The 57,671-nt window shown below is 39.9% G+C and carries 50 protein-coding genes (1 of these 50 running past the window's edge); 18 read left to right on the top strand and 32 right to left on the bottom strand.

Annotation, left to right across the window (positions count from 1 at the left end; all coding sequences use genetic code 11):
- Nucleotides 1-1,026: 1,026 nt before the first annotated feature.
- The gene (gene fusA, locus QQK09_RS17845) at nt 1,027-3,120 is read right to left on the bottom strand and encodes an elongation factor G (RefSeq protein ID WP_284205538.1); all 2,094 of its coding nucleotides are present in this window, start codon (nt 3,118-3,120) and stop codon (nt 1,027-1,029) included.
- Nucleotides 3,121-3,327: 207 nt separating this feature from the next.
- Nucleotides 3,328-4,245: a 1,4-dihydroxy-2-naphthoate octaprenyltransferase gene (gene menA, locus QQK09_RS17850; protein ID WP_284205539.1), complete on the bottom strand. Its 918-nt coding sequence runs from the start codon at nt 4,243-4,245 to the stop codon at nt 3,328-3,330.
- A gap of 94 nt (nt 4,246-4,339) precedes the next feature.
- On the opposite strand from menA, the gene QQK09_RS17855 reads away from it, so the two are divergent.
- From QQK09_RS17855 to QQK09_RS17875, 5 genes are all read left to right on the top strand, one after another.
- Nucleotides 4,340-5,608, top strand: a complete 1,269-nt coding sequence (locus tag QQK09_RS17855; RefSeq protein WP_284205540.1) for an isochorismate synthase — start codon at nt 4,340-4,342, stop codon at nt 5,606-5,608.
- Nucleotides 5,608-7,335, top strand: a complete 1,728-nt coding sequence (gene menD, locus QQK09_RS17860) for a 2-succinyl-5-enolpyruvyl-6-hydroxy-3-cyclohexene-1-carboxylic-acid synthase (RefSeq protein WP_284205541.1) — start codon at nt 5,608-5,610, stop codon at nt 7,333-7,335. Before QQK09_RS17855 ends, menD begins: the two co-directional genes overlap by 1 nt.
- A complete protein-coding gene (gene menH, locus QQK09_RS17865; protein ID WP_284205542.1) occupies nt 7,322-8,101 on the top strand; it encodes a 2-succinyl-6-hydroxy-2,4-cyclohexadiene-1-carboxylate synthase in 780 nt (259 codons plus the stop codon). Before menD ends, menH begins: the two co-directional genes overlap by 14 nt.
- Nucleotides 8,102-8,167: 66 nt before the next feature.
- Nucleotides 8,168-9,007: a 1,4-dihydroxy-2-naphthoyl-CoA synthase gene (gene menB, locus QQK09_RS17870; protein WP_284205543.1), complete on the top strand. Its 840-nt coding sequence runs from the start codon at nt 8,168-8,170 to the stop codon at nt 9,005-9,007.
- A gap of 211 nt (nt 9,008-9,218) precedes the next feature.
- Nucleotides 9,219-9,821: a peroxiredoxin C gene (locus QQK09_RS17875; protein WP_284205544.1), complete on the top strand. Its 603-nt coding sequence runs from the start codon at nt 9,219-9,221 to the stop codon at nt 9,819-9,821.
- A 135-nt stretch (nt 9,822-9,956) separates the two neighbouring features.
- Here QQK09_RS17875 and QQK09_RS17880 read toward each other — a convergent pair whose 3' ends face one another.
- A complete protein-coding gene (locus tag QQK09_RS17880; protein WP_284205545.1) occupies nt 9,957-10,265 on the bottom strand; it encodes a c-type cytochrome in 309 nt (102 codons plus the stop codon).
- A 142-nt stretch (nt 10,266-10,407) separates the two neighbouring features.
- Nucleotides 10,408-11,037: a carbonate dehydratase gene (gene can, locus QQK09_RS17885; RefSeq protein WP_284205546.1), complete on the bottom strand. Its 630-nt coding sequence runs from the start codon at nt 11,035-11,037 to the stop codon at nt 10,408-10,410.
- Nucleotides 11,038-11,064: 27 nt separating this feature from the next.
- Here can and QQK09_RS17890 point away from each other — a divergent pair, with 27 nt between their 5' ends.
- The 3 genes from QQK09_RS17890 to QQK09_RS17900 all read left to right on the top strand — a co-directional run bounded on the left by QQK09_RS17890 (nt 11,065) and on the right by QQK09_RS17900 (nt 15,179).
- The gene (locus QQK09_RS17890) at nt 11,065-11,295 is read left to right on the top strand and encodes a YheU family protein (protein WP_284205547.1); all 231 of its coding nucleotides are present in this window, start codon (nt 11,065-11,067) and stop codon (nt 11,293-11,295) included.
- 268 nt (nt 11,296-11,563) lie between these two features.
- The gene (gene crp, locus QQK09_RS17895; protein WP_101108503.1) at nt 11,564-12,202 is read left to right on the top strand and encodes a cAMP-activated global transcriptional regulator CRP; all 639 of its coding nucleotides are present in this window, start codon (nt 11,564-11,566) and stop codon (nt 12,200-12,202) included.
- 121 nt (nt 12,203-12,323) lie between these two features.
- Nucleotides 12,324-15,179 (top strand): HD domain-containing phosphohydrolase, encoded by a 2,856-nt coding sequence (locus tag QQK09_RS17900; RefSeq protein WP_284205548.1) that lies wholly within the window; start codon nt 12,324-12,326, stop codon nt 15,177-15,179.
- Between the two features lie 98 nt (nt 15,180-15,277).
- Here QQK09_RS17900 and recA read toward each other — a convergent pair whose 3' ends face one another.
- Both recA and QQK09_RS17910 read right to left on the bottom strand, forming a co-directional pair.
- Nucleotides 15,278-16,330, bottom strand: a complete 1,053-nt coding sequence (recA, locus tag QQK09_RS17905; protein WP_284205549.1) for a recombinase RecA — start codon at nt 16,328-16,330, stop codon at nt 15,278-15,280.
- Between the two features lie 164 nt (nt 16,331-16,494).
- Complete coding sequence (locus tag QQK09_RS17910) at nt 16,495-16,983, bottom strand: CinA family protein (RefSeq protein ID WP_284205550.1); 489 nt, start codon at nt 16,981-16,983, stop codon at nt 16,495-16,497.
- A 55-nt stretch (nt 16,984-17,038) separates the two neighbouring features.
- On the opposite strand from QQK09_RS17910, the gene mutS reads away from it, so the two are divergent.
- Nucleotides 17,039-19,606, top strand: coding sequence for a DNA mismatch repair protein MutS (gene mutS, locus QQK09_RS17915; RefSeq protein ID WP_284205551.1), 2,568 nt, complete (start codon nt 17,039-17,041; stop codon nt 19,604-19,606).
- A 39-nt stretch (nt 19,607-19,645) separates the two neighbouring features.
- Here the strand turns inward: mutS and QQK09_RS17920 are convergent, their stop codons facing one another.
- Complete coding sequence (locus QQK09_RS17920) at nt 19,646-20,218, bottom strand: nucleoside triphosphate pyrophosphohydrolase family protein (RefSeq protein ID WP_284205552.1); 573 nt, start codon at nt 20,216-20,218, stop codon at nt 19,646-19,648.
- A 126-nt stretch (nt 20,219-20,344) separates the two neighbouring features.
- On the opposite strand from QQK09_RS17920, the gene QQK09_RS17925 reads away from it, so the two are divergent.
- Nucleotides 20,345-21,844: a hypothetical protein gene (locus tag QQK09_RS17925; protein ID WP_284205553.1), complete on the top strand. Its 1,500-nt coding sequence runs from the start codon at nt 20,345-20,347 to the stop codon at nt 21,842-21,844.
- Nucleotides 21,834-22,052: a hypothetical protein gene (locus QQK09_RS17930; RefSeq protein WP_284205554.1), complete on the top strand. Its 219-nt coding sequence runs from the start codon at nt 21,834-21,836 to the stop codon at nt 22,050-22,052. The genes QQK09_RS17925 and QQK09_RS17930 overlap by 11 nt, the downstream gene beginning before the upstream one ends.
- A gap of 28 nt (nt 22,053-22,080) precedes the next feature.
- Here the strand turns inward: QQK09_RS17930 and QQK09_RS17935 are convergent, their stop codons facing one another.
- A complete protein-coding gene (locus QQK09_RS17935) occupies nt 22,081-22,923 on the bottom strand; it encodes a 23S rRNA (adenine(2030)-N(6))-methyltransferase RlmJ (RefSeq protein WP_284205555.1) in 843 nt (280 codons plus the stop codon).
- A 175-nt stretch (nt 22,924-23,098) separates the two neighbouring features.
- On the opposite strand from QQK09_RS17935, the gene QQK09_RS17940 reads away from it, so the two are divergent.
- The 3 genes from QQK09_RS17940 (at nt 23,099) to QQK09_RS17950 (ending at nt 26,635) form a co-directional block, all read left to right on the top strand.
- Nucleotides 23,099-24,481, top strand: a complete 1,383-nt coding sequence (locus tag QQK09_RS17940) for an MFS transporter (protein WP_284205556.1) — start codon at nt 23,099-23,101, stop codon at nt 24,479-24,481.
- Nucleotides 24,474-25,100, top strand: a complete 627-nt coding sequence (gene ssb, locus QQK09_RS17945; RefSeq protein WP_284205557.1) for a single-stranded DNA-binding protein — start codon at nt 24,474-24,476, stop codon at nt 25,098-25,100. Before QQK09_RS17940 ends, ssb begins: the two co-directional genes overlap by 8 nt.
- Before the next feature lie 383 nt (nt 25,101-25,483).
- The gene (locus QQK09_RS17950) at nt 25,484-26,635 is read left to right on the top strand and encodes a linear amide C-N hydrolase (RefSeq protein WP_284205558.1); all 1,152 of its coding nucleotides are present in this window, start codon (nt 25,484-25,486) and stop codon (nt 26,633-26,635) included.
- A 219-nt stretch (nt 26,636-26,854) separates the two neighbouring features.
- On the opposite strand, the gene QQK09_RS17955 is transcribed toward QQK09_RS17950, so the two are convergent.
- The 3 genes from QQK09_RS17955 to QQK09_RS17965 form a co-directional block, all read right to left on the bottom strand.
- Nucleotides 26,855-28,003 carry a ParB/Srx family N-terminal domain-containing protein gene (locus QQK09_RS17955; RefSeq protein ID WP_284205559.1) on the bottom strand — a complete coding sequence of 383 codons (1,149 nt, stop codon included), beginning with the start codon at nt 28,001-28,003 and terminating at the stop codon, nt 26,855-26,857.
- A 144-nt stretch (nt 28,004-28,147) separates the two neighbouring features.
- The gene (locus tag QQK09_RS17960; RefSeq protein ID WP_284205560.1) at nt 28,148-29,335 is read right to left on the bottom strand and encodes a multidrug effflux MFS transporter; all 1,188 of its coding nucleotides are present in this window, start codon (nt 29,333-29,335) and stop codon (nt 28,148-28,150) included.
- Nucleotides 29,336-29,450: 115 nt separating this feature from the next.
- Entirely contained in the window at nt 29,451-29,990 is a 540-nt protein-coding gene (locus tag QQK09_RS17965) for a hypothetical protein (RefSeq protein WP_284205561.1), read from the bottom strand.
- Between the two features lie 397 nt (nt 29,991-30,387).
- Between QQK09_RS17965 and QQK09_RS17970 the strand changes: the two genes are divergently transcribed.
- Nucleotides 30,388-30,738: a hypothetical protein gene (locus QQK09_RS17970; protein ID WP_284205562.1), complete on the top strand. Its 351-nt coding sequence runs from the start codon at nt 30,388-30,390 to the stop codon at nt 30,736-30,738.
- Nucleotides 30,739-30,764: 26 nt separating this feature from the next.
- Here the strand turns inward: QQK09_RS17970 and QQK09_RS17975 are convergent, their stop codons facing one another.
- Nucleotides 30,765-31,193, bottom strand: a complete 429-nt coding sequence (locus QQK09_RS17975; RefSeq protein ID WP_284205563.1) for a MarR family winged helix-turn-helix transcriptional regulator — start codon at nt 31,191-31,193, stop codon at nt 30,765-30,767.
- A gap of 133 nt (nt 31,194-31,326) precedes the next feature.
- Between QQK09_RS17975 and QQK09_RS17980 the strand changes: the two genes are divergently transcribed.
- Nucleotides 31,327-32,067 carry a siderophore-interacting protein gene (locus tag QQK09_RS17980; RefSeq protein WP_284205564.1) on the top strand — a complete coding sequence of 247 codons (741 nt, stop codon included), beginning with the start codon at nt 31,327-31,329 and terminating at the stop codon, nt 32,065-32,067.
- Nucleotides 32,068-32,282: 215 nt separating this feature from the next.
- Nucleotides 32,283-33,104, top strand: coding sequence for a substrate-binding periplasmic protein (locus tag QQK09_RS17985; RefSeq protein ID WP_284205565.1), 822 nt, complete (start codon nt 32,283-32,285; stop codon nt 33,102-33,104).
- Nucleotides 33,105-33,161: 57 nt separating this feature from the next.
- Here QQK09_RS17985 and ansA read toward each other — a convergent pair whose 3' ends face one another.
- Both ansA and QQK09_RS17995 read right to left on the bottom strand, forming a co-directional pair.
- Entirely contained in the window at nt 33,162-34,166 is a 1,005-nt protein-coding gene (ansA, locus tag QQK09_RS17990; protein ID WP_284205566.1) for an asparaginase, read from the bottom strand.
- Between the two features lie 183 nt (nt 34,167-34,349).
- Nucleotides 34,350-36,269, bottom strand: coding sequence for a RecQ family ATP-dependent DNA helicase (locus QQK09_RS17995; RefSeq protein ID WP_284205567.1), 1,920 nt, complete (start codon nt 36,267-36,269; stop codon nt 34,350-34,352).
- A gap of 43 nt (nt 36,270-36,312) precedes the next feature.
- Between QQK09_RS17995 and QQK09_RS18000 the strand changes: the two genes are divergently transcribed.
- On the top strand, nt 36,313-37,029 hold the full coding sequence (locus QQK09_RS18000; RefSeq protein WP_284205568.1) for a tRNA-uridine aminocarboxypropyltransferase: 717 nt from the start codon (nt 36,313-36,315) through the stop codon (nt 37,027-37,029).
- Between the two features lie 511 nt (nt 37,030-37,540).
- On the opposite strand, the gene tuf is transcribed toward QQK09_RS18000, so the two are convergent.
- The 18 genes from tuf to QQK09_RS18090 form a co-directional block, all read right to left on the bottom strand.
- Complete coding sequence (tuf, locus tag QQK09_RS18005; protein ID WP_284205569.1) at nt 37,541-38,725, bottom strand: elongation factor Tu; 1,185 nt, start codon at nt 38,723-38,725, stop codon at nt 37,541-37,543.
- Between the two features lie 74 nt (nt 38,726-38,799).
- Nucleotides 38,800-40,893 carry an elongation factor G gene (gene fusA / locus QQK09_RS18010; protein WP_284205571.1) on the bottom strand — a complete coding sequence of 698 codons (2,094 nt, stop codon included), beginning with the start codon at nt 40,891-40,893 and terminating at the stop codon, nt 38,800-38,802.
- Between the two features lie 72 nt (nt 40,894-40,965).
- Nucleotides 40,966-41,436, bottom strand: coding sequence for a 30S ribosomal protein S7 (rpsG, locus tag QQK09_RS18015; protein WP_284205572.1), 471 nt, complete (start codon nt 41,434-41,436; stop codon nt 40,966-40,968).
- Between the two features lie 84 nt (nt 41,437-41,520).
- Nucleotides 41,521-41,895 carry a 30S ribosomal protein S12 gene (rpsL, locus tag QQK09_RS18020; RefSeq protein WP_101080873.1) on the bottom strand — a complete coding sequence of 125 codons (375 nt, stop codon included), beginning with the start codon at nt 41,893-41,895 and terminating at the stop codon, nt 41,521-41,523.
- Between the two features lie 416 nt (nt 41,896-42,311).
- The gene (gene tusB / locus QQK09_RS18025; protein WP_284205573.1) at nt 42,312-42,605 is read right to left on the bottom strand and encodes a sulfurtransferase complex subunit TusB; all 294 of its coding nucleotides are present in this window, start codon (nt 42,603-42,605) and stop codon (nt 42,312-42,314) included.
- Nucleotide 42,606: 1 nt separating this feature from the next.
- On the bottom strand, nt 42,607-42,969 hold the full coding sequence (gene tusC, locus QQK09_RS18030; RefSeq protein WP_284205574.1) for a sulfurtransferase complex subunit TusC: 363 nt from the start codon (nt 42,967-42,969) through the stop codon (nt 42,607-42,609).
- Nucleotides 42,966-43,370 carry a sulfurtransferase complex subunit TusD gene (gene tusD, locus QQK09_RS18035; RefSeq protein ID WP_284205575.1) on the bottom strand — a complete coding sequence of 135 codons (405 nt, stop codon included), beginning with the start codon at nt 43,368-43,370 and terminating at the stop codon, nt 42,966-42,968. The genes tusC and tusD overlap by 4 nt, the downstream gene beginning before the upstream one ends.
- 2 nt (nt 43,371-43,372) lie before the next feature.
- Nucleotides 43,373-43,774, bottom strand: coding sequence for a RidA family protein (locus QQK09_RS18040; RefSeq protein ID WP_284205576.1), 402 nt, complete (start codon nt 43,772-43,774; stop codon nt 43,373-43,375).
- 256 nt (nt 43,775-44,030) lie between these two features.
- Entirely contained in the window at nt 44,031-48,251 is a 4,221-nt protein-coding gene (gene rpoC / locus QQK09_RS18045; RefSeq protein WP_284205577.1) for a DNA-directed RNA polymerase subunit beta', read from the bottom strand.
- Nucleotides 48,252-48,327: 76 nt separating this feature from the next.
- Nucleotides 48,328-52,362 (bottom strand): DNA-directed RNA polymerase subunit beta, encoded by a 4,035-nt coding sequence (rpoB, locus tag QQK09_RS18050; protein ID WP_284205578.1) that lies wholly within the window; start codon nt 52,360-52,362, stop codon nt 48,328-48,330.
- Nucleotides 52,363-52,604: 242 nt separating this feature from the next.
- Nucleotides 52,605-52,970: a 50S ribosomal protein L7/L12 gene (rplL, locus tag QQK09_RS18055; RefSeq protein WP_284205579.1), complete on the bottom strand. Its 366-nt coding sequence runs from the start codon at nt 52,968-52,970 to the stop codon at nt 52,605-52,607.
- Between the two features lie 44 nt (nt 52,971-53,014).
- Nucleotides 53,015-53,518, bottom strand: coding sequence for a 50S ribosomal protein L10 (gene rplJ / locus QQK09_RS18060; RefSeq protein WP_284205580.1), 504 nt, complete (start codon nt 53,516-53,518; stop codon nt 53,015-53,017).
- 284 nt (nt 53,519-53,802) lie between these two features.
- Nucleotides 53,803-54,507 carry a 50S ribosomal protein L1 gene (gene rplA, locus QQK09_RS18065; RefSeq protein WP_284205581.1) on the bottom strand — a complete coding sequence of 235 codons (705 nt, stop codon included), beginning with the start codon at nt 54,505-54,507 and terminating at the stop codon, nt 53,803-53,805.
- 4 nt (nt 54,508-54,511) lie between these two features.
- Entirely contained in the window at nt 54,512-54,940 is a 429-nt protein-coding gene (rplK, locus tag QQK09_RS18070; RefSeq protein WP_284205582.1) for a 50S ribosomal protein L11, read from the bottom strand.
- 369 nt (nt 54,941-55,309) lie between these two features.
- On the bottom strand, nt 55,310-55,858 hold the full coding sequence (gene nusG / locus QQK09_RS18075) for a transcription termination/antitermination protein NusG (RefSeq protein ID WP_284205583.1): 549 nt from the start codon (nt 55,856-55,858) through the stop codon (nt 55,310-55,312).
- A 15-nt stretch (nt 55,859-55,873) separates the two neighbouring features.
- Nucleotides 55,874-56,254 carry a preprotein translocase subunit SecE gene (gene secE / locus QQK09_RS18080; protein WP_284205584.1) on the bottom strand — a complete coding sequence of 127 codons (381 nt, stop codon included), beginning with the start codon at nt 56,252-56,254 and terminating at the stop codon, nt 55,874-55,876.
- Nucleotides 56,255-56,547: 293 nt separating this feature from the next.
- Nucleotides 56,548-57,213, bottom strand: coding sequence for a DUF1007 family protein (locus QQK09_RS18085; RefSeq protein ID WP_284205586.1), 666 nt, complete (start codon nt 57,211-57,213; stop codon nt 56,548-56,550).
- A gap of 59 nt (nt 57,214-57,272) precedes the next feature.
- Nucleotides 57,273-57,671 carry the 3' portion of a hypothetical protein gene (locus tag QQK09_RS18090; RefSeq protein WP_284205587.1) on the bottom strand. The gene runs 351 nt beyond the window's last position, so only the last 399 of its 750 coding nucleotides appear in the window; its start codon lies off the right edge, out of view — the gene reads right to left on this strand; its stop codon occupies nt 57,273-57,275.

The following is a 57,671-nucleotide window of genomic DNA, read 5'->3' on the forward strand; positions in this document are numbered from 1 at the left end:
TGCGTATAATACGCTACCTGTGAACCTTGTCAACACCTTATTTTAACTAAGATTTTCGACTCAAACTCTAGGAGTTTGTTGGTTCCGACTAGGTTAGTGGCTTGCGCCTCAGTCCTTGTCTGTGCGGCGTATTATAGGGATTGAAACAACATTGGCAAGTCTTTATTGGTGATTATTTCAATAAAATGTTTAAGTGCTCAAATAGGCAACACAATGTATAAATTTCACTCTTTTTATAGCCTTTTCAGTTAAAAAACAGGTAAAAGTTCAAGCAATAGAAGCGCTATTCGTGAGCTGCACTTCTTTAATAACGTTATATCTATTAATAATTGTTACGCAATGGGCAATAAACTACTTAAATATACTCAATCTAACTAAGTTAATTAGTTAGATTGAGTATAAATTCTTTACATCGTAATATTTATTAAATCTCTGCCAATTTAAATAGTAATTTCTAACTATATTCACTTTATTATATGTATTTCAATTATTCCGTTCAGCCAAACGCTAGACTCCTTAACATTTTTTTAAACCGTAATGCTGAAACAAACTATTACCTTTCGCTGCCTAATATTAGAATACTGGATAAAAATCATTTAACTAAGGTAATTCATTCGCTGCTGATCTGCTCAATTGTAATTTTCTAGATCATAACTTCAGCTTCTAAAAGAGATAAGGCGTGTAGTGAACGGAGTTGTACAGCCCAGCATTTAAAAATTTGAAGCATAAAAAAAGCCCTAACAACTTTCGTTGTTAGGGCTTTAAAAGAATTAACTAGCTAATTAAGAAAAATTATTTCTTAGCAGCTGCTTTTTCTTCTTTAACTTTCTCGATCACTGCATCAGCAACTGATGAAGGACAAGGCATTTATTTTTTGAACTCCATAGAGAACTGACCACGGCCTGAAGTCATTGTACGTAGTGAACTGAATTTAATGCCCAAACATTTTTTGTTTCAGGCACAAAAAAGCCCTAACAACTTTCGTTGTTAGGGCTTTAAAAGAATTGACTAGCTAGTTAAGAAAAATTATTTCTTAGCAGCTGCTTTTTCTTCTTTAACTTTCTCGATCACTGCATCAGCAACTGATGAAGGACAAGGCATGTAGTTTTTGAACTCCATAGAGAACTGACCACGGCCTGAAGTCATTGTACGTAGTGAACCGATGTAACCAAACATTTCTGAAAGTGGAACGTCAGCTTTAATACGAACACCAGAAGCACCAGGCTCTTGACCAGCGATCATGCCACGACGACGACTAAGGTCACCGATTACATCACCAACGTGATCATCAGGCGTAAATACGTCTACAGCCATCATAGGCTCAAGAAGTTGTGCGCCTGCTTTAGGGATAGACTGACGGAATGCACCACGTGCTGCTAATTCAAATGCTACTGCAGATGAATCCACGGCGTGGAAGCCACCATCATAAAGTTCGATTTCAACGTCAAGTACAGGGAAACCAGCAAGTACACCAGTATCCATCATGCCTTTAAAGCCTTTCTCGATAGCTGGGAAGAACTCTTTTGGTACATTACCACCAACAACGATAGAGTTGAAAGTGAAGCCTGAACCAGGTTCGCCAGGCTTGATACGGTAATCGATTTTACCGAATTGACCAGAACCACCAGATTGTTTCTTATGCGTGTAAGAATCTTCAACTTCTGCCGTGATAGTTTCACGGTAAGCAACTTGAGGTTCACCAACTACTAGGTCAACGCCGTAAGTACGCTTAAGAATGTCTACTTTAATGTCTAAGTGAAGCTCACCCATACCAGACAGGATTGTTTCGCCTGAATCTTGGTCAGTTTCAACTTTAAACGTAGGATCTTCTGCAACCATTTTACCGATAGCAATACCCATTTTCTCAGTAGAACCTTTATCTTTTGGTGTAACAGAGATAGAGATTACTGGGTTAGGGAAAACCATTGCTTCTAGAATGATCGGGTCTTTTGGATCACATAGTGTGTGACCAGTTTGAACGTTAGTCTTCATACCAACGATAGCGATGATATCACCCGCTTGTGCAGATTGAAGTTCGTTACGATCATCAGCTTGCATTTCACACATACGACCAACACGCTCAGTTTTACCTGTAGCAGCGTTCATGATGGTATCGCCTTTCTTAAGCGTACCAGAGTAGATACGTACGAAAGTTAATGAACCAAAACGGTCATCTGTAATTTTAAATGCTAGTGCTTTAAATGTTTCTGAAGCGTCAACAAGTGCGAATTTACCGTTAGGCTCGCCTTCTTCATCTGTAAGAGGTTGTGGATCAACATCTGTAGGACAAGGTAGGTAATCAACAACAGCATCAAGAATGTTTTGAACACCCTTGTTTTTGAATGCAGAACCACAGTAAGTCGGGAAGAAGTCCATTGTACGAGTACCAGCACGGATACAACGCTTAATGTCAGCTAAAGATGGCTCTTCGCCTTCAAGGTAAGCTTCAAGTAGCTCATCATCTTGACCTAAAGCTTCTTCAAGTAACATTTCACGGTATTCTTCTACTTTGTCAACCATGTCCGCAGGAACATCTTCAACTGTGTAGTTTTCTGGAAGACCAGTGTCATCCCAAATAAATGCTTTACGAGTAAGTAGATCAACAACACCAACGAAATCGTCTTCGATACCGATTGGTAGAACCATTACTAGTGGGTTAGCACCTAGTACGTCTTGAGTTTGCTTAACAACGCGGTAGAAATCAGCACCCATACGGTCTAATTTGTTTACGAAGATAATACGTGCAACTTCTGAGTCATTCGCATAACGCCAGTTAGTTTCTGATTGTGGTTCAACACCACCAGAACCACAGAATACACCGATGCCGCCATCAAGTACTTTAAGAGAACGATATACTTCAACTGTGAAGTCAACGTGTCCAGGAGTATCGATAACGTTAAAACGGTGATTGTCCCAGAAACAAGTTACAGCAGCAGACTGGATAGTAATACCGCGCTCAGCTTCCTGTTCCATGAAGTCAGTTGTAGATTCGCCGTCATGTACTTCACCAGTTTTGTGGATCTGGCCAGTAAGTTTTAGGATACGTTCTGTAGTCGTGGTTTTACCCGCATCAACGTGCGCGAAAATACCAATATTTCTGTATTTTGATAAATCTGTCATTTTTTATACTCTGTTTAGTAAAAAATCGTTGTCAATATTCCGCGCGCATTATACCTAAGCTTGTTGTTAAACAGAACACAGAATTTGCAAAAAACCGAAAATATGTTGTTTTTTTCACCGCTAATTTGCTTAAATTTAGCAAAAACGACAAATTTTCAGGGCGAAGCAGTAAAGATTAGTCCTGTTATGAATGAAGGACAATTTTTATTACGCAATTAAAACCAATGTAAATAACATCGCAAATACGAAGGTGCTAATCGCAGTATTTTTCAACTGCTCATTAAATACATCACCCGATTGCAGGTTTTCATCAATCGCAGCTTTGAGCGCCAAAGTACTTTTTATTAATGGGCTCATCGCTAATAAGAAAACATATTGCCATGTCTCGGAGCCTTCTAAACTAGCCAAATAAAAACTCGCAAACAAGGCTGCACAAGTAATTAGTGCGACATGATATTTAAATGCCACATCGCGACCGAAGATGACGACTAATGTCGTCTTATTATATTTAGTATCATTTTCCACATCGCGTATATTATTAATATTTAATACAGAAGCAGATAACATGCCAATACTAGAAGCAGGTAACAGCAAAGACCAGTTCGCGCTTAGCCCATATAAATAGAAACTACCGATCACCCCTAGTAAGCCAAAAAAAACAAAGACAGCAAGATCTCCCATCGCACGGTAGCCATAGGGGACTTTACCCATGGTATAAGTAATGGCAGCAATAATCGCTATTGCACCTAACCCTAAGAAAAGTATCCAGCTAAAAAGATCCCCCTCGAGTGCAACCGTTAACAACCCAATACCGCTACACAACGTCAATAGTGTGATAAATATAATGGCAAACTTCATTTCTTTTTGTGTAATCGCACCGGTTTGCATTGCACGCAAAGGTCCGATCCTATTTTCATCATCGGCACCTGTCATGGCATCGCCATAATCATTCGCCAAGTTAGAAAGAATCTGTAATAACAACGCTGTTATTAACGATAATAAAAAAATTTTGACGTTAAAAATTTGCTCATGGGTAGCGATACCTGCAGCGACAATAATCGAAGCAGTTGCAAGCGGTAACGTACGTAAACGTAAGGCAGTTAACCAAACGGAAAGGTTCTTCATCGAATTATCCAACATCTATATTGTGGCAGGGTTAATTTCAGGCTACATTAACAAAATCGAAACTATATAAATAGCCAAGAGCGATTTTAATGCAATGATTGAAAAAATCTGCAAAGAATTACAACAATTTAAAAATGTACAGGGAGAAACCCCTGACAACAATCTAACTATCTCACTTGATAAATTTCCATTACTAACCCTAGTAAAAGCACAAACAGCGATTTTTCCCGCTATCTACTGGCAAGATAAAGAGCAACAGCAAACCATTGCTTGCTTGGGGGCTATTGAAGATATTAACACTATTCCAGAAGCTGTCGGTGAAGCCCGATATTATGGTGGACTAGCTTTCCAACAACAGGGAGAGCAGTGGCCTAACTTTCCTGAAATACGTTTTATCCGACCAGCATTAGAGTTTATTGAAGAGAACAATCAACTCACATTAACCTGCCACTTTAACGGCCAATTCAGCATCGATGAAACGATTGAAATAGTCACAAAACTGCACTATCCACTCGCACTAGAAAGATTATCCGTCAATACATTAACCCGCACAGATCTACCCGATAAAAAACAATGGGCGGAATTAGTCGACTTATCAATAGAGTATAAAGCGCTCTTGCCAAAGGTAGTGCTCTCACGCCAAACGGAATTATGCTGTGAAGAAAGCGTTAATCATTGTGACCTGCTAGGGCAATGGCAACTTGCTAACCCAAGTAGTTTTCATTTTAGCTTTCAATTTTGCAAAGAGACTGCTTTTATAGGCTGCTCGCCAGAACGATTATTTAGCCGTGAAGAGAATAGGCTTCAAACGGAAGCGCTAGCTGGCACCGTCAATCGCGGCAGAAATGAGCGTGAAGATAAACTATTATTACAAAGTTTATTAACTGATAAAAAAATTGATAGAGAAAACTATTTAGTTCAAGAGTTTATTATCGCCAATTTAAAACGTTTAAAAGCGCAAGTATCCTGCTCTGAACCGCATGTAATGCAACTTCACAATGTGCAGCACTTATGCGTACCTATTCAAGCACAACTAAATGCCCAAACCAGCGATGCCGAACTACTTTATAAGTTACACCCAACCCCCGCAGTGGGTGGCAGTCCTAAATTACCCGCATTACAATTTATCAATGACAATGAGCCCTACTTGCGAGGATGGTATGCCGGTGCAGTCGGTTATATTAGTGAACAAAAGAGTGATTTCAGTGTCGCTATTCGTAGCGCTTTAATTGAGAGTAATCGAATAAAGTTATTTGCTGGTGCGGGGATTGTGACCGGCTCTATTGCTGAACAAGAATGGCAAGAATTAGACAATAAAATACACACCATTTTGAATATTATTACGCCACAGGCTGCTCTGTAATGAAAAATCAAACAATATTCCCATCCACCCATAGCAATATTAATCAGCTATGGGCTTCAATTTTCATTGAAGAGTTAATACGCCATGGAATTACAGAGTTCTGCATTGCACCCGGTTCTCGCTCAACGCCATTAACACTAGCGATAGCCAATCACGCCGAAGCAAACACTCACATACATTTTGATGAGCGCGGGTTAGGTTTTTTAGCTATAGGGTTAAGCCAAGCGAGTCAAAAACCAGTGGTCATTGTTACTACCTCGGGCACTGCGGTTGCTAACCTATATCCAGCAGTGATTGAAGCAAGGCAGAGCAGTATTCCTTTAATTATCATCTCCGCCGATAGACCCGCCGAACTACTTAACTGTGGAGCAAATCAAGCGATTGAACAACATCGTATTTTTGCTAACTACCCGGTTTTTTTCACCCAGATAGTACAACCAACGACAGAGATTAAAGCGAACTACCTGTTAACGACGATTGATCATGGTTTAAACCAACAACATAACCAACCAGGCCCTATTCATTTTAATATCGCCTTCGCTGAACCACTCTACCCTAATGGTGAGACTCTAGATTATTTTGACTATTTAAGTGGCTTGCAAAATTGGCGAGAGAATAATATTACCTTTACCCAATATATTAACAGCCAAGGTTATACAGTTCCTGAGTGTAGCAATCTAAGTGGTAAAAAGATCCTTGTTGTTATCGCTAAAATGCAGAGTATTGATCAGGCTCGAGCGATTACCCTATTTTGTAAAAACAATAACATCGCCCTACTCACGGATATCCAATCCTCCCAAAGCGGTGTGAGTAATAATCTCAGCTATTATGACCTGCTGTTGATTAATGATGATTTTAAAAAACTATTACAACAAGCTGATATCATTATTCAATTTGGTGAGCAGATAATCAGTAAGCGTTTAGCAACATTTATCGCCAACTTTGAGGGTGAATCACACTTGGTCAACCAAGGTACAACACGTATCGACCCCGACCATCAGCTTGATAAACGTTTTATCTGCACAGCAACACAGTGGATAACCGCGCAACAGGTTATGCCAACAAAAGCCAATGAAAATTGGCATAGCTCATTACAACAAGCTCATGATCATTTATCCAAACAGATAATTAAGCCGTTTATTAACAACCAACCTTATAGTGAAATGAGTGTCATTAAGCAACTTGATACACTATTAATAAAAAATGCTCCGCTGTTTATTGGTAATAGTATGCCAATTCGTTTTGCCGATATGCTAATGAGCGAATGCCAATCTCCAATCTTTACTAATCGAGGGGCAAGTGGGATAGACGGTTTGCTGGCAAGTGCTATTGGCGTTGCCAAAAAAAGCAGTAAAGTAACCACACTATTAATTGGTGACAGCTCTTTTTTATATGATTTAAATTCACTCTCTTTACTAAAACAGCTTGCAACCCCATTTATCATTGTGCTGATTAATAATGATGGTGGTGCTATTTTTAATTTGCTACCCGTGCCAGAAGAACAGAAAAAAAACTTTTATCAGTTGCCACACGGTCTAAACTTTAAAGCAAGCTGCGAGCAGTTTGGCATTGATTATTACAACCCAAATCAAGAAGTTGATTTTAAAGATATTTATACTAAATGCTTACAAGGCAAGCACTCCCTAATCGAAATAACGCTGCCCAACCAACAAAGCGCCACTCAACTTGAGCAATTAAAGGAGCAGATTCAAGATGCCACTTTATAAACAACAACAAGGCTGTGCCAAGAAACCTACCCTGGTTTTTTTACATGGTTTTTTAGGCAGCAGTAACGATTGGAATGAAACCATCGCTTTACTCAAGGAAGATTTTCATTGCATCGCAATTGACTTGCCCGGACACGGAGGCTCTGTTGCCATTGAAGGGTCGCTAACCGATGGATTTAATCACTTCCATCGATTGCTGCAAAATATGCTTAATGAGCTTAATGTAACGCAATACGTAATCGTCGGTTACTCTCTCGGAGGTCGACTTGCTCTTGATTATGCTCGTTCACAAAGCGATCCTCGCTTAACTGCCTTAATATTAGAATCAAGCCATATTGGATTAGCAGATCAATACGCTAAAGAACGTCGTTTGATGGATGACCATAGCTGGGCAAAAACTTTTGCAACAGAGGGAGTTATAGAAGCCCTATCTGAATGGTATGAACAAGAGATATTTAGCGATCTCAGCGACAGAAAGAAAGAGATGTTCATTAACAAACGCGCACATAATTATGGTGTGCCATTAGCAAACATGTTGTTATCCACAAGCTTAGGTAAGCAGATATATGCAATGCCTTATTTACAACAAACGACATTACCCATCTCTTACTGCGTTGGTGCTAAAGATAAAAAATTCAGAGGCGTTGCAGATCAGCTCTGTGGCTTAAAAAATATTAATGTTACCGAATTTGAAAAAGCAGGACATAATATTCACCAAGAAAATGTGCAACAGTTTGCACAATTTATTCGCCAACAGTTAAAATAACACCAGTAATATCTTGTATCTATACGCGGTGCAATAACTTAAACAACACAATAGAGTCCTTTATTTATGACAGATTTTTACGCTCCTATCACATGGTTAAACAGCGAGTTAACATTCAGTGACATCAACTATGTAAAAGCGGATGGTATTGCCAAAATCACCATCAATCGCCCACAAGTTCGAAATGCATTTCGTCCACAAACAGTCAATGAGATGATGCAGGCGATGAGTGACGCACGCTATGACGACTCTATTGGCGTGATTATTTTAACCGGTGAAGGCGATCTTGCCTTTTGCTCTGGTGGTGACCAAAGTATTCGTGGTGACTCAGGCTATAAGGATGAAATTGGTGGCGGGCATCATCTCAATGTATTAGATTTTCAACGTCAAATACGTACTTGCCCAAAGCCAGTGATCGCGATGGTAGCAGGTTATGCGGTTGGCGGTGGTCATGTTTTACATATGATGTGTGATTTAACTATTGCGGCCGATAATGCAAAATTTGGTCAAACAGGGCCTAAAGTGGGTTCTTTTGACGGAGGTTGGGGTGCTAGCTATATGGCGCGCATTGTTGGTCAAAAGAAAGCACGTGAAATCTGGTTCCTATGTCGCATGTATGATGCGCAAGAAGCTATTGATATGGGATTAGTTAACACCGTCGTACCTCTTGCTGATTTAGAAAAAGAGACAGTAAAATGGTGTCGTGAAATTTTACAAAATAGTCCAATGGCACTGCGCTGCTTAAAAGCGGCATTAAATGCGGATTGTGATGGACAAGCAGGCCTACAAGAATTAGCGGGTAATGCAACAATGTTATTTTACATGAGTGAAGAGGGTCAAGAAGGCCGTAACGCTTATAATGAAAAGCGCAAGCCAGACTTCTCTAAATTTGGCCGTAACCCATAACCACAATTTAAGAAGAGCTAACACATAAAGGGGCATTATTAATTACCTCTTTATGAATACCAACAAAACCCATAGGCAACGACTATCAATGCAATTGAAATAAACAATTCGATTATTGCTATCATTTCCTGCATTGTTGTTACTTAATGGGGTTGTTTACCCTGCATAATATTGATTGTTAACATTTTATCTAATAAAAAAGGAAATTCTCATGGTATTAGTAACAAAACAAGCACCTGATTTTACTTCTGCAGCAGTACTGGGCAATGGCGAAATCGTAGATAACTTTAACTTTGCTGAATTTACTAAAGGTAAAGAAGCGGTTATCTTTTTCTACCCGCTTGATTTCACCTTTGTATGCCCTTCTGAATTAATCGCATTCGACAAACGTTTTGGTGAATTCCAAGCACGTGGCGTTGAAGTAATTGGCATCTCAATTGACTCTCAATTTTCTCATAACGCATGGCGTAATACAGCAATCAACGATGGCGGCATCGGTGCAGTTCAATACCCACTAATTGCTGATGTTAAACATGAAATTTGTAAAGCATACGGCGTTGAATTTGAAGAAGCTGGCGTTGCACTACGTGGTTCTTTCTTAATTGATAAAAATGGTGTTGTACGTCATCAAGTCGTTAATGATCTTCCATTAGGTCGTAACGTTGATGAAATGTTACGTATGGTTGATGCACTACAGTTCCATGAAGAACACGGTGAAGTTTGTCCTGCACAATGGGCAAAAGATAAAGCAGGCATGGATGCGTCACCAGCGGGTGTTGCAAAATACCTTGCAGCTAATGCAGACGACCTATAATAAATAATAGTAATTAGCAGTTAGAAGCTAGTTTACTAGGCATATAAAAAGAGGTGAATATAAGAATATTCACCTCTTTTTTTGTACTCACAGAAAGCGATTGAAAACCGAAAAATTTATAGCCAGTTTTTAATATTATTTCATTTCTGAGTAGTAAGCGGCCAAATCTGCCATATCTGCATCAGAAAGGGTCATAGCCTGTGGCACCATAATTGCTGACATGCCTCCTTTGCGCTGTCCTGATTTATAAGCCTTTAAAGAACTGACTAAATAAGGGGCTTTTTGTCCTTTTAAGTTAGGATAGATAGGTGCAATAGCAATCCCCTCAGCTCCATGACAGGTTGCACAAATGGTCGATTTAGCTTTACCAGCGGCGGCATCACCGGCAGCAAATGCAAAACTTGGCAGAGCAATAATTAATGATGCGATTAATAGCTTTTTCATAGAAATTCCCTTTTAAAAATTAAATATAAGTCAGTTTTAATTGTAACCCCTTCTATATTAATAAACACCAAGCAGTTCAAAATATGAACCTTTATATAAACAAAAAAAGGTAACTTAACAAACGACAAAGATAAGAGCACGACTAACGAATATGATACACCTCGTTAATACTGTCTAAATTATCAAAACTAATTTTTAGGTCTTTTAATAAACCATCTTTCACTGAATAGATCAAACCATGCACAGTCAATGCTTGGCCTCTCGCCCACGCTTCTTGAACACTAGTGGTATGACACACATTTTTTGCCTGTTCAATTACATTTAACTCGGTCAAATAATTCAACCGCTGCTGCTCGCTCATCTGCTTAGTAAAATGAGCACTGTACTGAACATAGATATCTTTAATATTACGTAACCAACCATCAATCTGACCAAAGGACTGTTTTAGCATTGCAGCTTTGATACCACCACAATCGTAATGCCCTGTGACAATGATATGTTTCACCTTTAACACATCAACGGCATATTTTATGGCCGACATGCAGTTGAGATCAGTATGAATAACAAGGTTAGCAATATTACGATGTACAAATACATCACCGGGAAGAAGACCTAATAATTGATTAGCAGGTACGCGACTATCAGAACAACCAATCCACAAATACTCGGGAGACTGCTGATTAGCTAAGCGCGTAAAAAAACCTGGGTCTTCTTTATTAATTTGAATTGCCCATTGCACATTGTTTTTTAATAAATCATCTAATAGACTCATATTTTTTCCTACTTAAGTTGTCAATAAATGCTTATTCCATACCAGTCTCTTGATAGTGAAACGCTATACAGTTTAATAGAATCTTTTATCCTACGTGAAGGGACAGATTACGGAGAGGCAGAAATATCACTTGAGAGTAAAAGCCAAAAAGTCCTAGAACAGGTCAAGGCGGGCAATGTACTTATCCTATATTCCGAGCATACAGAAAGTGTAACACTGATCAACAAACAACAATTTGATGCACAAACACAGGGGTAATTGCTTGTAATCCAAACCAATCGGTGAAATTTAATTTATAAAATATAATATATTTAGATTAAAACAATCATTTCACCTTTTAAATTTTCTTGCTTTTTGACAAAGGTCTAATTTCTCAGTGAACATCGCCGGATAAATGTTATCGACGGCACGTAAAAAGAGATACAATCAATGTACTTATTTAATGACAGTACTGTCATTTTGCTCCTGTTGAAAGAATAACAACGAGAGATAGCCATTTAGCTATTCAATATATTAAGGAAGTAACATGATCATCACTAAGCCACAAACCGATCCGACATTAGAATGGTTTTTATCACATTGTCATACTCATAAATACCCAGCAAAAAGCATGCTAATCCATGCTGGTGAAAAAGCTGATACTTTATACTTCATTGTGAAAGGTTCTGTCGCGGTTGTTATCAAGGATGAAGAAGGCAAGGAGATGATTTTATCTTACCTAAATCAAGGTGATTTCTTAGGTGAGCTAGGTCTATTTGACAAATCAGAAGACCCGATACGTAGTGCTTCTGTTAAAGCGAAATCACCATGTGAAGTCGCTGAAATTTCATATAAAAAATTCCAACAGTTAATCACTGTAAACCCTGAAATTTTAATGCGCCTATCAAACCAGATGGCAAATCGCTTGCAAATCACAAGTCAAAAAGTGGGTAACTTAGCATTTTTAGACGTAACAGGCCGCATTGCAAACACGCTACTTGATCTTGCTAAGCAACCAGATGCGATGACGCACCCTGATGGTATGCAAATCAAAATCACACGCCAAGAGATTGGTCAAATTGTGGGCTGTTCACGCGAAACGGTTGGCCGAATCCTTAAGATGCTTGAAGAACAAGGTCTTATATCTGCACACGGTAAAACAATTGTGGTCTTTGGCACTCGCTAAATCACAATAAACAACTTAAATTTACTCATAAACCGCACTTGTGCGGTTTTTTTTCATTTATAGGACTAGAATAAAACAACACAAAACAATGTAAAATAAAAGTCACCATAAAGGAGTAGTCATGCGGTCTTCCTCCAAAAAGAAATTTAGTTTACAGCTTCATATTATCTCACTCTTCACCATCTTAATTACAATCTCAGGTATTTCACTTGGTTGGTATAGTTATTCTCAGCTCAGCAAAAACATGATAAATTCCGGAAAAGTATTACTTAGCAACTCCAGTAAGGAGGTTGTAAATAAAATTCACAAAGAAAGTGAACATATTTATACCATGCTAGAAATTGTTAACGCCTCAAATTTAACAGAACAAACGAGTAAAGAAGGGAAGATAGCGTCATTACCGGTATTATCTGAAATGCTAATCGGTACGCCAAGTTTATCAGCACTCTTTGTCGCCTATCCAAATGATGATTTTTTTCTTTACCGTAAACTTAATTCAACAGTCATTTTAAAAAAATATAATGCCCCTCTCACTAGCTACTTTATGATGACATTACGCCAGTCAGAGCAAACTACCCATCAGTTTTATAATTCCGAAGGTTATTTACTAAAGGTGGTTGAAGACCCTAAATATAACTTACAAATTAAGCAACGCCCTTGGTATAGCAATGCTAAAAACAGTAATACCTACACCATTACTGAAGCCTATCTATTCCATGCAAGTCAGGAATTTGGGGTAACATTAGCCATAGAAGATAAAAGTACCGGTGCAGTTATTGGGGCAGATTATACACTTGATACATTATCAAAATTACTTCAGGAGTTTCGTGCTTACCCGAGTAGCCAGCGTATTGTTGTTGACCAACAAGAAAAAGTGATCGCTTATCAAAATACTGATCTACTACTATCAAAGCAGGGGAAATTTGATACCTTCAAGTCTCTTTCAGATATCCACCTTCCGGAATTAAATTATGTTTTTGAGCATTACCAAGGGCAACAAGAAAGCATCCTGTTCTCTTTCAATGGCGAAGACTGGTTAGCTAAAATAGACAACATCTCCTCCTATAATAATTTAATGCTATTACAACTAGTTAAAACAAAAGAATTATTATCCGATGCTTATAGCTTACGCTTTCAAAGCGTATTGATCACACTGCTTATTATTTTAGCGACATTGCCCATCGCTTGGTATTTTGCACGATTATTAACGGCGCCAATTAGTGGCTTAACAAAAGATCTTCAAAAAATTAAAAACTTTGATTTTACTGAAAAGATAACAACAAAAACGCCGATCAAGGAGATTGCCGATCTTATCTCTGTTACCAATAGTATGAAAGATACTATATCTCACTTTCAAAATTTGTCTGCATCACTGGTGAGTAAACAAAGCACCAAACAGTTGCTTAGTAAAATTAGCAATGAGTGCAATAATATCCCTAATTGTCAGGGCACTATTATTATCCTGAACCAAAAAGAACAGTGCCAAATACAACATTGTTCTTTAAATAATCTTAATGATTCAGAAAATATGCAACTTAAAAAGCAACTTGAGACACTTTCGCTATCCTGCGAAAAATTACAAAAGGATGCGCAAACTCATATTATTCCTGATGAAATTACCCAGATACTTAATGGTTGGATAGATCAAACACTTTCACTTGGCTGGCAATTAGTCACAATGAAAAATAGATCCGGCACCAATATAGGCTTGATCGCGGTATTAGAATCACAAATAAAGCCATTGAACAAAGGAAAGTTAAAATATGCACAGGCTATTGCAAGTTTTTCAGCTTTATCCATTCAGAGTCAACAACTACTTGCAGATCAAAAACAGCTATTAGAAAGTTTTATTCTGCTTATCGCTGGTGCAATCGATAGTAAATCACCTTATACCGGTGGGCATTGTGCACGCGTCCCCGAGCTAACTAAGATGCTATCTCGCGCGGCTTGTGAAGATCAAGGTGCCTATCACTCATTTAACTTAAATGAAGAGCAATGGGAAGAGTTACATATCGCTGCTTGGTTACATGATTGTGGCAAAATCATTACACCTGAATATGTAGTGGATAAAGCGACTAAATTGGAAACAATTTATGATCGTCTCAATGAAATAAGAATGCGCTTTGAACTATTAAAGAGTGAAGCACAAAAAACCTACTGGAAAGGTTTGGCTGAAAATGGCAATAAAGAACAACTGCTAGCACAACGAGACAAACGACTTGCTCTGCTTGATGAAGAGTTTGAATTTGTTGCACAGTGTAATCTTGGCAGTGAATTTATGTCTACGGATAAAGTGGTACGATTACAAACTATCGCTAACCGCACTTGGACAAGAACACTCAACAACAAAATAGGACTAGCACCTCATCAAGTTGAAAAAATAGCGGAGAGTACACTGCCTGCTCAAGAATACCTATTATCCGATAAAAGTGAACACCTCGTTAAAAGTGATAATGCAGAGCTGACGGAACCAGGTAATAAATGGGGCTTTAGAATGGACACACCAGAATATCGCTTCAATCGTGGTGAGCTTTATAACCTATCGATAAAACGTGGCACATTAACGCCCGAGGACCGATTCATTATTAATGGTCATATGGTGCATACCATTGTTATGTTATCGCAACTTCCATTTCCAGAGCACCTGCAAGACATTCCCACTATTGCGGGCGGTCATCACGAAAAAATGGATGGTACCGGTTATCCGCGTAAAATAGTAGCTTCAGAGCTTCCTTTGACAGCAAGAATGATGGTGATAGCCGATATATTTGAGGCGCTTACTGCTTCTGATCGACCTTATAAAGAGCAAAAGACACTAAGCCAAGCAATTACCATCATGAGCTTTATGGTAAAAGAAGATCACATCGATCCTGAACTGTTTAAACTATTTTTAACCTCTGGGGTGTACTTGGATTATGCAAAACAGTATTTATCTGCGGAGCAAATAGATGAGGTTGATTTAGGTTTATATTTGTAGTGAAGTGTTTTAGGTTTATATCTATATAGGCTAATAATCAGAAACAAAAAAGGCGTGATTTAATCACGCCTTTTACTGCTCATCGCTAAAAGTGTTTCTTATAGCTCTTCAGCAACTTCATCTTCTTTAGCTAATGCTTTTTCAACATCTTCTGGCTTCGCTAGTAAGATTTCACGCAGCTTCTTATCTAATTCTGCAGCTTGTTCTGGGTGCTCAGCAAAATGCTTACATGCATTGCTCTTACCTTGGCCAATTTTAGCACCGTTGTATGAGTACCAAGAACCGGCTTTTTCAACAAGTTCATTTTTCACACCAAGGTCGATTAACTCGCCATGGTTATTGATACCTTCACCATATAAAATTTGGAATTCAGCTTGTTTGAATGGTGGTGAAACTTTGTTTTTAACCACTTTCACACGTGTTTCATTACCAACAATCTCATCACCATTTTTCACCGCGCCAATACGACGAATATCTAAACGTACTGATGCATAGAATTTAAGTGCATTACCGCCAGTCGTGGTTTCTGGATTACCAAACATCACACCAATCTTCATACGAATTTGGTTAATGAAGATACACATCGTGTTTGTTTGCTTAATGTTACCCGTTAACTTACGCAGTGCTTGCGACATTAAACGAGCTTGAAGCCCCATATGTGAGTCTCCCATGTCACCTTCAATTTCAGCTTTTGGTGTTAATGCTGCAACTGAATCGACAATCACAACACCTACCGCACCAGAGCGAACTAACATGTCACAAATCTCTAACGCTTGCTCACCGGTATCCGGCTGAGAAATAAGGAGTTCTTCAATATTAACGCCGAGCTTCTTCGCATAGATAGGATCAAGTGCATGCTCTGCATCGATGAATGCACAGGTTTTACCCTGTTTTTGTGCTTGAGCAATAACTTGTAATGTTAACGTTGTTTTACCTGAACTTTCAGGACCATAGATCTCAACAACACGACCATATGGTAAACCACCTATGCCGAGCGCCACATCTAAGCCTAATGAGCCAGTAGAAACAGCATCAATCTCAAGTGAAGCCGCACCATCACCTAAACGCATAATAGAACCTTTACCAAACTGTTTCTCAATTTGACCAAGTGCTGCTGCTAATGCTTTATCTTTGTTTTTATCCTGACTCATATTATCTCCAGATAATGTATTTTCTATTTAACTGTTTATGCAACCAGTATACTGCTGATTTATACAGTATCAAGTTATATTTAAATATTATTCAATAATTGTCACCTGAGCGACAGCGAAACATCACACCCTATAAATACCTCTCATAGGGTGGTGTATAAATACTAAATGATGTCGATTAAACCACTTAATGCTAAGCGAATTGCTTGTGTACGCACTTCACTCCGATCACCAACAAATAAGTAGGTTTCTGTTTTTTCACCACCATGTGCGTTGTACCATGAGAAGCAAACGGTACCAACAGGTTTCTCTTCGCTACCGCCACCTGGACCAGCAATGCCGCTAATCGCAACGCAAATATCTGCTTCAGAGAGTTTGACCGCATTAATTGCCATCTCTTTGACAACTTGCTCCGATACCGCACCGTGTTTATCAATGAGTACCTTATCTACCTCTAACATTTGCATTTTTGCATCATTACTATAGGTAATAAAGCTGCGGTCGAACCACAGTGAACTTCCAGAAATTTCCGTAATAGCGTATGCTACTCCTCCGCCAGTACAAGATTCTGCAGTGGCAGCGACTAAGCCGGCTTGAGTGAGTTTATCACCTAATAGTTGTGCTAATTCTTGTACGGTTTTTTCAGTAAACATAAGTTTTCTCCCATAGGTTCATCGATTAGAGCCAACAGTTATTAAGTGTATTTATATGAAACCAACTGCGCAACAACTAAAACAACATACGCCGATGATGCAACAGTACCTAACTATCAAAAGCGAGATCCCCGACACATTAATGTTTTATCGGATGGGCGATTTTTATGAGCTGTTTTTTGATGATGCACGAAAAGCATCACAACTGCTTGGTATTTCGCTCACCCAGCGAGGCAAAACGGGTGGTAATGCCATACCAATGGCGGGTGTGCCATATCATAGTGTAGAAGGGTATTTAGCAAAGCTAATCAACCTAGGTGAGTCAGTTGCAATTGTTGAACAAATTGGTGACCCAGCGACCAGTAAAGGACCAGTTGAACGTAAAATCGTACGTATTATTACACCTGGTACGATTACCGATGAGGCATTGCTTGATGATAGGCATGACAATCTATTATGCGCAGTTTATCAGGCGCAGAATAGCTTTGGCATCGCATCACTTGATATCGGTAGTGGCCGTTTTATTGTTAATCAATTTCAACATACTGAAACACTGCAAGCAGAGCTACAACGTTTAAACCCTGCTGAGTTACTTTACCCAGATAACTTCGAATATGTTGAACTGATCGAACACCTGCAAACGATTCGCCGCCGCCCTGAATGGGAGTTTGAACTAAGTACTGCACGTAAGACTCTCAACCAACAATTTGGCACTAAAGATTTAATTGGTTTTGGCGTAGAGCAAGCTGAAATTGCACTTTGTGCTGCTGGGGCACTGCTGCAATATATTAAAGATACACAGCGTACCAACCTGCCACATCTGCAATCGATTAAGTTAGAGCAGAATATCGATAGCGTTATTTTAGATGCAGCAACACGTAAAAATTTAGAGTTAACACAGAACCTAGCAGGTGGCTTCGATAATACCTTAGCAGAAGTCTTAGATCACACTGTCACCCCAATGGGTAGTCGTTTATTAAAGCGTTGGATCCACCAACCTATTCGCAATGTGAATATTCTTAATTATCGCCAAACGATGATTCAAACGTTAATAGACTTGGATCTTAATGCCCCGCTTTCTGAACCTTTGAAGCAAATTGGCGATATTGAACGTGTTATTGCACGTTTGGCACTGCGCTCAGCACGCCCACGTGATTTAACGCGACTTCGCACCGCTTTCTCATTGCTACCTGAATTACAACACCTGATTACAGAGTTACCAAAAGAACTGGTTAGCAATCTCAGTAAAGAGATGGGTAATTATCCTGAATTATTGGCACTGCTTGAAAAAGCGGTAATCGATAATCCACCGGTCATTATTCGTGATGGTGGTGTCATCAAAGAAGGTTACAACGCAGAGTTGGATCAATGGCGTAACCTTGCCAAAGGGGCAACGGATTACCTTGAAAAATTAGAGCTACGAGAACGCGAAACAACAGGCATTACAACACTGAAAGTGGGTTATAACCGTGTACATGGTTATTATATCGAAACCAGTCGTAATGTCGCCGACCAAGTTCCTGCACATTATGTACGCCGTCAAACCTTGAAGAATACTGAACGTTATATTATTGCTGAATTAAAAGAGCATGAAGATAAAGTGCTTTCAAGCCAAGGCAAAGCGCTTGCTCTTGAGAAAAAACTGTATGAGGGCTTGATTGAGCAATTAATGCCTTACCTGCAGCAGTTACAATTTACCGCACAATCATTAGCGGAACTGGATGTATTAAACACACTAGCAGAGCGTGCATTAACGCTTAATTATGTGCGTCCTGAATTACAGAGTGAGCGTGGCATCTATATTGAGGAAGGCCGTCACCCTGTCGTTGAACAAGTGAATAAAACCCCCTTTATTGCTAATCCAGTAGCGCTCAATGATCAACGCCGAATGCTGATTATTACCGGCCCTAACATGGGTGGTAAATCAACCTATATGCGTCAAGTTGCGTTGATGGTATTAATGGCACATATCGGTAGTTTTATCCCAGCACAAAGTGCCAAAATAGGTCCTGTGGATAGAATTTTCACTCGTATCGGTGCATCAGATGATCTTGCGAGTGGTCGTTCAACGTTCATGGTTGAGATGACTGAAACGGCTAATATTTTACACAACGCAACACAAAATAGCCTAGTGTTGATGGATGAGATTGGCCGTGGTACCAGTACCTTTGATGGTTTATCTCTAGCATGGGCTTGTGCAGAACAACTGGCTGAGAAAATTCAAGCTTACACCCTATTTGCGACGCACTACTTTGAGTTAACATCATTACCAGAAACTATCCCGGAGTTAGTGAATGTTCACCTTGATGCTGTTGAACATGGTGACAGTATTGCTTTTTTACATGCGGTTCAAGAAGGCGCTGCTAATAAGAGTTATGGTTTGCAGGTGGCGTCATTGGCGGGTGTGCCAAGTGAAGTGGTTAAGAATGCGAAATATAAATTGCAGCAGTTAGAGCTTGGTTCACAACAAAAGGTCACTCAGCAGGCACAACAACTCAGCTTACCGATGGTTGAGGTTGAAACAAACCCAGCCCTGACATTGCTAGCAAGCATTGATCCCGATGATTTATCACCGAAACAAGCACTGGCGTTGTTATATCAACTAAAAGAGACAAGTATTTAACGCTTACTTCCCCAAGGTTAAACACCTTGGGGATTCACTCTACACAAGCGGAGTCAAATCAGCAGGACGATAATAAACTGATTTTAATACTTTACCTTGGCGTACAATTTTACCTTGCATCTGTACATCTTTAGCGCATTTTGCGATGACGAACTCACCTTTTACGCTATCAATTAACTCGACACCTTGTTTAGCATAAAAAGCTTGTGTCTCTTTATACTCTGCTTGGTTACGACATACTTTACTCATATTACTCGCATGAACTTCATCCCAGCAAGGTAAGAAATTAATATCACGCTGCCTAGCAACATTTAAAAACAGATCAATCAGATAACTGATAGCGAGATTGTCAGAGACCTTATTATCACCAAGGTGCACTAAGCGCCCCATTAATACATAGACACTATCAACAATCGCATCAGCTTGCTCAATTTTACAGTCCGCTTCAGCCAACTCAGTAAGTTCTTCGATAATCAATGAGCTATGTAATTGGTCCGCTTTTTCATCAAGTGAGCCAGGATCATTACAAGGCAGATCAAATGTTTCACGGAATTGAGTAATATTGTCATAAAGATGATCAAAAATAGCGGGGGTAAGTTGTGAAAGTTGCATTTAATGCCTTTATAAAAGAGGAAAATAAAGGCGTTAAGTTAGCAAATTTTCAAGAAAAAAAACACTTGGTTTTTTTACACGCAAAAACAACCAGTTAATTATATACTAAACAAAAAGGAGGGACTCTTGCGTAAAATTAAGGTTAAACAACAGGAAAAGTTATCAATAAAATTAACCCATCAGATAAAACATGGCGAATCTCGACGTATTGACCTGTATATCTCTTTGCCTAAAGAGATGGGCATCAATAAAAGCACCCTCTCTGAAACCGAATACTTCAATGCGGGCATTAAAGGTCGACGCGCTTATTTCACCGAAGGTTTGCACCTTCCTCTATTACATACCCGTTTTGCCAATCGCATGAAGCGCTCACCAGAGGAGTATAAAAGTAACCTTAACCTTTTTGCGTACCAATATATCGTTGCCTTAGATACCGATACAGATGAGACATTAAGTATTGATGACAGTGAAGGTTTACGTGATTTTTACCATCAAGCAATTGATGTCACTGAACAATGCTTAGCGATTTTAAAAAAACACCGCCTGCATACCCCTAGCGATCCTAAATTGCTGTCGATATTTGAAAATGTGGATAACTATCTCTCTTGGTATACTGAGCAGTCCATTTTGCATATGCTTGCGAAAAAACCACGTCACTCAGAATTTTCAGAAACACGTCTTGCACTGCTCGCTATCTGTGATGAAGAAAACATTTACCGTAAAAAGAAAGCCTACAATACGGCAGCGACATTAAGTGACCCCAACCGAATATCAAATAAGATGCGCTTATTACGTCGTTTAATCGAATACGGGGTGATCTTCAAAAGTGAAACCCATGAACTCGGTAAAATCATTCGCAAAGTGGTCACAGGTGTAGCGACGGCACTAATAATGAGTGTAGTACTGGTATTAATCATTAAAACACAAGGTGCATTCAGTACATTAAGTGCGTTAATGATATTCATTCTAGCGGTCATTTATGGCATTCGAGAGGTATTTAAAGATGACTTTAAGAATATGCTGTGGCGCTGGATACGGAGAGGTAAGCCTAAATGGGCGCGTACTTTAAAAGATTCCACGAGCAAAAATGAGATAGCAACACAACGTGTATGGCTTGATTATATTAATGCTAAAAAATTACCGACTCAAACGGTCGACTTACTTGCACGGCGACACAGTCAAAATAAACAGAGTGCTGAATATCTACATTACCGTGTTGAAACTAAAGTCAGCAAAGATGGCTTTCAAGCAGGTTATAACAGTTTAGAAGAAACCATTTTATTTAGCTTACGCCCTTTTGCACGTTATCTTGAACGTGGTACCGGTAAAGTTTATGAACAAAATGCGCCCGATGCGAATAAAGAAAAAATTCAAAGTACCTCTATTGAACGTCGTTATCAGATAAATATTGTTGTCGCACTTGATCAAGGACTGTATACGGAAGAGTTTGAACGCTATAAAATCACACTTAATCGCTCTGGGATTATTGATATAGTAAAATCTGGAGAAGCGTCTAAAAAAGATAAAAGTAAATATGGTCGCTACACTAAATTAAAAGCATTATTAAATTTTAAAAAGCCACGCTTTAAAAGCAGACGGGAAAAGAAAAAGACTAATGACAAATAAAAAAGCCACCTATGCGTTTTCCATTAAACGTTACTTAATTAGCTTATTGTATCTGGCGCTGTTAGTCGCGAGTATTGCAATGTTTGTTGATGATATTGCTCAACAAACATTAATACAATTATTTTTCTTTATGGCAATGTTAACGCTGGTTGTGCAATCTATTATTGGTTTAATCGCTAATAGATTGCATCGCAACAAAAAAAAGTAGCAACAACTCAACAGACGCTAGTAGGGAGTTACTCCCCTACTAGCGTCTCAATGCGGTAAAAGCCTTTATCTTCTTTCGCAAGATTTTTAGCAAGAAACGGTAATGATGCTTGCATCTCTTTCTTCAGCGTCCATGGTGGATTAATGACAATCATACCGCTAGAGGTCATGCCTTTTTCGCCAGAATCTGCTTCAATACCTAATTCAAATAATTGAATATTTTTAATACCAGAAGCGATTAAATCACGTTCCATTTTTTTAATGGTAATACGGTTAACAACGGGATACCACAATGCATAGGTACCTGTTGCAAAACGCTTCACTGATTCAATTAACGTATCAACAACTTCTTCATACTCTGTTTTAATTTCGTAAGATGGGTCAATCAAAATGTAACCGCGACGCTCTTTCGGTGGCATATTCGCAACCAGTCCTTGTAAGCCATCACTTTTAGCCATTTTTATCTGTCTATCACCCGAGAAGTTTTCACGCATATTAGTAAACTCGTTTGGGTGTAACTCAAACAAAAACATGCGATCGTCTTCACGTAACATTTGACGTGCGATACTTGGAGAGCCTGGGTAATGCTTTAAATCTTTCAAGGCATTAAATTCAGCAACCTGTTCCATATAGTTACTAACTGGCAGGGGTAAATCTTTGCGTCCCCATAAACGCATAATACCGTTATTAAACTCTTTGGTTTTTAATGCTTGTTCTGAGCTAAGCGAATAAGCGCCGCAACCCGAATGAGTATCCAAATAGCAGAAAGGTTTATCTTTCTTAAGCATGTGGTTCAGTATAGAAACCGAAACTGTGTGTTTTAACACATCGGCAAAATTACCTGCATGAAAAGAGTGGCGATAGCTGAGCATAGGATTTCCCAAAAAACAAAAAAGTAGAACCTCCAGTATAATGATTTTTTCGTAATAGCGCTAAATATCCTCATGATACTTCAAGATGCGACGTCGGTAGGATAAAGCTTTTTTGAGCAGACACAGGGATATGCTATTATCGTCGCCCCAATTATTTTGCTGAAATGGAATATTTATGCAAACCGATGCGCTTAATCCACTGGAAAAACGCACTGCAATATCACTGTCATTAGTGTTTGCGCTACGTATGCTTGGTCTGTTTATGATCATGCCAGTATTTGCCATTTATGGACAAGATCTCGTTGGTTATTCACCAATGTGGGTTGGCCTTGCAATTGGTGCCTATGGATTAACACAAGCCTTACTTCAGATTCCTGCTGGAATGTTGTCCGACAAGTTTGGTCGTCGCCCTATCATCTATATCGGTCTGCTTATTTTCGCCTTAGGAAGTTTAGTTGCCGCCTTTTCTGAATCGGTTTATGGCGTGACATTTGGTCGCGCACTGCAAGGCGCAGGTGCCATTGCCAGTGCGGTATTAGCCTTAGCGGCCGATGTAACACGTGAAGAGCAGCGCCCGAAAGCGATGGGTATGATTGGGGTAAGCATTGGTATTGCCTTTGCAATCTCAATGGTAGCAGGCCCGCTATTAGCTCCTTTGATTGGCTTAAAAGGGCTATTTATGATCACCGCTTGTGGCGCGTTAACCGGCATTGCGATTGTGCATTTTATGGTGCCACATATTGTTAGCAAAGCACCACGTGGGGAAACCGTTGCTATTCCTGCACTGCTTGGTAAATTGGCTAAAGACCCACAACTATTACGTTTAAATTTAGGCATTTTTACCCTACATATGACCCTCACTGCAATGTTTATCGCTTTACCACTGCAGTTACAAACGATGCAACTTGCAGCACAAAACCATTGGCATTTATATCTTCCTGCATTGTTGCTGTCTTTTTTATTCATGATTCCAATGTTAATTGTGGCAGCCAAGAAAGAGAAAAATCGCCAGTTTTACCTGTTTGCTATCCTATTAATGGCGACTAGCTTGCTGTTAATGGCCTTTGCTGAGCACTCCTTAGCAATGATGTTCTTGTGTATCTTATTGTACTTTACGGCTTTTAATTTTTTAGAGGCTTCATTGCCTGCATTTATCTCAATGCTTTCACCTGCGGGAGCAAAAGGCAGTGCGATGGGGATCTATAGCACGTATCAGTTTTTAGGCGCATTTTTTGGTGGTATTTTAGGGGGTGTTTCCTATAAACTACTCGGTAATAGTGGCCTATTTCTATTTTTAGCCAGCTTAATGTTGATATGGTTTTTTATTTCATGGGGTATGCATAACCCAAGTAAAATTCGTACACACACATTAACTGCAAGTATTAAAGATGAGCATCATGCAACGCAATTAACTGAACGGTTGATTGAGCTTGAAGGTGTGTTAGAAGTCGTGATTATCATTGAAGAGCAGACTGTTTATATCAAAGTAAATAATAAAATATTTACCTTGCAAACAGCCAAACAAATATTAGTTAAAGCGGAGCAAAAATATGTTTAACCGTAGTGTAAACAAAGTTGTATTAGTTGGTAACCTAGGTAAAGATCCTGAGATGCGTTACATGCCAAATGGCAATGCGGTAGCAAACTTTTCAATCGCAACAACTGAAAGCTGGAAAAATAAGCAAACAGGCGAATACGAAAACCAAACTGAATGGCATAACCTAACAGTATTTGGAAAATTCGGCGAGATGTGTGGCCAGTACCTTAAGAAAGGTGCAAAGGTTTATGTTGAAGGAAAAATTAAAACAGAAAAATGGCAGGATAAAACATCTGGCCAAGATCGTTTTTCAACTAAAATCATTGTTTCTGAATTACAGATGATGGATTCAAATAACAGCGGTCAAGGTGGTCAACAGTTCCAAGGCAACCAAAACCAACAATTCCAAGGTGGTCAGCAACAAGCGCCTCAACAAGCTCAACAGTCTTGGGGTAATGCTCCGCAACAAGCGCCACAGCAACAAGCTGCACCGCAAATGGCACCAGCTTACCAGCCAGCTCCGCAACAGGCTCCTGCACCACAACAGCAAGCACCTGCTCCTCAGCAACAAGCTGCACCGCAAGCGCCAGCTCAATACAATGAGCCATCAATGGATTTTGATGACGATATCCCGTTCTAGGCTCTGTTTATCTTGAAAAAGAAAACAATTTGAACAACATAAAAACCAGCGTAATTGCTGGTTTTTTTATACGTGTAAAAAATAAAACCTAACACCCAAGCTTGAAACATCCTCACTTCCACAACGGAAATGATAGTGAGCAACAAAACACTTTACGACTATTTATACCAATGACAGTAAATAGCCGATCTATTTTACTGGTTAAAAAAATCACTTCTACGTTACAACTTTAGCAAATGGAACAAACACTTACATCAACTTACGCCTTGAATTAAGCTGTTTTTCCTACGCTAAATTTAGATCACAGACTTAATGTAATTAGTATTAGGCTATATTTTCTACTATCAATATGATTCCAACTACATTAATAAAGGATAAAAAGCATGAAGAGACTCACTCGGCGCTGTGCTCGTAATGGAGTACTTATTGCGACCTGCTTTGCATTATCACCAATAGCAGATGCCTGTACACGTATGTTCTGGAACACCATTGATGGCATTAAAATTGTCGGTCGCAATGAAGATTATGTTACCGCTTCACATCCTACTTTAGTAGCAACACCCCGTGGTGTTGAACGTCACGGCACAGCTGATAAATCAAAGCGTGCAAATAGCCTTTCTTGGATCGTTAAATATGGCAATATTGCCACTTATGCCAATAATCGTTTCCCTAATGATGGCATGAACGAGATGGGATTGACCGCACGAACACTATTTTATGTTGATGGCGATCCAAACCAAATCGCTGCTCCGGATAGTAAAAATAAACAACTCGATGAAGATCACTGGGTAAGCTACGTGCTAGATAACTTCTCCTCTGTTGCAGAAGCTGTTGCAGCCTTTAAAGAAGGTATTTATCTAGTCTCCGTAACAGGGAGTAAAGGATCAGGATTTAGTTATGCTACGCCCAAACATCTCGCGATGGCAGACTCAACAGGCGATTCAGCGATCTTAGAGATTCAAAATGGTAAATTGAAGATATTTCATGGCGAACAATACCGTATTTTAACTAACCCACCTTCATATCAAGAAGAGTTAGATGATGTGATAAAATTCCAGAATGTAGCCCAAGAGCAATTACCGGTGAGTTGGTCAGGAGCAGATCGCTTTGTTCGTGCAGATTATTTTCTTCGCCACTTACCAAAGCCTATCAATAACGACGCACAAACGGCTTACGGCTTTATGTACTCAGCATTAGCAACAACGGTGATGCCTGCAGGTTTACCATCACCTGCTGAAGATATTGAAATTATAGACAAATTAGTGGCTACGCTTACGGATCCCAATGAGACATATGGCGGTGCTGCAACCTACTTTCAGTCAATTTCAGATTTAACCAATAAACACTATCGCTTTAAATCCCTGATGGCACCTTCTGATGTATTCTTTAACTTTAAAGGCTACGACTTTTCGAAAGGGCAGCCTGTTAAAGTTATTAAACGCATTGATCAATATGCACAACAAGGCTGGAGTGGAAATGTAACACCTCACCTAGTCAATATTACAGGTGATATCTACTCGCAATCGATAGAGTAGTTTGACGATATAAAGCCGTTAATAGTAAGTAAATAAGTAAGCGAATTTAGCCCTCGCTTACTGTTATTCCCTGCCACTTAGTATCCTGTATTGATATTTTCTGCGACTTGAATCATTCCTTTATACTTATCTTTCGACTAATTTAATTCCATTGGTACAAACAATATACCTGCGCGGATAGCTGTTTTTTTGAATGAGGATTCAGCCTAAATTTAATCGCTATTTATTTGCTAAATCATAACGCTGCGCATAATCATTCGGGTTATTACAGGGTATAGGGAAGTCTTCGATAGCAATCCCTTGATGGTAAAATGCCCAACCTAACTTACCTAGTTTCATCTTACCTTCAGCTGCTTTCTCTTTATCCCATTCACAGATTGTTGTTTCTATAACGCCTTGAACAGAGTCAAACGGTAGCACATCCATTTTCCCTAACTCTTTAGTTGTTTTACCGCTATCGCCAAGTGGGTGATCATCGCTTAAATCAACCATATAATTAGTAATATTTAACACCGTTTGTGCATACTCAGTGATACCTTCATTGCCAGTAATAGTAAAACTTGGACGAACCTCTTCTGCCCAATAATATTCTAGAAATGGAATCGAAGCAGCTTCGCCTTTATCCCAGCCGATATCACGGGTGTAATAGGTAACCGCTCTAAATTCATCGTTGCCCATTCCCTGTAAATTATCCGGCCCTTTAGCGCCTAGATTTTTAGGAAGGTCTGCATAGTTAATCGTTTGACCATTATCCAATAAATAAACGTTCTTATTGCTGTTCATAAATGCCCAAAACTGCTCCATGCTTTCTAGCTCAGATAAGTTTTTAACCACTCTAACTAATACAGGTAAATGCTTTCCACCGCCCTGCATATCATAAAATCGGCTATTGGTATGATGTCCATCGGTTATATAAAGCTCGCCATTTGGCGCGACATAAACAGGAGTGATCGCATCCATCGCACGTAGTTGACCTGTTGCATCTTTTGTTAACTGCCCCTCTTTATTTCTTGGCTGTTTACACTGAAAAGAGTCTGGATCCTGTGCATTTGCTGTCGCGTCATTAAAATCAACAACACTGCCACGCATACCATAAGTTTCGCACAGCTCTTCAAACATTTTCTTAGGCTCTTTTTCCCAGCGCCCAAGCTTATAAGCATTTTGTTTTAAACCAATATTCATTTGCGTTGGCGCTAAGTTACCAAGTGCGACCCACTCTAAATCGCCCTCTTCAAAGCTTTTAAATACCTCTTGCCCCTTAGTAGCCTCAAAGGTTGCAAGCTCTTGGTTTGAATTTGTCGACTGACAAGCGACAAGTTGCGATACGATAAGAACAGATAAAATGGTTTTCAGTGGTGCCTTGAACATTATTAAGCCTCTAGTAATGAAAAATATGATGAGCAAAAAGATGCGGATTAATATAGCTCTGGCAAGTTACATATTTATTAAACAGCTGATAAATAATAATTTTAATTTATCAGCATCATGCGAGGTAATATAAAGATAAGTGTATTAACCAGCACTGCTTTGATGAATATGATTACGTCGATTAGCAGTGATTGCCCCGAATAAAGACAGTAACGCACAGCTAAACATGATAATTATCATCGGCCATAGTGAATGCTGGCTAAGCAACGCAGCAACGGCACTGATTGATGCACCAACAAAAAATTGCGTTGCCCCTAAAGCCGCTGATGCAGTCCCTGCATTTTTGCCAAAATGACGCATGAAACTCGCATTAGCATTGGCCATAATGCCCCCATTAGCTGCAATACTGAGAACAAAACCACAGACTGCAAACCATAAACTCTCGGGAGCGAATAGCTGAGAAGCAATTAAAACAGAGGTACCAATTAGCTGTAATTTAATAAAGTTAGGCAATAACCTTTCAGGATCAAAGCGATTAAGTAGGTAAGAGTTAAGGCGATTTATAGCGATAAGGCCTGTTATATTAGCAATAAATAAGCTTGAAAATAGCGTTGTAGAAACACCGTAGTTAATCAGATAAACAAAGGGAGCATTAGTGATAAAGGTAATTAAAACAGAATAGCTAAATGCGACTGATGCTAAATACCCAAGTGCCTGTTTATGTTGAAATACACCTTTAAATCCGATCGATTTTGGTTTGTGAGTCTTTTTTAATTGTGGCGGCATAATTAATACCGCCGCTACTGCAACTGCAAGCGCTAACATGCCCGATAGGCTAAAAATCCAATGCCAACTAAGCGTATTTAAAATCAGCGTGCCAATAGAGGGGGCAAGTGAGGGAGCCGCCATCATAATCAATGCGATTAAGGAGAATAGTTTTGCTGCTTGCTGCCCCTCAGCCACATCACGAATAGTCGCTGAAACACCAACAACGGCAATACCACCACCTATTGATTGCAATACTCGCCACAGCCAAAATAACTCAACACTCTTTGTTGCAGAAAGCATCAAACTAAAAACAGCAAAAATCACTAGGCCAGCAACCATTATTTTTTTACGCCCAACTTTATCTGAAAGAGGCCCACCTATTAACTGCCCAATCGCCATGCCAAAAATATAGATACTGACGGTGATAGAGATTGTTGATGTATTAACACCCATATCAGTGGCAATTAAAGGGACAGCAGGTAGATAACTATTAATCGCAAAAGGGGTCATCGCGAATACTGCGGCAAGTAATAATATTAATTTAATCGGGATAGTTGTTTGCATGGTGAGCTTGATTTTCCTTCAAAACGATACGCTCACCGATACCTACATTTGAATAACAACAGCATAGTGAGCGAGTTTATTTTATAGAGGGAATATTTGAAATTAGCATTCGACGCTATTTTTCAGCATTTTTTTCTCGTTGCTCTATCACTAAAGAAAGATCAAAGCCTGCCGCTTGCAATGCATCAAAATGCTTACCTTTAACACGCTCAAGAATCATTGGTTGAACGCCAGTAATCACAGTAAAAAGTGTACCGAAAACAGTCAATAAAAAAGCACTCACCGTCCACCCTTCGGTAAAGAGTTGAGTCAGCCCAAGAGCTGCACCAAGAAGCCCTATCGCAGACATTGCTTTAAGTGCTTTCATGCCCTTAATATTTTCCATCGATACGTCTTCTAAAATAGTCGCTTGTTGGTCACCCATTTTAAAACCAACCAGAGTGGATATTTTTTTAGATTTTGCAAATACAAACTCCCCCGTCATCTCTTCAGTTAATAACAGATTGATATTCTCGCTAACTAAGACACGATTAGTGCTCATCGTTTCAGTTTTGTTATTCTCTTGTAACTCAATAAATGAGTAACTCACTGAGCTGTTATTGTTTTCAAGCGTACCCAGTTTTAAAATTGTGCCTGTTACTGTAATGTAATCCATATCGCCTCTTTCAATCTATATTTAGTTCGTGTCATTCATTTTAGGTATTTGCAACCTTGGCAAATTCACATAATACCATTCTACTCTTTTAAATCCGCTAACGTCATTTTACACATCCTAAAATAAGACAAATAAATAAAAATTTTATTGGCTAACCTAACAAAGCACTAATAACTAACATGAAGTAACGTCTGATTTTTTTGTGTTAATCGCTAAGCACTAAGATCAAATAAGCGATAAAAATTTGAAGCAACGCGCTGTATTACCAAGCAAAAAAGCGTGACTTTGTTATTATGATAAAATTAATTTAAATGGTACTAAGCAAGGAAATCTGTAACGCTTAGACCTATGTGAGGTATTCTCTGAGTATCTGTCTGTACCACTGGAGCACAGAAGTATGCTAACAATTTCAGCGTTAATCTTTTATATTCTACTTATCGGTGCAGGTGGCTTTGCATGGTACTGTTCAAGGCTATCCCTGAAAAAATCATTAGCACACCTGCTACAAAAACAACATTTTTCTGCCTTCACTTTTTATGCTCTACATCTTATCGCAGCTGTGATGGCAACCGTCGTCATCAGCGCAACAGTTGGCGAATTCTTGTTAGTACTGACAGGAACGCCTTTAGCGCCAGCAACTTATACTATGATTATGATTGTCGTTATTACAGTTACCATAATAGGCACGGTAATGAGTGCCCATAAACCAGTAATGGGTGCTTTAAAAGCAAAAAATCAATCGCACTAATAAGCGACTAAAGTGATCATTGAAGATTAAAATGCTTTCAAGTTAGCCGAAATCATCAAAGCCGTACTTTTGAATGAAGCTAACTGTTCTGCTGGAATATTTTCCTGCATCTTTTCATAAATTTGCAGTTCGGTAACACGAATCAGTTCAGCAAGTTCTTTACCCTGTTCAGTTAATTGTAATAGCTGGCTTCTTTTATCTTCAGGGTTCGCTGTTTTAGTTAACCAGCCATTCGTTATCATCTCTTTAATTAAACGTGCTATCTGTGCTTTGTCCCTGTTAAAGAAAATAACGATATCATTGGCAGTACAATTCTGGCTTTTACTAATAAAAGTTAAACACTTCACGTTCATTCCATTCAACCCCGCCTCATGATCCTTAAGCGTCGAGCGCATCGCCATTTTATATGAATGCAGAATATTAAAAACAATATCGGTCACTGAGTCGTTATGCATGAGATTAACCTTCTAGTTATTAGTCATCAATTATTAATTAGGCATTAGAAGTTAGTTGACAAAGTCAACACACTTAAACTATAGTAGACCTTATCAACTTAATCGATATTATTCAAGTTAATGAGGAAAAACAATGAGACCTAGAAAACCAAATGTACGCATGACACATGTTTCACAAATCATCGAACTTTCTTCTCACCTTCGCCGCATTATCGTCACAGGTGATAGCTTGAATGATTTTCCAATTAGCCTTGAGGGCGGTTATGTAAAAGTTGTACTACCACAACAGGGCGATGACCCCAAAAAGATGCGGTCTTATACGATTCGCGCTTTTGATCCTATAACAAAAAAACTAGAGCTCGACTTTGTAATTAATCGTCACGATGGGCCAGCAACACGATGGGCACGTGATGCCAAAGTCGGTGACAGCATTGGTATTGCTGGTCCAGGACCGATGAAACTGACACATTATGATCATCATAGCTACCTGTTAATTGGCGATCTCACTTCTATGAATGCACTCAACGGTTACATTCCAAGATTTAAAAAAGAGGCAGATGTAAGAGCGATTATCGTCGTGCCAACACGCTCGGACATTATCGCTATGGATTATGATGAGAGTGATAATACAACATGGTTTGTAGAAGATGAGACAGAGCAAACATTGGCGCAAAAAGTAATTGAAGTCGCTGCTGATATGTCTAAAGATAGTCACCTTTTCTTAGGGCTTGAAGCAGGCGAAATTCGTACCCTCCGTCCACTTCTTCAAGAAGAGATAGGATTTGACCGTGTTAACATTTCCACCGTTGGTTACTGGAAAAAAGGCGTTGATGCAGATCGCTTCGGAGCGCAAAAGAAAGCAAAGCCGCTATAAAATGATGAGATATACCTCATCAACAAAAGCCTGTATATATTCAGTCACAGCTTTTAGTGCTGTGCATAGGTTTTTATATAATTGTCGCTACAGCCTATTTTAATTAGTCGATTGGTCACCAACAGATGTTTCTCTTCTCAGTTACTTTGACAATTAATAGACATTTTTCACTATTACGATTACTCTAATTCCTTTGATATATCAAAGGGAATACCATGAATAACGGACTAAGAAAAATCACCTCTATTGTCATATTTATCAACTTGCTATCTATCTTACTATTCACTCATGTAGCACATGCAGCTAATACTACATTTGAACGCATTAATAAAAGTGGTGTGCTCGTGGTGGGTATGTCAGGTGAACAACCTCCTTTTAACTTCGTCTCAAATCAAGAGACGGTCATCGGTTATGATGTTGATTTAGCGACAGCACTTGGAAAATCACTCGATGTAAAAGTACGTATTGAATTGATGCCTTTTGCTGAATTAGTGAAAGCACTGCAGAAACATGAGATAGACGTTATCATTTCAGGGTTTGCTTTTACTAAAGCGCGTAGTGAGGAACTTATCTTTGTTGGACCTTATGCCCTCTCAGGAAAGTCATTAATCATTAATAAAAATAGATTAAAAGAGATCCAAGCCTCTACCGGTCTTAACCATCAATCCGTGCATCTCATGGCGCTAGAAAACTCAACCAGCAAAACACTGGCAGAAGAGCGCCTTGGCAAAGCAAAACTGACCACGATTAAACATTATGAAGATGCAATACTTGCTTTACGTGCAGGGAAAGCTGATGGTTTAGTTGCCGATTTAGCCGTCTGTGAATTGGCCGTTATCCGCGATACCGAAAAACAATTAACAACATTAAAAAAACCATTAGCCGTAGAAGATATCAGTATTGCAATGAACAAAAATGAACCCTTTTTAGAGAGTAGTTTATCGGAAAAATTGTACACCTTAGGGGAATCAGGTGAACTCACTACTCTGCATAAAAAGTGGTTTAACGATCCAGGTTGGTTGGCACTCTTACCTTAGGTTTTACATAGCGTCATCTACAAGTAATCACAGTGCCATTATTGTTCGGCCCTGTGATTAACTCAATTCACCACGTAGATCGGTCTGAAATAGTTCAATTAACTGCGCATGGGGTAAAGACTGACTGAGTAAGTAATATAACTTCGCAATCACCGTTTCAGTGGTCATATCACCACCACTAATAACCCCAGCTTCACTTAACGCATGGCCCGTTGCATAACCTTGCATATTAACCGCACCTTTTAAACACTGACTACAATTAACAATAATAATCCCGCGCTCGCTTGCACGCTTTAATGTCTCTAATAATTGTGCATCTTGTTGTGCATTACCTACGCCGTAAGTTAATAAAACCAACGCCTGTAATGGGCTTTTTAAGAGGTTATCTAAGACTTCCCAGTTAAGTCCCGGAAACATATGCAGAATAGCGATAGATTGTACTTCAATCGAACGCACTTCTAATTTTTCAGTAGGTGCAACAGTTGGCAATTTACTGAATTTTTTAATTTCAATGCCTGCTTCTACTAATGGTGCAACGTTAGGCGATACAAAAGCATCAAAACCATCAGCATACTGTTTAGTCGTACGATTACCGCGGAATAATTGGTTATTAAAAAACAGACAAACTTCATTAATTGGATAATGCGCTGCGATATACAAAGAATTTAATAAATTAATACGTCCATCGGTACGTAGTTGAGACAGTGGGATTTGCGAGCCCGTAATAATGATCGGTTTACTCAAATTTTCAAACATAAATGACAATGCTGATGCAGTATATGACATGGTGTCTGTTCCATGTAATACAATAAAACCATCAAAGTCGTCATAACGCGCTTGTATATCTTGAGCAATGAATTGCCAAACTTCTGGCGAAACATTAGCGGAATCAATCAGAGGGCTATATTCATTAATTTCAAATTCAGGCATATCGTCATGGAAAAAATCAGGCATATTAGCAATCGTTTCTGTTAAATATCCATCAACAGGCACAAATCCTGATGCTGAAGGTTTCATACCAATTGTGCCGCCCGTATAAGCGATATAAATACGTTTTTTCATGCTTAATTACCCGTAAATGATGTAGATTGAGATTATGAACTAGATCACGCTTTATAGACCAACAAAATAAACATATTTTCATCATTTTATTATTCATAAGCGGTAAAAGCTGCCAGCAAAAAATGTAACTTTATATTTTAAGCTTTTGCTGACAGCTGATAGCTAACAACTAACAGCTAACAGCTAACAGCTAACAGCTTCATTACTCTTCACCCACTGCAGCACTTCTGCAAACCGATAACGCTCAAACATGGCAAAACCTGATACCTGACGAACTTTTAGACGGGTAAAAATGGGCGTGGTTAGTCCACATAAAAAACGAGCAATAAGTGTATGGCTCGCATGCTTACCGAGTTTTTCTTTGATCACTGCAGTTAGTTGTACACAATCGTATTCACCCAGAGGCCGTAAAAGAGCGGGTTGTGGTAACACCGTTTGTTGTCCTGCACACACGCTACAATGACCACAAGGAGCTTGTAAATTAGTATCAGAAAAGTAATGCGCTAACTGCCAATTAAGGCACTTACGGCTAGCAAAAAAATCTAATAAAAAATGGATCCGCGTGATTTCACTTTGCTCTTTATCAGCAAAACGCTGGGCAAGCTTAGATGTCAAATCAGGCGTTATTGCTTCACTGAAAACCTTATAAACGTTGGTCATCTGCTTTGTTTGCAATTCAACTAACCCCTGCTGATCCAGATAGTCCAATGCAGTAATCACCCGGCTACGTTCACTCGGATAATAATTTTGTAGCTTTTCAAAATTCATCGTCGACCAAGTACGCGCTTTGTCAGCACTTTCTAGAATAGCCTGTACAAAGTGATGACGTTCATCTTTAAAACGCGCTAAAAGCTCATTTTGAGGCACGAGAAGCTTATATTTGTATTCGGCGTAATAACTATATGCGGGTTGTAATACATTCTCTAACTCTAAATAAACTAATAGGGTTTTTAATGCTAATAAGCGAATATTAGATTGGCTAGATAGGCTATTCATCAATACTTCCCATTGGCCATTATTATTAACTATCTCGTTAATAATATATTCGATAGCACTTGGTTCAGGCGTATCGCTGTAGACAAAGTTCTCTAGCACGTTGAGGTTATCTTTATTGGCAAGCACTAAACAATCGGAAGATGATCCATCGCGCCCCGCACGACCTATCTCCTGAGCATAATTCTCAATCGACTTCGGTAGGTCATAATGCACAACAAAACGAATATCACTCTTATCAATGCCCATGCCAAAAGCAATGGTAGCAACAATCAAGGGTAACTCACCGGACATAAAGCGCTGCTGGATATGCGTTCTCTGCTCGCTATTCATTCCTGCATGATAGGCTTGTGCTTCAATACCTGCACTTGAGAGCGCACTAGCGACTCTCTCAGCCGTTTGCTGCAAGGTGACATAAATGATACCTGCACTTTGCGAACGTTGCTTGAGCCAAGGTACAAGGTGATTAAGCTTATCAACTTCAGTGGTACCAATAACAGCAAGATTAAGATTACTACGATAAGACCCCGTGACAGTGATATTGTGTTTATCGATAGCAAACTTCGCAGACATATCCTCAATCACCTGTGTCGTTGCTGTAGCTGTTAATAACAACACTTGTTGAATATTGAACTCTTGTCGATAGTGGGCGAGTTTGAGGTAATCGGGACGGAAATTATGCCCCCACTCAGAGATACAATGCGCTTCGTCTACCACGAGCAATGAAATTGGAATTTGCTTTAAAAATTGGCGAAAACGTTCACTATTTAAACGCTCTACCGAGATAAACAATATTTTAACCTCGCCCTCTGCTACCGCTTTATAAACTGCGGAAGATTCGGCGGCCGTTTGCATCGATTGAATACTGGCAGCAGATATCCCTTTACGATGTAGAAATTCTAACTGATCCTGTATCAACGCCAGTAATGGTGAAACGACCAAGGTCAAATGGGGAAGCTTTAATGCGGGCAGTTGGTAACAGAGGCTTTTACCTGAGCCCGTGGGAAAAATAGCAGCAGCACTTTTTCCATTTAACAGTGCCTCAATGACCGGCTTTTGTCCTGCTCGAAACGTATTGAAACCAAAATATTGCTGTAATAAATCTTCCATTACTTTACCCTGTGTGAAAAACACTATTGAAGAAATACATTATATGCGAATTCATGCACTGCATAAACTTTACGAACAACGGCTAAGCCAATCAACGCGTCCTTTTTTAGCCCGCGGAGGACGAATAACACGCTGTGTACACTGCATGCTGCTGCCCTATTTATGTATCTGCCGATTTAAAAAAACAGTGCAAACTAACAGCGCATTTCTGTTATTGATGTATGACGATGAAATTCTTAAGCCCAGTAATACGGGTCGTTTAATTGCAGATATCGTACCCGATACCTTCGCATATATTTGGTCTCGCACCGAACCTAATAAAGAGATGTTAGCTTTGTTGCAAGACCCGCAATGGCAACCTGTGGTTATATTTCCCGAAGAGTATAGCCAACCTGAACGGGTTATCTGTGCAGAAAACAATAGTATCGCAAATAAAAAACCTCTGTTCATACTGCTAGATGGTAGTTGGGCACAAGCAAAGAAGATGTTTCGTAAAAGCCCTTACCTGGATAACTTGCCGGTTCTTTCATTTTCACCAGAAAATATTTCACGCTATTTAGTACGTAAAGCCGTCAAAGATAATCAACTCGCTACCGCTGAAGTTGCCGCACTCGCATTAGATTATATAGGCGAGCAAGGTAATGCTGCGCAATTAGAGTTGCTGTTTGAGGTTTTCAAAGAGAACTACCTGTTAGGAAAAGAGCGCAAACAGCTACCAAAGGGTGCTGCATTTTATAAACTTAAAACAGGCAATGATTAGTGGTTAGTGGTTAGAGGTTAGTGGTTAGAACTTAGTAACTAACTAATGACTAATGACTGACAACTAATAACTTTCTTACACCCATAAAAAAAGAGCGCCTTAGCGCTCTTTCATAGTGTTTCTAAATTACGAATATATTGCTCGATGATTTTAGATGCTAGCACCTACGTCTTACCGATACAGTGCCACCTTCACTTTTTACAAAGCAAAAAAAAGAGCGCCTAAGCTCTTCCATAGTGTTTCTAAATTACGAATATATTATTAGATGATTCTACGATACTAGCACCTACGTCTTATTGATACAGAGCCACATTCATACTTTTCTGAAGACATAAAAAAAGAGAGCCTAAGCTCTCTTTTTTGGAAGTTCTAAATTAAAGAGTAATTATTACTCGATGATTTTAGATGCTAGCACCTACGTCTTACCGATACAGTGCCACCTTCACTTTTTACAAAGCAAAAAAAGAGCGCCTTAGCGCTCTTTCATAAGTGTTTCTAAATTACGAATATATTATTCGATGATTTTAGATACAACACCAGCACCTACAGTACGGCCACCTTCACGGATAGCAAAACGTAGACCTTCATCCATTGCGATTGGACCAATTAGGTCAACAACGAATTTAAGGTTATCACCAGGCATAACCATTTCTACGCCTTCAGGTAACTCTACAGCACCAGTGATGTCAGTTGTACGGAAGTAGAACTGTGGACGGTAACCTTTAAAGAAAGGAGTGTGACGACCACCCTCATCTTTACTTAGGATGTACACTTCACCTTCAAATTTAGTATGAGGAGTGATTGAACCAGGCTTAGCAAGTACTTGACCACGTTCGATCTCATCACGCTTAGTACCACGTAGAAGAACACCAACGTTCTCACCAGCACGACCTTCGTCAAGAAGTTTACGGAACATCTCAACACCAGTACATGTAGTTTTAGTAGTTTCTTTAAGACCGATGATTTCAATCTCTTCACCAACTTTGATGATACCACGTTCAACACGACCAGTAACAACAGTACCACGACCTGAAATTGAGAATACATCTTCAATTGGTAGGATGAATGGCTTATCGATGTCACGCTCTGGAAGCGGGATGTATGCATCTAGTGCAGCAGCTAGTTCAAGAATTTTCTCTTCCCATTCAGCTTCACCTTCAAGTGCTTTAAGAGCAGAACCTTGAATTACTGGTAAATCATCACCTGGGAAATCGTATTCAGAAAGAAGTTCACGAACTTCCATTTCTACTAGCTCAAGTAGCTCTTCATCATCAACCATGTCACATTTGTTCATGAATACTACTAAGTGAGGAACACCAACTTGACGAGAAAGTAGGATGTGCTCACGAGTTTGAGGCATAGGACCGTCAGTTGCAGCAACAACAAGGATACCACCATCCATTTGTGCAGCACCAGTGATCATGTTTTTAACGTAATCGGCATGTCCTGGGCAATCTACGTGTGCGTAGTGACGAGTGTCAGTATCGTACTCAACGTGAGAAGTTGAGATTGTGATACCACGTTCACGTTCTTCAGGAGCGTTATCGATAGATGCGAAGTCTTTTGCTTCACCGCCGTTTGCTTTAGCAAGTACGTTAGTGATAGCAGCAGTTAGAGTTGTTTTACCGTGATCGACGTGGCCAATTGTACCAACGTTTACATGCGGTTTATTACGTTCAAATTTTTCTTTAGACACAGTGTGTACCTTCTTATTCAGTTAATACCTCTCCACGTGCCATCACATGGAAAGGCGATAGTTTAGTTTATTTTTTATTTCGCTTCAATAATTGCGTTAGCTATTTTTTTAGGCGCATCACCATATTCTAGAAATTCCATAGAATATGAAGCACGACCCTGTGTTGCTGAGCGTAGTGAGGTTGCATAACCAAACATCTCTGCAAGCGGTGCTTTAGCATGAACGATTTTAACGCCACCAGGGCCATCATCCATACCTTCAATCATACCGCGACGACGATTAATGTCGCCCACAACATCACCCATCCAGTTATCTGGAGTAGTAATCTCAACTTTCATCATTGGTTCAAGTATTGTTGCATCAGCTTTTAATGCACCATCTCTGAATCCCATCATCGCTGCAACTTTAAATGCCATCTCGTTTGAATCTGTTTCGTGGAATGAACCACCAATCAGTGTCGCACGAACATCAAGCATTGGATAACCAGCTAACACACCTTGGTTCATTTGCTCTTCGCAGCCTTTGTTAATAGCAGGGAAGTACTCTTTTGGAATCACTTTCTCTGTTATCTCATTAACAAATTCAAAACCTGATCCCGCTTCAAGCGGTTCAAGTTTTAACACGACGTGGCCATATTGGCTCGGTCCTTCGCCTTGACGAATAAATTTACCTTCAATCTCAACCGTTTTACGGATGGTCTCACGGTATGCAACCTGTGGATTACCCACGTTACAGTTAACACTAAACTCACGGCGCATACGATCTACGATAATATCTAGGTGAAGTTCACCCATGCCTGAGAGTAGTATCTGTCCCGATTCTTCATTTGTTTCAACACGAAATGAAGGATCTTCTGCGGCTAATTTCTCAAGTGCAATAGTCAGCTTGTCTTGATCGACCTTCGTTCGAGGTTCAACCGCAATCTGAATTACTGGCTCAGGAAATTCCATACGCTCAAGGATCACTTTATGATTAGCATCACATAACGTATCACCCGTAGTAACATCTTTAAGGCCGATTGCAGCAGCGATATCGCCAGCGCGCACCTCTTTGATCTCTTTACGGTCATTGGCATGCATCTGTACGATACGACCAAAACGTTCACGTTTCTGTTTTACTGAGTTATAAACATGATCACCTGAATTAACAACACCTGAATAAACGCGCATAAATGTTAACGTGCCCACGAATGGGTCCGTTGCAATTTTAAATGCAAGCGCTGCAAAAGGTGCGCTATCGTCAGCAGGACATGCGACTTCGTTCTCTTTTTCGTCGATGCCTTTAATAGCTTCAACTTCAGTCGGAGATGGCAAGAAATCAATCACTGCATCAAGTACCGCTTGTACACCTTTATTTTTAAAGGCACTGCCACAAGTAGCTAATACAATTTCATTGTTTAACGTACGAATACGTAAACCCTGTTTGATCTCTTCGACAGAAAGTTCACCTTCTTCAAGGTATTTTTCCATCAATTCATCGTTAGCTTCTGCCGCTGTATCAACAAGCTCTTCGTGTAACTCTTCTGCACGTTCAAGTAATTCAGCAGGAATATCGTGATATTCAAACGTCATACCTTGATCAGCGTCAGTCCAGTTAATTAACTTCATCTTGATGAGGTCAATCACGCCGCTAAAGTCTTCTTCTGTACCTACATTCAAATGAATCGGTACACAAGTTGCCCCTAAGCGCTCACGAATCTGCTCTACAACTGCTTCAAAATCAGCACCCGTACGGTCCATCTTGTTCACAAATACGATACGCGGAACGTGGTATTTGTTCGCTTGACGCCAAACAGTTTCTGATTGAGGCTCTACACCCGATGAACCACAAAATACAACCACTGCGCCATCAAGTACACGCAAAGAACGTTCAACTTCAATAGTGAAATCTACGTGCCCTGGTGTATCGATAATATTAATTCGATGCTTGTCAAACTGACTTTCCATACCTGACCAGAATGTTGTAGTCGCGGCAGAGGTGATAGTGATACCACGCTCCTGCTCCTGTTCCATCCAATCCATTGTTGCTGCACCATCGTGTACTTCACCAATTCGGTGAGATATACCTGTGTAGAACAAGATACGTTCAGTCGTTGTTGTTTTCCCCGCATCGACATGCGCAACAATCCCGATATTTCGGTACTGTTCAATAGCTGTTGTACGTGCCAATCTAATGTCCTTTAAATACTAACTATAATTTTTTTAAAGCAAAAAACGCAAGCAAAAGCCTGCGTTAAGATTCTACCAACGGTAATGAGCGAATGCTTTGTTAGCATCTGCCATGCGGTGAACGTCTTCACGTTTCTTAACCGCTGAACCTTTATTATCTGCTGCATCAACTAGCTCACCAGCTAGACGTAATGCCATTGATTTTTCACCACGCTTACGAGAAGCTTCAACTAACCAACGCATTGCTAAAGCATTACGACGAGAAGGGCGAACTTCTACAGGAACTTGGTATGTTGAACCACCAACGCGACGAGATTTAACCTCTACGCTTGGGCGGATGTTTTCTAGTGCCACTTCAAAAATATCTAATGCTTCTTTCTCAGCTTTTGTAGAAGCTGAATCTAGTGCACCGTATACGATTTTTTCTGCGACTGATTTCTTACCGTCAACCATTACAACGTTAACGAATTTTGCAAGAATTTCCGATCCGAACTTAGGATCTGGAAGTACTTTACGAGTAGCTATGACGCGTCTTCTTGGCATCTTATTATCTCCGTGCGCTTCAGGATTTTACCCAAAACATATTAAATTAAAATAGTGTTTGTTTGGCCTTACTTACGGAATAACTTAAGACTTAGGTCTCTTAGTACCGTACTTAGAACGACCTTTACGACGATCCGCAACACCTGAAGTATCAAGTGCACCACGAACTGTATGGTAACGAACACCCGGTAAATCTTTTACACGACCGCCACGGATCAAGATTACACTATGTTCTTGCAAGTTATGGCCTTCACCACCGATGTACGAAGTAACTTCGAAACCGTTAGTAAGACGTACACGAGCAACTTTACGCATTGCCGAGTTAGGTTTTTTTGGAGTAGTTGTATATACACGAGTACATACACCACGTTTTTGAGGACACGCTTCCAGCGCAGGAACATTAGTTTTTTGAACTTTGTCCTTACGCGGTTTGCGTACCAGTTGTGAAATTGTTGCCATTATTAAATAGCTCCTAGTTGTGTAATGAAAAATCAAACCCTAATATTTAGGGTGGCGAGAGTTTACGCTTATTACAAATAGGAGTCAATAATTAAGCAATTGGGTTTTTGATCACAAAATGAGGACAAGTTGTTAAAGGCAGCAGTTAGCCGTCAACTATTAGTAAAAGATCGTTCTCTGGGACTAGATTCGCCGCACTTCCTGCTAAATAACAATATAAAATCAACAAATGTAAGCACATTGATTTATACGAAAATAAATATATCAGCGCGACTGGTTTGAACTGTTTCAATGCTGCAATTAAAAACGAGGCGCTTCGAACTACGAACTAAGAGCCGCGAACTTCGAGACTCGTCACTCGCAGCGCGAGAGAATGAATTTACTAACCACTGATAGCTAAAAACTGACAGCTATCACTACCAAGCCATCTGACTTTTGTGTTTTGCGACTAATTCAACAAAACCAATGTAACTGCATGCTTGGCCAATAACATTTTTGATCCCACGCGCTTCAAGATCTGGTGTTAACACCATTAATCTACCTTGCCCGGCTAGCTCAGTTAACTGCTTGAACAAAGTGTGTTTTGCTTGAGCCGCGATAACTGCATCTTCAATTAATAACAGATCATCCTGTTCGCTCATTAATGCTAAACATTGTTGCAACGCATGAGTCTGAAAAGGTGAACGGTTAATGGTGTGTAATATCGACATATTAAAAGCTCAATAGTTGGTCTTGCACAGCAAGTTTGGTTTTTAATCGTTGTTGATCGACCAAGGTAACATCGATTAACAGATCAGATTGCGCGATAGCACGCTGCATTAATGACTTTTCACAAACATAAATATTTTCTACGTCGTAAAGTTCCAGCATTTTAAACAAAGGCTGGTAATGCTTTTGCAAACTTTCACTCGGATTATGTCCATCGAGTAGCTGATAAATACCATCGCCAATGAAAAACAGTGATAACGACTCATTAAATGCGGACATCGCAAGGGTTAAGTCTAATGACTCACGCCCGAATGCAGTACCGTGCGGTAAAGTGCGATTGATAATGCCTATTTTCTTTTCGATCATAAAAATTGTACCAACTTATCCGCACCGGCACTTAATTCAGCAAGTTGCCCTAACCCGCTTAATACGAAGGGTGCTTTAAGATTAAATTGATTCAAAGAAAGTTGCTGAGCTTCTGTTTCATTGACGATACCACGACGCAGTGAAGCAGACACACAGACCTCTAGTGGAAACTGATACTGTATTGCCAGTTTTGCCCAAAAGTCCGGTAAGTTAACTTCATCAGTCGCAGGGCTCACTAACTGGCTCGCATTTAGCACCCCTTCCTGATAAAAGAAGACACCTACTATTTTATGCCCGGCTTGAACGGCAGAGGCGCAAAATTGATAGGCACTACTTGCCCCCTGTGAACCATAAGGCGCACTCGATACAAGTACTGCAATTTTCATTGAATCAATAGCCATTACTATTTTTCTTCACTTACTACGCTAGTCGCGATTGCTTCAACTTCAACTAATACATCTTTTGGTAAACGGGCTACTTCAACGCATGAACGCGCCGGTGCGTTTTCTGGGAAGTATTTTGCGTAGACTTCATTAAATGCCACAAAGTCATTCATATCTTTAATGAAACAAGTCGTTTTAATTACTGTTGATGCTGATGCATTGGCCGCTTCTAAAACAGCCATTAAGTTTTGCATAACCTGTTCTGTTTGCTCACTAATACCACCACGCACTACTTCCATGGAAGTTGGTTCCAATGGAATTTGACCTGAAGTGAAAACTAAATTACCGATTTGATTTGCTTGCGAGTAAGGGCCAATTGCAGATGGTGCCGATGCAGTAGAGATGATTTTTTTAGCGCTCATAGATGAACCTCAAATTAAATTAATAAAGATTAACAGGGATTGTTGATGGTAGGAGCAAGAATAGCTTTTTAACAAAAAATATACAGCTACTACCTTAAATTTTAGGCAAAAAAAAGATGCCGAAGCATCTTTTTTAAAACGTCAATTTGATTACGTTGGGAATCGTTACAAAATAACTTTCGCTAAGTTGTTTTCAAAAAACCTTAAAGACTAGTTATTTTGAAAACACAAGTTCAAGTAATTTTGAAGCCGATTCTTATTCACCAAAATCAACTGCGTTTAGTAGATCTGCTAAGTTTTGCTCAGCAGCATCAACGTCTACAACTGTTTCTTCAACCATAGGCTCAAGTGCTTTCGCTTTTTCAGCAGCACGTGCTCTATGATGTGCGAAACCAGTACCAGCAGGAATCAAGCGACCAACGATAACGTTCTCTTTAAGACCGTGTAGTTTGTCACACTTACCAGCAACAGCAGCTTCCGTAAGAACACGTGTTGTTTCTTGGAAAGATGCAGCTGAAATAAATGATTCAGTAGCAAGTGATGCTTTGGTAATACCCAACAATTGGTAATCAAATGTTGCAGGTGCTTTACCAGCAGCTTCTAAGCGACGGTTTTCAATGATAACACGTACCACTTCAGCCTGTTCGCCCACTAGGAAGTTAGAGTCACCAGCATCAGTGATCATACCTTTACGTAGCATTTGGTTAACGATAACTTCGATGTGCTTATCATTAATTTTTACGCCTTGTAAGCGGTAAACTTCTTGTACTTCGTTAGTGATGTAGTTAGCAACTGGGCTAATACCACGTAAACGCAAGATATCGTGTGGAGACTCAGGACCATCCGAGATAACCTCACCCTTCTCAATCTTCTCACCTTCGAAGATGTTCAGGTGACGCCATTTAGGAATCATCTCTTCATACGTATTACCATCAGCTTGCGTAATTACTAGGCGTATTTTACCTTTGGTTTCTTTACCAAATGCAAGTGTACCTGATACTTCAGCAAGGATTGCAGCATCTTTAGGAATACGAGCTTCAAACAGATCGGCTACTCGAGGTAGACCACCGGTAATATCACGCGTTTTCGAGCTTTCCTGTGGAATACGAGCAACCGCATCACCAACCTGTACTAATGCACCATCTTCTAGACTAACGATCGCGTTAGCAGGAAGTGTGTATTGTGCAGTAACGGTTGTACCAGGGATAAATAGATCGTTACCATCAGCATCAACAAGTTTCGCTGTTGGACGCATCTCTTTACCAGCACTTGGACGCTGTGCAGGGTCGATAATAACAATACTTGATAAACCAGTAAGTTCATCAGTTTGTTTATCGATTGTAATACCTTCAACAAAGTCAAGGAACTCAATCTTACCCGCTACCTCAGTGATAATTGGATGTGTATGCGGGTCCCAGTTAGCGATAATTTCGCCAGCAGTGATCTCAGCACCATCTTGCTTATCAAGAACCGAACCGTAAGGTAATTTATGGTTCTCTTTCGTACGACCTAGTTCATCGATAACTGTTAATTCAGTAGAACGAGAAGTAACAACAACTTTGTTGTCAGAGTTAAGTACAAACTTAGCGTTATGTAATTTAACTTTACCCGTGTTCTTAACTTGAATACTGTTCTCAGAAGCAGCACGCGATGCAGCACCACCGATATGGAACGTACGCATTGTTAACTGTGTACCAGGTTCACCGATTGACTGTGCAGCCATAACACCGATTGCTTCACCTTGGCCAACAACATGACCACGAGCCAAGTCACGACCGTAACAGGCAGCACAAGCACCAAAGTCAGTCTTACAAGTAATTACAGAACGAACCCAAATTTGGTCAACTGAACATTCTTCGATAAGATCACACAGTTTTTCGTCAAGTAATGTATTACGTGCGAGCAATACTTCATCTTTAGTACCCGGTTTAATTACATCAACTGCAACAACACGACCAAGTACACGCTCACGAAGCGGCTCAACAATATCACCACCTTGAATAAGCGGTTTAACTAATAGACCTTCTTCACTACCACAATCTTCTTCTGTGATAACTAAATCTTGTGCGATATCAACAAGACGACGAGTTAGGTAACCCGAGTTTGCTGTTTTAAGTGCTGTATCGGCTAGACCTTTACGTGCACCATGCGTTGAGATGAAGTACTGAAGTACGTTTAGACCTTCACGGAAGTTCGCTACGATTGGCGTTTCAATGATAGAACCATCTGGTTTTGCCATTAGACCACGCATACCAGCAAGCTGACGAATCTGCGCTGGGCTACCACGTGCGCCTGAATCGGCCATCATGTAAACACTGTTGAATGATTTCTGTTCAACAAATTCGCCTTGCGCATTTTCAACTGTATCGTTAGATAAGTTGTCCATCATCGCTTTTGCAACTTGATCATTGGTACTTGCCCAAATATCGATCACTTTGTTGTAGCGCTCACCAGCTGTAACAAGACCTGCTTGGAACTGCTCGTAGATTTCAGAAACTTGTTCTTCAGCTTCTTCAACTAATGCTTTCTTCGCGTCAGGAATAACCATATCGTCGATACCTACAGAGGCACCTGACAATGTTGCGTATTCAAAACCGGTGTACATCAATTGGTCAGCGAAAACTACGGTATCTTTAATACCCAGTAGACGGTAACAAGCATTCAGTACATTAGAGATTGCTTTTTTACCCATGTCTAAATCAACATGTTTAAACGGTAAACCAGTTGGTTGAATCAAAGAAAGAATTGCACGACCTACAGTCGTTTCAACAATTTCAGTTGTTTCAGTACGAGATTTATCTTCAGCAATATGAACTTGTTTCATACGTACTTTAACGATTGCTTGTAGATCAACAACACCCGCACGGTAAGCTTTTTCAGCTTCCTTCGCGTCTTGGAACCACATGCCTTCACCCTTCGCGTTAATCTTAGTACGCGTCATGTAGTAAAGACCTAATACAACGTCTTGTGATGGTACGATAATCGGTTCACCATTTGCAGGCGAAAGGATGTTATTCGTAGACATCATCAGAGTACGAGCTTCAAGCTGTGCTTCGATTGTTAACGGTACGTGTACCGCCATTTGGTCACCATCGAAATCGGCGTTGTATGCCGCACATACTAGCGGGTGAAGCTGAATCGCTTTACCTTCGATTAGTACTGGTTCGAATGCTTGGATACCCAATCTGTGAAGTGTTGGTGCACGGTTAAGTAGCACTGGATGTTCGCGGATTACACCTTCTAAGATGTCCCAAACTTCCCCGCCTTCACGGTCAACTAATTTCTTAGCAGCTTTAATTGTTGTCGCAAGACCTAATGCTTCTAATTTTCCGTAAACAAATGGTTTGAATAACTCAAGTGCCATTTTCTTAGGAAGACCACATTGGTGTAAGCGTAACGTCGGACCAACCGTGATTACAGAACGGCCAGAGTAATCTACACGTTTACCTAGTAGATTTTGACGGAAACGACCTTGCTTACCTTTGATCATATCTGCAAGCGATTTAAGAGGACGCTTGTTTGATCCAGTAATAGCACGACCACGACGACCATTATCTAGTAATGCATCAACAGACTCTTGTAACATACGTTTTTCGTTACGTACGATAATGTCTGGAGCAGCTAAGTCTAGAAGACGTTTTAGACGGTTATTACGGTTAATAACACGACGGTATAAGTCATTTAGGTCAGAAGTAGCAAAACGTCCGCCATCTAGTGGTACTAGTGGGCGTAAATCAGGCGGTAGAACAGGTAATACAGTTAAGATCATCCATTCTGGCTTGTTTGAAGACTGGTTAAAAGAATCAACCAATTTCAGACGTTTAGTTAGCTTTTTACGTTTAGTTTCAGAGTTAGTAGTGCCTAGCTCTTCACGCATTTCAGCAATTTCATGGTCAAGATCAAGTTGCTTAAGAAGTGCGAATACTGCTTCTGCACCCATTAATGCTTCAAACTCATCGCCCCACTGCTCAAGCATGTCTAAGTATTCTTCTTCAAGAAGAATCTGACGGCGCTCAAGATCTGTCATGCCTGGTTCAACAACCACGAAAGATTCAAAGTAAAGGATACGTTCGATATCACGTAACGTCATATCAAGCATTAAGCCGATACGTGACGGAAGTGATTTAAGGAACCAAATATGCGCAACTGGAGATGCTAATTCGATGTGGCCCATACGGTCACGACGAACTTTAGATTGTGTAACTTCAACGCCACACTTCTCACAGATAACACCACGGTGTTTTAAACGCTTGTATTTACCACAAAGACATTCGTAATCTTTGATAGGTCCAAAAATACGCGCACAGAAAAGACCTTCACGTTCAGGTTTAAATGTACGGTAGTTGATAGTTTCAGGTTTCTTAACTTCACCAAATGACCACGAACGGATCTGCTCTGGAGATGCCAAACCAATTTTAATACCATCAAACTCTTTGGTTTTATTTTGTTGCTTTAAAAACTTAAGTAAGTCTTTCACGCTATTCTCCCATAGGAGTTGAAACTAGGCGCCTTAATAAAACAAGGCGCCACATATTTTTAAACTAAAGCGACTCTTAGTTAGATTCGTCTAGTTCGATGTTAATGCTTAATGAACGGATCTCTTTCAACAATACGTTGAATGATTCAGGCATGCCTGGTTCCATTCTATGATCGCCATCTACGATGTTTTTATACATCTTAGTACGACCGTTAACATCATCTGACTTAACAGTAAGCATCTCTTGAAGCGTGTAAGCCGCACCAAATGCTTGTAGTGCCCATACTTCCATCTCACCGAAACGCTGGCCACCGAACTGAGCTTTACCACCAAGTGGTTGCTGAGTTACTAGGCTGTACGAACCAGTAGAACGCGCATGCATTTTGTCATCAACTAAGTGATTCAGTTTCAGCATGTACATGTAACCAACAGTTACTGGGCGTTCAAATTGAATACCAGTACGGCCATCAGTTAGTTGTAATTGACCTGATTCAGGTAAATCAGCCATTTTCAGTAGTTCACGAATCTCAGACTCGTAAGCACCATCAAACGCTGGCGTTGCAACTGGTAAACCTTTGTATAGGTTTTTAGCTAAACGCATTACTGCTTCATCATCAAATTCGTTTAAGTCAACATGACAAGGTGCATCACCAAATGCGTACATTTTTTGGATGAACTCACGAACTTTAGTCATTTCAACGTCACGTTGGTTTTTAATCATACGCTCAAGTTTTTCACCAACACCTTTACAAGCAAGGCCTAAGTGAGTCTCAAGAATCTGACCGATGTTCATACGTGATGGTACACCCAGTGGGTTAAGTACGATATCAACTGGAACACCAAACTCATCGTGAGGCATATCTTCAACAGGTACGATGTTTGAAATAACACCTTTGTTACCGTGACGACCCGCCATTTTATCACCTGGTTGTAGGCGACGACGTACCGCAAGGTAAACCTTAACAATCTTCTGAACACCCGGTGCTAAATCATCACCTTGAGTGATCTTACGACGTTTGATATCAAACTCTTTGTCGTAATCCGCTTTAACTTCTTCATATTGTGCAATGATTTGGTCTAAATGCGTTTGTTTTTCTTCATCATCAATAACAACTTCTAACCACTGTGCACGAGGCATTTGTAGTAAACGTTGCTCATCTTGGCCTGAACCAATTAAGATGCTTAATGCTTTTTCAAAGATAGCGTTTTCTAAGATTTTGAATTTCTCATTCAAATCTTTCTTCGCTGCTTTAAGTTGCATCTCTTCGATTTCTAATGCACGTTTATCTTTTTCAACACCGTCACGCGTAAAGACTTGAACGTCGATTACTGTTGCGTAAGTAGAGTTAGATACACGTAGTGAGCTGTCTTTAACGTCAGACGCTTTCTCACCGAAGATTGCACGTAATAGTTTTTCTTCTGGTGTAAGCTGTGTTTCACCTTTAGGTGTCACTTTACCTACTAAGATATCGCCAGGTTTAACTTCAGCACCAACGTAAACAATACCAGACTCATCTAGTTTGCTTAGCGCTGCTTCACCAACGTTAGGGATATCAGCAGAAATTTCTTCGCTACCCAATTTAGTTTCACGTGCGACACATGAGAACTCTTGGATGTGGATCGTAGTGAAACGATCTTCTTGCGAAACACGCTCAGAAATAAGGATTGAATCCTCAAAGTTGTAACCATTCCAAGGCATGAAGGCAATCTTCATGTTTTGACCTAATGCTAAATCGCCCATATCTGTTGATGGACCATCAGCTAACACATCACCTTTAACGATTGGCTCGCCTGGCTTACATGTAGGTTTTTGGTTAATACAAGTGTTCTGATTTGAACGTGTGTATTTAGTTAGGTTGTAGATGTCGATACCAGCTTCACCAGGAAGTAGTTCAGCATCATCAACTTTAACAACGATACGTGATGCATCAACATAGTCGATTGTACCACCGCGTTTCGCGATAACTGTTACACCAGAATCGATTGCCAAACGACGTTCGATACCTGTACCTACTAATGGTTTATCAGCACGTAAAGTAGGAACCGCTTGACGTTGCATGTTTGCACCCATTAAGGCACGGTTAGCATCATCATGTTCTAGGAATGGAATCAGTGACGCAGCAACAGAGATGATCTGTTGTGGTGACACATCCATATAATCAATATCAGCAGGCGACATAAAGGTAGTTTCACCTTGATGACGACATGGAATTGATTCTTCATTTAACTGGCCATTCTCATCAATACTTGCAGATGCCTGTGCGATAACGAATGAACCTTCTTCGATCGCAGATAGGTATTCAACCTGATCAGATGGTTTACCATCAACTACTTTACGGTAAGGTGTTTCTAAGAAACCGTAATCGTTAGTACGAGAGAAAGTTGCCAATGAGTTAATTAGACCAATGTTTGGTCCCTCTGGCGTTTCGATTGGACATAAACGACCGTAATGCGTTGGATGTACGTCACGTACTTCAAAGCCCGCACGTTCACGTGTAAGACCACCAGGGCCTAACGCTGAGATACGACGTTTGTGTGTTACTTCTGATAACGGGTTATTTTGATCCATAAACTGAGACAGTTGTGATGAACCAAAGAACTCTTTGACAGCAGCAGAAATAGGTTTAGCGTTAATCAGGTCTTGAGGCATAGTTGCATCAAGATCGCCTAAAGATAGACGTTCTTTAACAGCACGTTCAACACGTACTAAACCAACACGGAATTGGTTTTCAGCCATTTCACCAACACAACGAATACGACGGTTACCAAGGTGATCGATATCATCGACAACACCGTTACCGTTACGAATATCGATCAGTGTTTTCATTACACTTAGGATATCTTCGTTTGATAATGTACCAACACCTTCATCACCATCAATGCCAACACGACGGTTGAACTTCATACGACCCACTTTAGAAAGATCGTAACGCTCTTCAGCGAAGAATAGGTTTTGGAATAAGCCTTCAGCTGCATCTTTTGTTGGTGGCTCACCAGGACGCATCATACGGTAGATTTCAACAAGCGCTTCTAGGCGGTTAGTTGAAGAATCAACACGTAGTGTATCAGAGATGAATGAACCACAATCTAACTCGTTTGAGTAGATTGTTTCAAATGCTTTAATACCAGATTGTGCAAGTTCAGCAAGTAGCTCAAGCGTAAAGATATCATTTGCGTTAACAATGATTTCGCCTGTTTCAGTGCTGATGTAATCTTTAGCAGAAACTTTGCCTTCTAAATACTCAAGTGGTATTTCGATGCTATCTACGCCATCTTTTTGTAGTTGGCGGATATGACGTGCTGTAACACGTTTTCCTGTTTCCACGTATACTTTGCCACCGCTTGCGATGTCAAAAGTAAACTGTTCACCACGTAGGCGATCAGCGATAAGTTCCATTGCGATAATACCATCTTTGATTTCAAAGCTAGTTGTATCGAAGAACATATCTAAAATTTGTTCAGTTGTGTACTCAAGCGCACGCAACATGATTGTCGCAGGTAGTTTACGGCGACGGTCAATACGTACAAATAAGTTATCTTTAGGATCGAATTCGAAATCTAACCATGAACCACGGTAAGGAATTACACGTGCGTTATAAAGAACTTTACCTGAACTGTGCGTTTTACCTTTATCGTGGTCGAAGAATACACCAGGAGAACGGTGTAATTGCGATACGATAACACGCTCAGTACCATTGATTACAAAGGTACCATTTTCAGTCATGAGTGGCATTTCACCCATGTAAACTTCTTGTTCACGAATATCTTTAACTGTACCAGCTGGCGCATCACGATCGTAAATTACAAGGCGTAATTTAACGCGTAACGAAGCTGAATAAGTAACACCACGGATTTGACATTCTTTAACATCAAATACTGGCTCACCTAAGCGGTAGCTTACATATTGCAGCTCTGACGTACCAGAGTAACTAGCAATAGGGAAAATACTGTTAAAAGCGGCTTCTAAGCCTACTTCACCAGTTAAATCGACTTCAATGAATCGTTTGAATGAATCTAGTTGAATCTCCAACAAGTATGGTTTTTCCATAACTTGTGGGCGCTTCCCAAAATCCTTACGAATACGTTTTTTCTCAGTATAAGAGTAACCCATGTGGTTCCTTTGCTCGCTGATAAGTGATCATAGCTGTCCGACCTAGTCTTTTTAGGCACTAATTTGTTCGACAACGGCGCACACTGTTTTGTGTTAATGATGTGTTATATAACATCACCTTTAATGTCCGATGACCGTAAAAAACAATGAAAAATTACGGTATCCTATAGCGCAAAAAGGCCGGTGATTAAAAAATCACCAGCCATTGCCATTTACATGGCTAAACAATTTAGAAGACTAAATTATTTAAGTTCAACAGTTGCGCCGATTGCTTCTAGTTCAGCTTTAAGAGCTTCTGCTTCTTCTTTAGATGCAGCTTCTTTGATTACTGTTGGGCAAGCTTCAACTGCAGCTTTAGCTTCTTTCAGGCCAAGACCTGTAGCGCCACGTACTGCTTTGATTGCTTTAACTTTGTTGTCACCGAATGCAGTCATTACAACGTCAAATTCAGTTTGCTCTTCTTCAGCAGCAGCTGGACCAGCTACGCCAGCTACAGCAGCAGCTGCAGATACGCCGAATTTTTCTTCCATTGCTTCGATTAATTCAACAACTTCCATTACTGATAATTCAGCAACTGCTTCAATGATTTGGTCTTTAGTTAGAGACATGAGTCAATTCCTACTTTTAAAAAATTAATAAATGACAGCTTAAATTAAGCTGCAGATTCTTCTTTCTGGTCGCGGATAGCAGCCAGAGTACGTACAAGTTTGCCAGCTGAAGCTTCTTTCATAGTAGCCATCAGTTTCGCAATTGCTTCATCGTATGTCGGTAGTGTCGCTAGACGGTCAATTTGAGCTGGTTCAATGAACTCACCTTCAAATGCCAATCCTTTAACTTCAAACGATTCATTTGCTTTAGCAAAGTCTTTTAAAAGACGTGCTGCTGCACCTGGATGTTCGTTTGAAAATGCAAGGATTGTAGGACCAGTAAACGTATCTGCTAGACATGCAAAGTCTGTATCTTTCACTGCTAGGCGTGCTAATGTGTTACGAACTACACGTAGGTAAACATTGTTTTCACGCGCTTTTGCACGAAGTTCAGTCATTGCACCAACTGTTACGCCACGTGAATCGGCAACAACAGCAGACAGAGCAGCTTGCGCTACTACATTAACTTCAGCGACAATAGCTTGCTTGTCTTCGAGTCTTAATGTCATTTGGTTTTTACTCCTGGATTCCACTGGTTATTACACCAGTAAACACCCCCATCATAAATAATGGGGCACTATTTCGGTTATCGGATCCAGTAGAATAATTCTTTCTGGGGTCCGGCACCATCTACGTAGGAAATTAAGCAAGATAATGTAAAACATCATGTCACACCTACGGTCTCAGAAGGGACCTAAGGCCCTCCAAAGTAAGGCGACAAATTATACAGACAATTTATCGACTTGTATAGCAACAGTTTCACAATCAAATTGTGAACTGTCGCTATAAAAAATTACGCTACTACAGTATTTAAAGACGCTTGATCAACTTTGATACCAGCACCCATAGTTGTAGATAGAGAAACTTTTTTCAAGAATACGCCTTTAGCGCCTGATGGTTTTGCTTTTTTAAGCGCAACTAAAAGTGCTTCAAGGTTTTCTTGGATTTGTTCAGCAGTGAACGATGCTTTACCGATTGTAGAATGGATAATACCATTCTTGTCGTTACGGTAACGTACTTGACCAGCTTTTGCGTTTTTAACAGCAGTTGCTACGTCAGGTGTTACAGTACCTACTTTCGGGTTAGGCATTAGGCCACGTGGACCTAAGATTTGACCTAATTGACCAACAACACGCATAGCGTCTGGTGATGCAATTACAACGTCAAAGTTCATTTCGCCAGCTTTAACTTGAGCAGCAAGATCGTCCATACCTACGATATCCGCACCAGCTTCTTTTGCTTTTTCAGCATTAGCGCCTTGTGTGAATACAGCAACACGAACTTCACGACCAGTACCGTGTGGTAATACAGTCGCACCACGTACGTTTTGATCACTACGACGAGAATCAACACCTAGGTTAACTGAAACATCAACACTTTCGTTGAATTTAGCAGTTGCTAGTTTTTGAAGAAGCGCAACCGCTTCATTGATTTCGTATTCTTTAGTAGCGTCTACAGTGTCACGTACCGCTTTCATGCGTTTAGATAATTTAGCCATGGTATTAACCCTCTACTTCCAAGCCCATTGAACGAGCAGAACCCGCTATACAACGTACCATCGCATCAAGATCGGCACCAGTTAGATCAACTTCTTTAGTTTTAGCGATCTCTTCAAGTTGAGCAACAGTAACTGTACCCACTTTGTCTTTATTTGGAACGCCAGAACCAGATTTGATACCAGCAGCTTTCTTAAGTAAGTAAGAAGCAGGTGGAGTCTTAGTTTCGAAAGTGAAAGAACGATCAGAATATACTGTAATTACTACAGGTACTGGAGCGCCTTTTTCAACTGAATCTGTTTTTGCATTGAATGCTTTACAGAATTCCATGATGTTAACACCGTGTTGACCTAGTGCTGGACCAACTGGTGGTGACGGGTTAGCCATACCAGCTGAAACTTGCAGCTTGATATATGCTTGTACTTTTTTAGCCATGATAATACTACCTATGTTTGGGTGTAACGCTGAATTTTAAGGTCAGCTTCCCGTTTCGAATTTAATGCTCACTTCTAATTCACTGATAACTCAGCAAATAAAAAAGGCGGCAAATTATCCTATAATTCGCCGCCTTTCACAAGTTTTTTTGTTGTTTTTTTGAACTACAGACATAAGCCGTTAGCTGTTAGCTGTTAGTTGTCAGTTTACAACCAGCTGTTGAACGCTTTTTAGTGGCCATAAAACAAAAAAGGGTGAAAGTCCTATTCTCTTTAAAGAGAAGCAGATCTTTCACCCTATTAGCACCCGTGAATATCACGAGGTGCTATTTGACTGATAACTGACAGCTAACCGCTGAAAGCTAATATCCTAGTCTTTCTCTACTTGAGAGAACTCTAAATCAACTGGCGTAGCACGCCCGAAGATAGAAACAGATACTTTTAAACGACTCTTGTCGTAATCTACTTCTTCTACAGTACCGTTGAAGTCAGCAAATGGCCCATCAACAACACGTACAATTTGACCCGCTTCAAACAATGTACGAGGACGCGGAGAATCAACAGATTCTTTCAAGCGATTCATAATGTTCTCAACTTCTTTCGGTGAAATCGGAGCTGGACGCTCTTTTGTTCCGCCAATGAAGCCCATCACACGGTCAGTGTTTTTAACTAAATGCCAACTTGCGTCGTTCATAGCCATTTCAACTAACACATAACCAGGGAAGAATTTACGTGAACTTGCTCGTTTTTGACCAGCACGCATTTCAACAACTTCTTCAGTTGGCACTAAAATTTCGCCGAAATGTTCTTCCATTTCGTTTAATTTAATATGCTCGATTAACGTTTTTTGCACACGACCTTCAAACCCTGAGAAAGCTTGTACTACGTACCATCTTTTCTTTTGTACTTCTTCTGACATATTAAACCCTTAAACTTAAATAGCGGTGGTGATAAACGCAACAACACGTACGAAGATACCGTCAAGGCCCCACAGTACTAAACCAACAATCGTTGATACTGCTAGAATAATCAGTGTTGTTTGCACTGTTTCTTGGCGTGTTGGCCAAACCACTTTACGTACTTCTAAACGTGAATCTTTTGCGAATTCAATAAATGTTTTACCTTTTTCTGTCAACGCTGCTGAAAATACAGCAAGCGCAGCCATAACAAGTAGCACTAGAACACGAGCAACAACATGCACCGATTCTCCGTACATGTAATTACCAACGATAATAGCGATTAATAATATAATGGTTACAGCCCATTTTAGTCCATCCATTGAACTGCTGCTGCTTTCGGTATTTGTTGCGTTCATAACTCATCTATCCAGTGTTAAATATTAATAATACCCATCAACAAGATTGCCAATAAGTACGGTATAAACTAAAAAAGGTCATACCTAAAAATAAAGCACGTCAGTATAAGGACTTTTAGTCATTTTGTAACGCGCTAATCTTGGGTTTTTATTAAAAAATGTTCTTTTATAATACCATCTCCTCTACAAGCAATACAGTGCAGGGGATGTAGTAAAACTAAGCAATCTAGTTATTATGCCTAAAATGTGTTCAATGTCGTTGATTACAAACAAAAAGTACTTACTAAGTAACTTTAAAGGCAATTGATAGTAACCGATTGAGTAAACATTTCACCAAATTTACTATCCCCCTGTGCGTCTATTGGAAGTGATGAAACATAAGCAATTTGCTCACTGGTCGTTTGTGCTTCAACCAGTTTTAGTTGGCAATCTGCATGAAAAGACTCACTCAGCTGCAGGTCATCTTTTTGTAACCAAAGAAAGTCAACATAGTAAGTATCTTCATATATTTTTAGTGTTAAATCGGTCAAAGGTAGTGCTAGCGGTTGCTCTAGTTCAAGAAAGAATTGTAACGTAAGTTTGTAATCTTCAAGCGTCAACGTAGCTTGATCAGGCTCTTTAAAATGAAGCCCACCACCCTGATTTTCTAAATGGGTGTAATAACCTTCATTTTTAATGTTACTTAACATCTCTGCCGCTAATGCTTGTAATACCAACGGTTGATTGTCTGCACTTAAATCTTCTCCCGCTAACGCGTCCGACGTTGTTATAAGATCAAAAGTCCAGTACATTCTCAAACCAGAAAGTTGACGACTATCACCCTCTAACTCTGTTAATACTGAAACCCATGAGTGTGGGTGTGCTTTTGCTTCGCTAATATGAGAAAGAATAATGAGGAAAAGCAACCATAAAATAGGCTGAAAGATAGTTGGATGAACACGAAAATACGAAGGTTTCATAAATAACAGCCTGAATAAATAAGAGGTCTAACAAGACCTCTTATTGTAACTCATTTTATTTAATTAAATTGGTACGAGTACGCAAAGCCAAATACAGTATCTGTACCAAAACTGTTATCCATATGCGCAGTATAGGTGCTGATAGAATGATGTTTGCTCAGCGTATAACCTAACCCTGTTCCTACACCATAACCACGATAGTCATTCGACCCCATCGATCCTAGGCCAAACATAATCCATGTTAAATCTGGCATCAGAGGTTTAAGTGCAAAAGCACCAACATACCCACTGTGAGCTTCACTTGATACAAACATGAAATCAGGATTTAACGGATCATCTCTTCCTGCAGAACAGTCTTCAATTTCTTTTTCGCACATCACTTCACCATCATTATAGGTATAACCAGCCATTGGGAATATTTGCATCCCAAACGGTTCAATACCAAAAGAACTAAGTGG

Origin of the sequence: Psychromonas marina (assembly GCF_030161115.1) — a bacterium.
In the GTDB taxonomy this organism is placed as follows: domain Bacteria; phylum Pseudomonadota; class Gammaproteobacteria; order Enterobacterales; family Psychromonadaceae; genus Psychromonas; species Psychromonas marina.

Bases quoted from the DNA above. Each gene is read 5' to 3' on its own strand.
- QQK09_RS17950 (WP_284205558.1), top strand. From the start codon at position 25,484: ATGAAGAGACTCACTCGGCGCTGTGCTCGTAATGGAGTACTTATTGCG.
- rpoB (WP_284205578.1), bottom strand. From the start codon at position 52,362: ATGGGTTACTCTTATACTGAGAAAAAACGTATTCGTAAGGATTTTGGG.
- QQK09_RS17980 (WP_284205564.1), top strand. From the start codon at position 31,327: ATGAGACCTAGAAAACCAAATGTACGCATGACACATGTTTCACAAATC.
- can (WP_284205546.1), bottom strand. From the start codon at position 11,037: ATGAGTCTATTAGATGATTTATTAAAAAACAATGTGCAATGGGCAATT.
- nusG (WP_284205583.1), bottom strand. From the start codon at position 55,858: ATGTCAGAAGAAGTACAAAAGAAAAGATGGTACGTAGTACAAGCTTTC.
- QQK09_RS17910 (WP_284205550.1), bottom strand. From the start codon at position 16,983: ATGTTTACTGAAAAAACCGTACAAGAATTAGCACAACTATTAGGTGAT.
- QQK09_RS17955 (WP_284205559.1), bottom strand. From the start codon at position 28,003: ATGTTCAAGGCACCACTGAAAACCATTTTATCTGTTCTTATCGTATCG.
- QQK09_RS17960 (WP_284205560.1), bottom strand. From the start codon at position 29,335: ATGCAAACAACTATCCCGATTAAATTAATATTATTACTTGCCGCAGTA.
- secE (WP_284205584.1), bottom strand. From the start codon at position 56,254: ATGAACGCAACAAATACCGAAAGCAGCAGCAGTTCAATGGATGGACTA.
- QQK09_RS17855 (WP_284205540.1), top strand. From the start codon at position 4,340: ATGATTGAAAAAATCTGCAAAGAATTACAACAATTTAAAAATGTACAG.
- tusD (WP_284205575.1), bottom strand. From the start codon at position 43,370: ATGGCTATTGATTCAATGAAAATTGCAGTACTTGTATCGAGTGCGCCT.
- fusA (WP_284205538.1), bottom strand. From the start codon at position 3,120: ATGACAGATTTATCAAAATACAGAAATATTGGTATTTTCGCGCACGTT.
- menB (WP_284205543.1), top strand. From the start codon at position 8,168: ATGACAGATTTTTACGCTCCTATCACATGGTTAAACAGCGAGTTAACA.
- ssb (WP_284205557.1), top strand. From the start codon at position 24,474: ATGTTTAACCGTAGTGTAAACAAAGTTGTATTAGTTGGTAACCTAGGT.
- rplL (WP_284205579.1), bottom strand. From the start codon at position 52,970: ATGTCTCTAACTAAAGACCAAATCATTGAAGCAGTTGCTGAATTATCA.
- QQK09_RS17930 (WP_284205554.1), top strand. From the start codon at position 21,834: ATGACAAATAAAAAAGCCACCTATGCGTTTTCCATTAAACGTTACTTA.
- crp (WP_101108503.1), top strand. From the start codon at position 11,564: ATGATCATCACTAAGCCACAAACCGATCCGACATTAGAATGGTTTTTA.
- QQK09_RS17975 (WP_284205563.1), bottom strand. From the start codon at position 31,193: ATGCATAACGACTCAGTGACCGATATTGTTTTTAATATTCTGCATTCA.
- QQK09_RS17875 (WP_284205544.1), top strand. From the start codon at position 9,219: ATGGTATTAGTAACAAAACAAGCACCTGATTTTACTTCTGCAGCAGTA.
- QQK09_RS17890 (WP_284205547.1), top strand. From the start codon at position 11,065: ATGCTTATTCCATACCAGTCTCTTGATAGTGAAACGCTATACAGTTTA.
- QQK09_RS17880 (WP_284205545.1), bottom strand. From the start codon at position 10,265: ATGAAAAAGCTATTAATCGCATCATTAATTATTGCTCTGCCAAGTTTT.
- QQK09_RS17940 (WP_284205556.1), top strand. From the start codon at position 23,099: ATGCAAACCGATGCGCTTAATCCACTGGAAAAACGCACTGCAATATCA.
- QQK09_RS18000 (WP_284205568.1), top strand. From the start codon at position 36,313: ATGCGAATTCATGCACTGCATAAACTTTACGAACAACGGCTAAGCCAA.
- QQK09_RS17920 (WP_284205552.1), bottom strand. From the start codon at position 20,218: ATGCAACTTTCACAACTTACCCCCGCTATTTTTGATCATCTTTATGAC.
- QQK09_RS17900 (WP_284205548.1), top strand. From the start codon at position 12,324: ATGCGGTCTTCCTCCAAAAAGAAATTTAGTTTACAGCTTCATATTATC.
- menD (WP_284205541.1), top strand. From the start codon at position 5,608: ATGAAAAATCAAACAATATTCCCATCCACCCATAGCAATATTAATCAG.
- QQK09_RS17985 (WP_284205565.1), top strand. From the start codon at position 32,283: ATGAATAACGGACTAAGAAAAATCACCTCTATTGTCATATTTATCAAC.
- rpsG (WP_284205572.1), bottom strand. From the start codon at position 41,436: ATGCCAAGAAGACGCGTCATAGCTACTCGTAAAGTACTTCCAGATCCT.
- QQK09_RS18085 (WP_284205586.1), bottom strand. From the start codon at position 57,213: ATGAAACCTTCGTATTTTCGTGTTCATCCAACTATCTTTCAGCCTATT.
- tusC (WP_284205574.1), bottom strand. From the start codon at position 42,969: ATGATCGAAAAGAAAATAGGCATTATCAATCGCACTTTACCGCACGGT.
- tusB (WP_284205573.1), bottom strand. From the start codon at position 42,605: ATGTCGATATTACACACCATTAACCGTTCACCTTTTCAGACTCATGCG.
- QQK09_RS17965 (WP_284205561.1), bottom strand. From the start codon at position 29,990: ATGGATTACATTACAGTAACAGGCACAATTTTAAAACTGGGTACGCTT.
- rpsL (WP_101080873.1), bottom strand. From the start codon at position 41,895: ATGGCAACAATTTCACAACTGGTACGCAAACCGCGTAAGGACAAAGTT.
- recA (WP_284205549.1), bottom strand. From the start codon at position 16,330: ATGAGTCAGGATAAAAACAAAGATAAAGCATTAGCAGCAGCACTTGGT.
- menH (WP_284205542.1), top strand. From the start codon at position 7,322: ATGCCACTTTATAAACAACAACAAGGCTGTGCCAAGAAACCTACCCTG.
- QQK09_RS18040 (WP_284205576.1), bottom strand. From the start codon at position 43,774: ATGAGCGCTAAAAAAATCATCTCTACTGCATCGGCACCATCTGCAATT.
- rplA (WP_284205581.1), bottom strand. From the start codon at position 54,507: ATGGCTAAATTATCTAAACGCATGAAAGCGGTACGTGACACTGTAGAC.
- QQK09_RS17970 (WP_284205562.1), top strand. From the start codon at position 30,388: ATGCTAACAATTTCAGCGTTAATCTTTTATATTCTACTTATCGGTGCA.
- menA (WP_284205539.1), bottom strand. From the start codon at position 4,245: ATGAAGAACCTTTCCGTTTGGTTAACTGCCTTACGTTTACGTACGTTA.
- QQK09_RS17995 (WP_284205567.1), bottom strand. From the start codon at position 36,269: ATGGAAGATTTATTACAGCAATATTTTGGTTTCAATACGTTTCGAGCA.
- rplJ (WP_284205580.1), bottom strand. From the start codon at position 53,518: ATGACATTAAGACTCGAAGACAAGCAAGCTATTGTCGCTGAAGTTAAT.
- QQK09_RS17935 (WP_284205555.1), bottom strand. From the start codon at position 22,923: ATGCTCAGCTATCGCCACTCTTTTCATGCAGGTAATTTTGCCGATGTG.
- ansA (WP_284205566.1), bottom strand. From the start codon at position 34,166: ATGAAAAAACGTATTTATATCGCTTATACGGGCGGCACAATTGGTATG.
- rplK (WP_284205582.1), bottom strand. From the start codon at position 54,940: ATGGCTAAAAAAGTACAAGCATATATCAAGCTGCAAGTTTCAGCTGGT.
- mutS (WP_284205551.1), top strand. From the start codon at position 17,039: ATGAAACCAACTGCGCAACAACTAAAACAACATACGCCGATGATGCAA.